The 55,616-nt window shown below is 62.8% G+C and carries 54 protein-coding genes, 2 pseudogenes and 1 riboswitch (1 of these 57 running past the window's edge); of the genes and pseudogenes, 23 read left to right on the forward strand and 33 right to left on the reverse strand.

Translation table 11 applies throughout. The features are described 5' to 3' along the window. Nucleotides 1-387: 387 nt before the first annotated feature. The 9 genes from OZ411_RS22045 to OZ411_RS22085 form a co-directional block, all read right to left on the reverse strand. Nucleotides 388-642 carry a hypothetical protein gene (locus OZ411_RS22045; RefSeq protein WP_282529638.1) on the reverse strand — a complete coding sequence of 85 codons (255 nt, stop codon included), beginning with the start codon at nt 640-642 and terminating at the stop codon, nt 388-390. 150 nt (nt 643-792) lie between these two features. Further along, entirely contained in the window at nt 793-1,356 is a 564-nt protein-coding gene (locus OZ411_RS22050; protein ID WP_130581826.1) for a mismatch-specific DNA-glycosylase, read from the reverse strand. Beyond that, nucleotides 1,353-1,739: a RidA family protein gene (locus tag OZ411_RS22055; protein ID WP_282529639.1), complete on the reverse strand. Its 387-nt coding sequence runs from the start codon at nt 1,737-1,739 to the stop codon at nt 1,353-1,355. Before OZ411_RS22055 ends, OZ411_RS22050 begins: the two co-directional genes overlap by 4 nt. A 1,068-nt stretch (nt 1,740-2,807) precedes the next feature. Then, on the reverse strand, nt 2,808-4,706 hold the full coding sequence (gene thiC, locus OZ411_RS22060; protein ID WP_282529640.1) for a phosphomethylpyrimidine synthase ThiC: 1,899 nt from the start codon (nt 4,704-4,706) through the stop codon (nt 2,808-2,810). 173 nt (nt 4,707-4,879) lie between these two features. After that, entirely contained in the window at nt 4,880-5,488 is a 609-nt protein-coding gene (locus OZ411_RS22065) for a thiamine phosphate synthase (RefSeq protein WP_282529641.1), read from the reverse strand. Next, entirely contained in the window at nt 5,475-6,257 is a 783-nt protein-coding gene (locus OZ411_RS22070; RefSeq protein ID WP_282529683.1) for a thiazole synthase, read from the reverse strand. Before OZ411_RS22070 ends, OZ411_RS22065 begins: the two co-directional genes overlap by 14 nt. Nucleotides 6,258-6,464: 207 nt before the next feature. Continuing rightward, the gene (thiS, locus tag OZ411_RS22075; RefSeq protein ID WP_130581821.1) at nt 6,465-6,662 is read right to left on the reverse strand and encodes a sulfur carrier protein ThiS; all 198 of its coding nucleotides are present in this window, start codon (nt 6,660-6,662) and stop codon (nt 6,465-6,467) included. Continuing rightward, entirely contained in the window at nt 6,653-7,666 is a 1,014-nt protein-coding gene (locus OZ411_RS22080; RefSeq protein WP_130581820.1) for an FAD-dependent oxidoreductase, read from the reverse strand. Before OZ411_RS22080 ends, thiS begins: the two co-directional genes overlap by 10 nt. Next, nucleotides 7,654-7,795: riboswitch (TPP riboswitch) on the reverse strand. (Overlaps the previous gene by 13 nt.) A gap of 52 nt (nt 7,796-7,847) precedes the next feature. After that, nucleotides 7,848-8,384, reverse strand: coding sequence for a lytic transglycosylase domain-containing protein (locus OZ411_RS22085; RefSeq protein WP_282529642.1), 537 nt, complete (start codon nt 8,382-8,384; stop codon nt 7,848-7,850). A 287-nt stretch (nt 8,385-8,671) separates the two neighbouring features. Between OZ411_RS22085 and OZ411_RS22090 the strand changes: the two genes are divergently transcribed. Further along, complete coding sequence (locus OZ411_RS22090; protein ID WP_130581819.1) at nt 8,672-8,872, forward strand: hypothetical protein; 201 nt, start codon at nt 8,672-8,674, stop codon at nt 8,870-8,872. Between the two features lie 2 nt (nt 8,873-8,874). Here OZ411_RS22090 and OZ411_RS22095 read toward each other — a convergent pair whose 3' ends face one another. Further along, complete coding sequence (locus OZ411_RS22095; protein WP_282529643.1) at nt 8,875-10,215, reverse strand: ATP-binding protein; 1,341 nt, start codon at nt 10,213-10,215, stop codon at nt 8,875-8,877. A gap of 2 nt (nt 10,216-10,217) precedes the next feature. Next, nucleotides 10,218-10,970 carry a response regulator gene (locus OZ411_RS22100; RefSeq protein WP_282529644.1) on the reverse strand — a complete coding sequence of 251 codons (753 nt, stop codon included), beginning with the start codon at nt 10,968-10,970 and terminating at the stop codon, nt 10,218-10,220. A gap of 172 nt (nt 10,971-11,142) precedes the next feature. Here OZ411_RS22100 and OZ411_RS22105 point away from each other — a divergent pair, with 172 nt between their 5' ends. From OZ411_RS22105 to OZ411_RS22115, 3 genes are all read left to right on the forward strand, one after another. After that, nucleotides 11,143-11,703, forward strand: coding sequence for a hypothetical protein (locus OZ411_RS22105; RefSeq protein ID WP_282529645.1), 561 nt, complete (start codon nt 11,143-11,145; stop codon nt 11,701-11,703). A gap of 218 nt (nt 11,704-11,921) precedes the next feature. Continuing rightward, nucleotides 11,922-12,299, forward strand: coding sequence for a PRC-barrel domain-containing protein (locus tag OZ411_RS22110; RefSeq protein ID WP_130581815.1), 378 nt, complete (start codon nt 11,922-11,924; stop codon nt 12,297-12,299). 144 nt (nt 12,300-12,443) lie between these two features. Continuing rightward, the gene (locus tag OZ411_RS22115) at nt 12,444-12,977 is read left to right on the forward strand and encodes a PRC-barrel domain-containing protein (RefSeq protein ID WP_130581814.1); all 534 of its coding nucleotides are present in this window, start codon (nt 12,444-12,446) and stop codon (nt 12,975-12,977) included. A 243-nt stretch (nt 12,978-13,220) separates the two neighbouring features. Here OZ411_RS22115 and OZ411_RS22120 read toward each other — a convergent pair whose 3' ends face one another. Then, the gene (locus OZ411_RS22120; protein WP_245476620.1) at nt 13,221-14,660 is read right to left on the reverse strand and encodes a serine hydrolase domain-containing protein; all 1,440 of its coding nucleotides are present in this window, start codon (nt 14,658-14,660) and stop codon (nt 13,221-13,223) included. Here OZ411_RS22120 and OZ411_RS22125 point away from each other — a divergent pair. Further along, nucleotides 14,623-14,736: pseudogene (locus OZ411_RS22125) on the forward strand (ABC transporter ATP-binding protein); the annotation flags it as partial. The gene OZ411_RS22120 and the pseudogene OZ411_RS22125 sit on opposite strands and share 38 nt — an antisense overlap. A gap of 205 nt (nt 14,737-14,941) precedes the next feature. On the opposite strand, the gene OZ411_RS22130 reads toward OZ411_RS22125, so the two are convergent. Both OZ411_RS22130 and OZ411_RS22135 read right to left on the reverse strand, forming a co-directional pair. Next, a complete protein-coding gene (locus tag OZ411_RS22130; protein WP_282529646.1) occupies nt 14,942-15,958 on the reverse strand; it encodes an NAD(P)-dependent alcohol dehydrogenase in 1,017 nt (338 codons plus the stop codon). 240 nt (nt 15,959-16,198) lie between these two features. Beyond that, on the reverse strand, nt 16,199-16,729 hold the full coding sequence (locus OZ411_RS22135) for a DUF2380 domain-containing protein (RefSeq protein ID WP_282529647.1): 531 nt from the start codon (nt 16,727-16,729) through the stop codon (nt 16,199-16,201). Between the two features lie 666 nt (nt 16,730-17,395). Between OZ411_RS22135 and OZ411_RS22140 the strand changes: the two genes are divergently transcribed. Both OZ411_RS22140 and OZ411_RS22145 read left to right on the forward strand, forming a co-directional pair. After that, the gene (locus OZ411_RS22140) at nt 17,396-17,818 is read left to right on the forward strand and encodes a cupin domain-containing protein (RefSeq protein WP_130584445.1); all 423 of its coding nucleotides are present in this window, start codon (nt 17,396-17,398) and stop codon (nt 17,816-17,818) included. Between the two features lie 428 nt (nt 17,819-18,246). Continuing rightward, on the forward strand, nt 18,247-18,699 hold the full coding sequence (locus OZ411_RS22145; RefSeq protein ID WP_130584428.1) for a universal stress protein: 453 nt from the start codon (nt 18,247-18,249) through the stop codon (nt 18,697-18,699). A 369-nt stretch (nt 18,700-19,068) separates the two neighbouring features. On the opposite strand, the gene OZ411_RS22150 is transcribed toward OZ411_RS22145, so the two are convergent. Together OZ411_RS22150 and OZ411_RS22155 are read right to left on the reverse strand one after the other, a co-directional pair. After that, nucleotides 19,069-20,292, reverse strand: coding sequence for an MBL fold metallo-hydrolase (locus tag OZ411_RS22150; protein WP_130584151.1), 1,224 nt, complete (start codon nt 20,290-20,292; stop codon nt 19,069-19,071). A 157-nt stretch (nt 20,293-20,449) separates the two neighbouring features. Next, nucleotides 20,450-20,989, reverse strand: coding sequence for a DUF2380 domain-containing protein (locus OZ411_RS22155; RefSeq protein ID WP_130584150.1), 540 nt, complete (start codon nt 20,987-20,989; stop codon nt 20,450-20,452). A 1,178-nt stretch (nt 20,990-22,167) separates the two neighbouring features. Between OZ411_RS22155 and OZ411_RS22160 the strand changes: the two genes are divergently transcribed. Beyond that, complete coding sequence (locus OZ411_RS22160; protein ID WP_130231261.1) at nt 22,168-22,359, forward strand: CsbD family protein; 192 nt, start codon at nt 22,168-22,170, stop codon at nt 22,357-22,359. Nucleotides 22,360-23,627: 1,268 nt separating this feature from the next. Next, nucleotides 23,628-24,011, forward strand: coding sequence for a hypothetical protein (locus tag OZ411_RS22165; RefSeq protein ID WP_282529648.1), 384 nt, complete (start codon nt 23,628-23,630; stop codon nt 24,009-24,011). Between the two features lie 1,082 nt (nt 24,012-25,093). On the opposite strand, the gene OZ411_RS22170 is transcribed toward OZ411_RS22165, so the two are convergent. Beyond that, nucleotides 25,094-25,945, reverse strand: coding sequence for a DUF1499 domain-containing protein (locus OZ411_RS22170; protein ID WP_282529649.1), 852 nt, complete (start codon nt 25,943-25,945; stop codon nt 25,094-25,096). Between the two features lie 583 nt (nt 25,946-26,528). On the opposite strand from OZ411_RS22170, the gene OZ411_RS22175 reads away from it, so the two are divergent. Further along, the gene (locus tag OZ411_RS22175; protein WP_282529650.1) at nt 26,529-27,554 is read left to right on the forward strand and encodes a hypothetical protein; all 1,026 of its coding nucleotides are present in this window, start codon (nt 26,529-26,531) and stop codon (nt 27,552-27,554) included. A gap of 504 nt (nt 27,555-28,058) precedes the next feature. Here the strand turns inward: OZ411_RS22175 and OZ411_RS22180 are convergent. Further along, nucleotides 28,059-29,687: a fatty-acid--CoA ligase gene (locus OZ411_RS22180; RefSeq protein WP_282529651.1), complete on the reverse strand. Its 1,629-nt coding sequence runs from the start codon at nt 29,685-29,687 to the stop codon at nt 28,059-28,061. 199 nt (nt 29,688-29,886) lie between these two features. Between OZ411_RS22180 and OZ411_RS22185 the strand changes: the two genes are divergently transcribed. Next, a complete protein-coding gene (locus OZ411_RS22185; protein WP_282529652.1) occupies nt 29,887-30,975 on the forward strand; it encodes an extensin family protein in 1,089 nt (362 codons plus the stop codon). Between the two features lie 20 nt (nt 30,976-30,995). Here the strand turns inward: OZ411_RS22185 and OZ411_RS22190 are convergent, their stop codons facing one another. Beyond that, nucleotides 30,996-31,676, reverse strand: a complete 681-nt coding sequence (locus OZ411_RS22190; protein ID WP_282529653.1) for a L,D-transpeptidase — start codon at nt 31,674-31,676, stop codon at nt 30,996-30,998. A 344-nt stretch (nt 31,677-32,020) separates the two neighbouring features. Here OZ411_RS22190 and OZ411_RS22195 point away from each other — a divergent pair, with 344 nt between their 5' ends. The 3 genes from OZ411_RS22195 (at nt 32,021) to OZ411_RS22205 (ending at nt 33,551) form a co-directional block, all read left to right on the forward strand. Continuing rightward, the gene (locus OZ411_RS22195) at nt 32,021-32,998 is read left to right on the forward strand and encodes a magnesium transporter CorA family protein (protein ID WP_130583199.1); all 978 of its coding nucleotides are present in this window, start codon (nt 32,021-32,023) and stop codon (nt 32,996-32,998) included. A gap of 11 nt (nt 32,999-33,009) precedes the next feature. Then, complete coding sequence (locus OZ411_RS22200) at nt 33,010-33,216, forward strand: type II toxin-antitoxin system HicB family antitoxin (protein WP_282529654.1); 207 nt, start codon at nt 33,010-33,012, stop codon at nt 33,214-33,216. Nucleotides 33,217-33,332: 116 nt separating this feature from the next. Beyond that, the gene (locus tag OZ411_RS22205; RefSeq protein ID WP_245476739.1) at nt 33,333-33,551 is read left to right on the forward strand and encodes a hypothetical protein; all 219 of its coding nucleotides are present in this window, start codon (nt 33,333-33,335) and stop codon (nt 33,549-33,551) included. Nucleotides 33,552-33,913: 362 nt separating this feature from the next. Here OZ411_RS22205 and OZ411_RS22210 read toward each other — a convergent pair whose 3' ends face one another. Beyond that, entirely contained in the window at nt 33,914-34,666 is a 753-nt protein-coding gene (locus OZ411_RS22210) for an SDR family oxidoreductase (protein WP_130582381.1), read from the reverse strand. A 118-nt stretch (nt 34,667-34,784) separates the two neighbouring features. Then, nucleotides 34,785-35,426: a pyridoxamine 5'-phosphate oxidase gene (gene pdxH / locus OZ411_RS22215; RefSeq protein ID WP_130582382.1), complete on the reverse strand. Its 642-nt coding sequence runs from the start codon at nt 35,424-35,426 to the stop codon at nt 34,785-34,787. Nucleotides 35,427-35,549: 123 nt separating this feature from the next. Between pdxH and OZ411_RS22220 the strand changes: the two genes are divergently transcribed. From OZ411_RS22220 to OZ411_RS22230, 3 genes and pseudogenes are all read left to right on the forward strand, one after another. Then, nucleotides 35,550-35,954, forward strand: coding sequence for an RT0821/Lpp0805 family surface protein (locus tag OZ411_RS22220; RefSeq protein WP_130582383.1), 405 nt, complete (start codon nt 35,550-35,552; stop codon nt 35,952-35,954). A 106-nt stretch (nt 35,955-36,060) separates the two neighbouring features. Beyond that, entirely contained in the window at nt 36,061-37,029 is a 969-nt protein-coding gene (locus OZ411_RS22225; RefSeq protein ID WP_130582384.1) for a DnaJ C-terminal domain-containing protein, read from the forward strand. Nucleotides 37,030-37,538: 509 nt separating this feature from the next. Next, a pseudogene (locus OZ411_RS22230) lies at nt 37,539-38,071 on the forward strand (transposase). A gap of 145 nt (nt 38,072-38,216) precedes the next feature. Here OZ411_RS22230 and OZ411_RS22235 read toward each other — a convergent pair. After that, nucleotides 38,217-38,990, reverse strand: a complete 774-nt coding sequence (locus OZ411_RS22235; RefSeq protein WP_130582385.1) for an anti-sigma factor — start codon at nt 38,988-38,990, stop codon at nt 38,217-38,219. Nucleotides 38,991-39,066: 76 nt separating this feature from the next. Beyond that, nucleotides 39,067-39,558, reverse strand: a complete 492-nt coding sequence (locus OZ411_RS22240; protein WP_027578930.1) for a sigma-70 family RNA polymerase sigma factor — start codon at nt 39,556-39,558, stop codon at nt 39,067-39,069. A 213-nt stretch (nt 39,559-39,771) separates the two neighbouring features. Here OZ411_RS22240 and fabI point away from each other — a divergent pair, with 213 nt between their 5' ends. From fabI to OZ411_RS22260, 4 genes are all read left to right on the forward strand, one after another. Continuing rightward, on the forward strand, nt 39,772-40,590 hold the full coding sequence (fabI, locus tag OZ411_RS22245) for an enoyl-ACP reductase FabI (RefSeq protein ID WP_282529655.1): 819 nt from the start codon (nt 39,772-39,774) through the stop codon (nt 40,588-40,590). A gap of 10 nt (nt 40,591-40,600) precedes the next feature. Next, entirely contained in the window at nt 40,601-41,200 is a 600-nt protein-coding gene (locus OZ411_RS22250; protein ID WP_282529684.1) for a histidine phosphatase family protein, read from the forward strand. A gap of 171 nt (nt 41,201-41,371) precedes the next feature. Beyond that, nucleotides 41,372-42,457, forward strand: coding sequence for a chorismate synthase (gene aroC / locus OZ411_RS22255; protein WP_282529656.1), 1,086 nt, complete (start codon nt 41,372-41,374; stop codon nt 42,455-42,457). Nucleotides 42,458-42,477: 20 nt separating this feature from the next. After that, complete coding sequence (locus OZ411_RS22260; RefSeq protein WP_282529657.1) at nt 42,478-43,668, forward strand: adenylate/guanylate cyclase domain-containing protein; 1,191 nt, start codon at nt 42,478-42,480, stop codon at nt 43,666-43,668. 105 nt (nt 43,669-43,773) lie between these two features. Here OZ411_RS22260 and clpS read toward each other — a convergent pair whose 3' ends face one another. Then, complete coding sequence (clpS, locus tag OZ411_RS22265; protein WP_130582388.1) at nt 43,774-44,079, reverse strand: ATP-dependent Clp protease adapter ClpS; 306 nt, start codon at nt 44,077-44,079, stop codon at nt 43,774-43,776. Nucleotides 44,080-44,345: 266 nt separating this feature from the next. On the opposite strand from clpS, the gene OZ411_RS22270 reads away from it, so the two are divergent. Then, nucleotides 44,346-45,197, forward strand: coding sequence for a DUF1194 domain-containing protein (locus OZ411_RS22270; protein WP_130582389.1), 852 nt, complete (start codon nt 44,346-44,348; stop codon nt 45,195-45,197). Nucleotides 45,198-45,292: 95 nt separating this feature from the next. On the opposite strand, the gene OZ411_RS22275 is transcribed toward OZ411_RS22270, so the two are convergent. The 6 genes from OZ411_RS22275 to OZ411_RS22300 all read right to left on the reverse strand — a co-directional run bounded on the left by OZ411_RS22275 (nt 45,293) and on the right by OZ411_RS22300 (nt 52,864). Beyond that, nucleotides 45,293-46,387 (reverse strand): Tat pathway signal protein, encoded by a 1,095-nt coding sequence (locus OZ411_RS22275; RefSeq protein ID WP_282529658.1) that lies wholly within the window; start codon nt 46,385-46,387, stop codon nt 45,293-45,295. Between the two features lie 316 nt (nt 46,388-46,703). Further along, a complete protein-coding gene (locus OZ411_RS22280) occupies nt 46,704-47,948 on the reverse strand; it encodes a methyltransferase (RefSeq protein ID WP_282529659.1) in 1,245 nt (414 codons plus the stop codon). Next, nucleotides 47,941-48,693, reverse strand: coding sequence for a TlyA family RNA methyltransferase (locus tag OZ411_RS22285; protein ID WP_282529660.1), 753 nt, complete (start codon nt 48,691-48,693; stop codon nt 47,941-47,943). Before OZ411_RS22285 ends, OZ411_RS22280 begins: the two co-directional genes overlap by 8 nt. Before the next feature lie 5 nt (nt 48,694-48,698). Beyond that, nucleotides 48,699-49,259, reverse strand: coding sequence for a nucleoside 2-deoxyribosyltransferase (locus OZ411_RS22290; protein ID WP_282529661.1), 561 nt, complete (start codon nt 49,257-49,259; stop codon nt 48,699-48,701). A 25-nt stretch (nt 49,260-49,284) separates the two neighbouring features. Continuing rightward, entirely contained in the window at nt 49,285-51,210 is a 1,926-nt protein-coding gene (gene dxs, locus OZ411_RS22295) for a 1-deoxy-D-xylulose-5-phosphate synthase (RefSeq protein WP_282529662.1), read from the reverse strand. Nucleotides 51,211-51,565: 355 nt separating this feature from the next. Continuing rightward, a complete protein-coding gene (locus OZ411_RS22300) occupies nt 51,566-52,864 on the reverse strand; it encodes a hypothetical protein (RefSeq protein WP_282529663.1) in 1,299 nt (432 codons plus the stop codon). A gap of 204 nt (nt 52,865-53,068) precedes the next feature. On the opposite strand from OZ411_RS22300, the gene OZ411_RS22305 reads away from it, so the two are divergent. Next, nucleotides 53,069-53,314, forward strand: a complete 246-nt coding sequence (locus OZ411_RS22305) for a hypothetical protein (RefSeq protein ID WP_130582750.1) — start codon at nt 53,069-53,071, stop codon at nt 53,312-53,314. A 20-nt stretch (nt 53,315-53,334) separates the two neighbouring features. On the opposite strand, the gene OZ411_RS22310 is transcribed toward OZ411_RS22305, so the two are convergent. The 3 genes from OZ411_RS22310 to OZ411_RS22320 all read right to left on the reverse strand — a co-directional run. Next, a complete protein-coding gene (locus OZ411_RS22310) occupies nt 53,335-53,604 on the reverse strand; it encodes an exodeoxyribonuclease VII small subunit (RefSeq protein ID WP_028168306.1) in 270 nt (89 codons plus the stop codon). An 87-nt stretch (nt 53,605-53,691) separates the two neighbouring features. After that, nucleotides 53,692-54,618: a histone deacetylase family protein gene (locus tag OZ411_RS22315; RefSeq protein WP_282529664.1), complete on the reverse strand. Its 927-nt coding sequence runs from the start codon at nt 54,616-54,618 to the stop codon at nt 53,692-53,694. Nucleotides 54,619-54,816: 198 nt separating this feature from the next. Next, nucleotides 54,817-55,616 carry the 3' end of a bifunctional metallophosphatase/5'-nucleotidase gene (locus OZ411_RS22320; RefSeq protein WP_282529665.1) on the reverse strand. Its footprint extends 865 nt past the window's final position, so the window shows 800 of its 1,665 coding nt (coding positions 866-1,665); its start codon lies beyond the right edge, outside the window; it ends in the stop codon at nt 54,817-54,819.

Here is a 55,616-nt window from a genome sequence, read left to right on the forward strand (position 1 = left end):
CCCTCATCTTGGGTGAGACGCGCGGAGTTAAATCACTGATTTGCCCGACGGCGAAAGCGGAATGTTTTTTGTGCGAGGGGTAGACAGACTTTTGCTGATTTGCCCGTCGGGTTGTTATGTCGCGCCTGAAGTAACCACATTGTCATTGCGAGCAGAGCGCAGCAATCCATAGCGCCGCAAGCGGAGACGTGGATTGCTTCGCTTCGCTCGCAATGACGGCTGCGTAGGGTGGGTTAGCGAAGCGTAACCCACCGAGAGCCGCGGGAAGAAAGTCTTGTAGGGTGGGCAAAGGCGCGTCTATCGCGCCGTGCCCACCATTGAGCACCCCGCTCGCAAGGGTGGGCACGCTGCGCTTTGCCCACCCTACAAGTATTGCGACCCTGCAACTCACAATGTGCAGCGGCGCTGCGTGCGCATCTGCTGCTGCTCGGCCATCGCGGCGGTGAAGGTCGGGACCGGCTTGCTGACGACCTGGTAGGTTGAGGGCCATTGCATCGGCTTCCGCTGCAGGTCCTCATTCCAGATCTGGCAGATGCCGGTGTTCTCCCAGCGGACCACGTAATAGCCGGCCTCTGCGGGCTTGGCGGCGAAGGCCGCAACAGCGAAGCAGGTGGCGAGGCAGAGGGCGGTAGCGCGACGCATGACGTATCTCCTGTCGAATTTGTTATTTGGCTGCCTCCGCGATCGGCCGAGGCGCCGCCGATCTTTCGCGATCGTTTATGGCGTTATTGGTACGGCAAGAGCCTGCCCCCTCCAAATCGGGAGGCTGCGATGACTTTATCAACTGCAGTTTCACCGGCCGCTTCGCGCGGCGGTATGTCGATCCTCCACTCGCTCGTCAGACAGCAGCCAATCCGCCAGCTCCTGCCACGGCCGCAACGACCAGCTTCCCGAAGCTGCGCCCGATGGCGACGCCAGCACGAAGATGACGGGGAATTCCGGCAGCGCAGCTTGCCGGCCTAGCGCGATCGCAGTCGTTGGTCGTTCGTAGAACAGGGATGCCGCCTTCTTGCTGGTGAACGCGATGGCCTTGGGCTGATAGATCAGCATCTTCTCGCAGAACGCCGGCACATCGACAGGGAAGGCGAGCGCCCGGTGGTCCATCCCCGCGCCCGTCTTGCACATGTCGGTGAAGCCGATGCCGAGTTCGAGGAGCGCCGGAAATTCATGCGGCTCGAAGCGGCGCGGCGTGATGCCGACCTGATGCAGCGTGCGCCAGAAGCGATTGCCGGGATGCGCGTAGTAATGGCCGAGGTCCGCCGACCGCTGGCTCGCGGCGGTGCCGACGAAGACCAGGCGCAGATCGGCGGCAAGCTGGTCGGGCAGCCGTTCGCGCGGAGCGGGCGCACCGCTCATGCAGCGCGAAGGCTCGCCACACCCTCGATCTCGATCAGCATCTTCGGATCGGGCAGCGCCACCACCACGCAGGTGGTGCGCGCCGGATAGGGCGCCGGCCCGAACGCCTCGGCATAGAGCTTGTTCATCGTGGCGACGTCGGAGGCGCGCGTCAGCAGCACGTTGACCTTGGCGAGATCGCGCACCGTCGCGCCCGCCTCGTCCAGCACGCGCTTGAAGTTGGTGACGACGTTGGCGAACTGTGCCTCGAACGTATCAGGCAGCCCGCCATTGGCGTCGAAGCCGGGAATGCCGGAGATGAAGAGGAGATCGCCGACGCGGGCGCCGAACGAGAGCGGCGGCGCCTTGACGCCGGGCGGGGGAGGGAAGTGTTTTATGGACATGGGGCATCCTCGCGTGGTCGTTGGACAGATGGGATGCAGGATAGATCAATGGCCGGTATGAGCCAACGGATCGCGCGAATGCACATCCGAGGATCGGCCTCTCAATATGCGGGACGAGCGGCCGCCCGATCCAGGCAGCCAGCTCCTCAGGGCAGACCTGCAAAGTTGTCTCGACCGGCGACGCAACCACAGATCAAGTAGCGTTGCCGCTCTGCGATGGTGGGAAATAACTAGAGCGTCGGTTCTGATGAAATCAGAGCCGACGCTCTAGATTCTTGTTTTGACGCGTTTTCTTCACGCGAACCGGTGTCCACTTCGCTCGAAAACGCTCTAGAGGAGGCTTCTGTTGTCGGAGAAAAATCGCTGGCAGAACCTGCGGATGTGCTCCGGCAGATCATCAACGGCAGATGACTTCCTGGACTCATCGCACGCGAGGCGAGGTTGCGTTCCGGTTACTCTGTTCTTGCGGTGCAAGCCGTCGCTCTCGGCTCGATTCGCAATCCGATAGAGAAATGCAGCTCTTGCTTTGGCGCGGAAGGCACTATTCGATCTCATATCGTTATCCCCACGTCTGCCAATTGAGACTTGCGCATGTTTTTAGGATGGCTGGAGAACTTGACTAGCTACCAAAATGGCTGGCAACGGCATCCGAAAGTTTGTCGTTAGAGGGGCTCTTCAGGTTCGATCACTTCTTAGAGCATGATGAGATCAGGTCGAATTGTATCCGCGATGAACGCTGCGCTCCCTCTCCCGCTTGCGGGAGAGGGCCGGGGTGAGGGTGTCTCCGCGATGGGGCTATCCGTGGGAGAGAGCCCTCACCCGGCGCGGAGCCTGTACTCGGACGGCGCGAAGCGCCGATCCGGGTGCGCCGACCTCTCCCGCAAGCGGGAGAGGTGAAGTGAACTCACCGCCGATTCAACCAAATCGCATCACGCTATAGGCGCGCCACAGTTGCAGCAGAACGGCCGGGCAAGTGCCGGGCCGTTCTCTCCGCTATGGATGTTCAGACCAAGTCCCGGCCTCGCCGGTCAGACTATCGGTCATTGTGATCCGGTGACTGCGTAGTCCTTACAACACCCTGTTACTCTCCTTCACCTTCTCCGCATCCAGATACACGTCGCTGCCCATCTCCCTGAACTTCTGGCTCATCGCCGCCATGCCGTCCTCGATGGTGCCCTGCATCGACATCCCGATGCTCGCGGGATCGTTCAGCGTAGCGGCATAGTCCCGCACATCCTGCGTAATCTTCATCGAGCAGAATTTCGGGCCGCACATCGAGCAGAAATGGGCGACCTTGTGGGCTTCCTTCGGCAGGGTCTCGTCGTGGAAGTTCTTCGCGGTCTCGGGATCGAGGCCGAGGTTGAACTGGTCGGTCCAGCGGAAGTCGAAGCGGGCGCGAGACAGCGCGTCGTCGCGGAGCTGGGCGGCCGGGTGGCCTTTCGCCAGATCGGCGGCGTGGGCGGCGATCTTGTAGGTGATGACGCCGGTCTTGACGTCGTTACGATCAGGGAGGCCGAGATGCTCCTTCGGCGTGACGTAGCAGAGCATGGCGCAGCCGAACCAGCCGATCATTGCGGCGCCGATGCCTGAGGTGATGTGGTCGTAGCCCGGCGCGATGTCCGTGGTCAGCGGCCCAAGCGTATAGAACGGCGCCTCGCCGCACTCCTTGAGCTGCTTGTCCATGTTGATCTTGATCTTGTGCATCGGCACGTGGCCGGGGCCCTCGATCATGACCTGGCACCCCTTGTCCCACGCGATCTTGGTGAGCTCGCCCAGCGTCTCGAGCTCGGCGAACTGCGCGCGGTCGTTGGCGTCGGCGATCGAGCCGGGACGCAGGCCGTCGCCGAGCGAGAACGAGACGTCATACTTGCGCATGAGGTCGCAGATCTCGTCGAAATGCGTATAGAGGAAGCTCTCCTTGTGATGCGCGAGGCACCACTTCGCCATGATCGAGCCGCCTCTGCTGACGATGCCGGTGACGCGGTTGGCGGTGAGATGGATGTAGGGCAGGCGCACGCCGGCGTGGATCGTGAAATAGTCGACGCCCTGTTCGCACTGCTCGATCAGCGTGTCCTTGTACAATTCCCAGGTCAGCTGGACCGGATCGCCGTTGCACTTCTCCAGCGCCTGGTAGATCGGCACGGTGCCGATCGGCACCGGCGAGTTGCGCAAAATCCATTCGCGGGTGGTGTGGATGTTGCGCCCCGTCGAGAGGTCCATCACGGTGTCGGCGCCCCAGCGGATCGCCCACACCATCTTCTCGACTTCCTCCTCGACCGACGACGTCACGGCGGAGTTGCCGATATTGGCATTGATCTTGGTCAGGAAGTTGCGGCCGATGATCATCGGCTCGAGCTCGGCGTGGTTGATGTTGGAGGGGATGATGGCGCGGCCGCGCGCGATCTCGCTCCGCACGAATTCCGGCGTGATGAAGGCCGGCACCGAGGCGCCGAAGCTTTCGCCGTCGGCGAGCGCCGCTTCCGCGCGCTCGAGCTGCTGTTTGCGGCCGAGATTCTCGCGCTCGGCCACGTAGATCATCTCCTTGGTGATGATGCCGGCGCGGGCGAATTCGAGCTGGGTGATCTTGTGGCCGTCGAGGCCGCGCAGCGGCTGGTGATGCGCGGTGAAGGCACGGGCCGCCTTGTCGGCGGAGAGGTTGCCGTTGTCCTCCGGCTTGATGGTGCGCCCCTCATATTGCTCGACGCCGCCGCGTTCCTTGACCCAGGCGAGACGATTGCGCGGCAGGCCGGCATTGACGTCGATCACGATGGACGGATCGGTATAGGGGCCCGAGGTGTCATAGACGGGAAGATTGGGCTCGCCGGCGCCTTCGCTCAGGATGATCTCGCGCAGCGGCACGCGCACGTCAGGCGCTGCGTCGGGGGTGGAGAAAATCTTGCGCGAGGAGGGCAGCGGCCCCGTGGTGACGGCGGGAATGGTGGTGTCAGGGTTGGAACGAATGTTCATGGAGTTCCTCCTTCGAGAGCGTTGTTATTCCGTCATTGCGAGGAGCGATAGCGACGAAGCAATCCATTGGCGCCGCAAATCGCGGTGGCAATGGATTGCTTTGCGGAGCCTGTCATCGGGCGGCGCTTCGCGCCGACCCGGTGGCTCGTAATGACGGTGGGTGAGGTTTTGCATCACGCGGCCTCCGCGCTTTTGCCAAGCCATTGTCTGACCCGCGCATCGGGGTCGGCGTTCTGGGTGATGTCAGAGACGACGGCAATCGAGTCGGCGCCGGCGGCGAAGATCTCCGCGGCCTGCTCGAACTTGATGCCGCCGATCGCAACCAGCGGGATGTCGCCGATGCGCTCCTTCCATTCGGTGATCTTCGGAATCCCCTGCGGCGCGAAGCGCATCGACTTCAGCGTGGTCGGGAAGATCGGGCCGAGTGCGATGTAATCCGGCTCGGCCTTCATCGCGGTCGCCAGCTCCTCGTCGTCATGGGTGGAGATGCCGAGCGTCAGCCGCGCTTTACGGATCTCGGCGAGGTCGGCATCGGCGAGATCTTCCTGGCCGAGATGCAGATGCTCGGCGCCGGCGACGATCGCCGCGCGCCAATAGTCGTTGACGACGAGTTTTGTCGGTGTGCCCCTGGTCACCGCGAGCGCATCGGTGACGATCTGCAGCGCTTCAGAGTCGTTCAGATCCTTGGCGCGCAATTGGATCGTGCCGACGCCGAGCTTGGTCAGCCGCTCGACCCAGGCGACGCTGTCGACGACGGGATAGAATGGATCAGGATACGGCATGCCAGAACGGAGTCCCGATGACAGGGGTGGAGGGGGAGGCGAAGTCGCGCGCGTCCATCAGCCCGGCCTCATAGGCGGTGCGGCCGGCCTCGATGCCGAGGCGGAATGCATTCGCCATCGCGACGGGGTCGGCGGCTTTCGCAACTGCCGTGTTGAGCAGCACCGCGTCGTAGCCAAGCTCGAGGGCGTGGGCCGCATGCGAGGGCGCGCCGATGCCGGCGTCGACCACCAGCGTGATGTCGGGCAGGCGGTCGCGCAGCAGCCTCAAGGCATCGCGGTTGGTGATCCCCTTCGCGCTGCCGATCGGCGCGGCCCAGGGCATCACCACCTTGCAGCCGGCATCCACCAGCCGCATCGCGACCGAAAGATCTTCGGTGCAATAGGGGAACACCTCAAAGCCGTCCTTGATTAGGATCGAGGCGGCTTCGACTAGGCCGACGACATCGGGCTGCAGCGTGTCGTTGTCGGCGATGACCTCGAGCTTGATCCAGCTCGTTCCGAACAATTCGCGCGCGAGCTTCGCCGTGGTCACCGCCTCACGCACGGTGCGGCAGCCGGCGGTGTTCGGCAGGACCGTCACATTAAGTTCGCGGATCAGCGACCAGAACGCATCCCCGGTCCTGCCGCCGGCGGCCTCGCGCCGCAGCGACACGGTGACGATGTTGGCGCCGGAGGCGCGGATCGCTGCCTGCATGATCGCAGGCGAGGGATAGAGCGCCGTGCCGATCAGCAGGCGGGAGGAGAAGGTCTTGCCGTAGAAGTTCAGCACCATGCGTCTCCGCGGTCTCGGTTAGCTCCCTCTCCCCGTTCTTCACGGGGAGAGGGTTGGGGTGAGGGGCTGTTTCCGCAAAAACGGTGGGAGTGAGACTCGCGGAGAGTCCCCCTCACCCGGATCGCATCTTGCGATGCGATCCGACCTCTCCCCGCAAGCGGGGCGAGGTGAAGTGCGGCACGCGGACGCGCTCCTAACAATCGATCACCCTCCCTGCCGCGGTGTGATGATCTCGATCTCGTCGCCGGCTTTCAGTGCGGTCTCGGCCCAGCGGCTCTTCGGCAGCACGTCGTAATTCAGCGCGATCGCGAAATGGGTGCCTTCGTAGTCGAGCTCGGCGAGCAGCGCGTCGACGCTTACAGCGGTTATCTCCCGCGGTTCGCCGTTGACGATCACACGCATCGCATCACCTCATTGTCGATCTGGCCGCGCGCGACGTAAGCGAGCGTCAGCTCCGCCAGCGCCGGCGCAAGCAGGAAGCCGTGGCGGTAAAGGCCGTTCACCGAGATCTTCTTCCTGTCGATCGTGATCCGCGGCAGATTGTCGGGAAAGGCCGGGCGCAGGCCGGAGCCGAATTCGAGGATGCGCGCTTCGGCAAAGGCCGGGTGCACCGCATAGGCCGCGCCCAGAAGCTCCAGCGCCGAGCGGACGCTGACGCCGGTGTCCTCGGCCTCGATCGAGGTCGCGCCCAGCATGAACAGATGATCCTCGCGCGGGATCACGTAAAGCGGCCAGCGCGGATGGATCAGCCGCACCGGACGCGACAGCTCCACCTCCGCGGTCTCGATCAGGATCATCTCGCCCTTGACGCCGCGCAGCTCCGGCTCTCCGTCGCGCGCCGACAGGCCGCGGCAATCGATCACGATGCCTTCCAGATCCTCCGCGCTGATGTCGCTGTTGAACTTGATGGTGCCGCCGGCGGCGAGGATGCGCTCATGCAGCCTGGGCAGCACGCGGCGCGGCTCGACATGGCCCTCGCCCGGGAAGAACAGCGCGTCGCGGAAACGGCCGTCGAGCGAGGGCTCGAGCTGCGCAACGCCTGACGCATCGAGCCGCTCATGACCTTCCGTCATCCGGGCAAAGCGCTCGAAATCGTTGCGCTCGCGCGCATGCGCCACCACCAGCGAGCCGTTGAACGGCGTATCCGGCAATTCGCGCCGCCAGATATCGAGCGAGCGCTGGCCGAGCCGGCTGATGATGGGCTCGGCGACCTCGGCCTCGCAATAGGGCGCCAGCATGCCGCCGGCCCAATGGCTTGTGGATTCTGTCATCGCGGCGTCACTGCGCTCGTGCAAAGTCACCGCGTGACCGGCCTGCGCGAACAATAACGCCTGCCAAGCGCCTGCAATGCCTGCGCCGATGATAGATACGGGGGAATCCCCCCGCGGACTCTTATTCTGGTACATCCCTGTCCCTTCGCCGGTATGACCCGGATCAGGTTCAAAGGGTCACCGCGGTCCCGGATATCGGCCGGAATGGCCAACCCCAAGCGTGCGGTATCTCAGCTCCTCCTCGGAGCACCCCTCGGAACGCGTCTAATGTAAGCAGATGTGCTGAGCTGTCAACGCCGCCTTGCGGCCGTGCCCCTCAGTTGCCGGGGATCTGCTGTGCGTCGGCGTCGACCGCGCTTTCCGGCGTCTCGGCCTGTGCCTGCTCTTTTTGCGATGCGGCGGCGAGCGTCGGGCGGGATTCCCTCTTGGATTCCCTCAGGTGCTGCAGCCGCTGCTGCTTGGCGGCGTAATAGTACCCGCTGGCGTAGTAATGCACGGCGCGGTCGTGGTTGCCGCCGGCGGCACGATAGGCGCCGGCGAGATATTTGATGCCATAGGTGAGGTTGGTTTCGGGGTCGCGCAGGCCCGCCGCATCGCCCTTGTAGCCAAGGCCGCGTGCGGTCGCGAGCTTGATCTGCATCAGCCCGATCGCCCCGCCGCGTCCGATCAGGTTCGGCTGATACTTGCTCTCGCGCACGATCACCCGGTGCACCAGCGTATCAGGCACCAGATTGGCCTGGGCATGGCTGGCGACCAGCGCCTCATATTGCGAACGCTGCTGCGCCTGTGCGGGGGAGCCGAGAAGCACCGCGGCAATAGCCACGAGCAAGGTGAGAGCGAAAGGGAATTTCATCGGACGCGATCTCGGCGACGGAATAGTCTGTTCCACTTACGCAACCCGATTGTTGCGGCGGCCGGGCAAGTATGTGGCGAAAACGAGGCGTTATAGGGCGGGCTTTAGTAAAGTCTTAGACGACGATTTGCTGCACGGCGGCAAGCGTCTTGTCGCGCAAATGACTCAAAGCCACCGTAGGATTTTGCATGGCAGGCGCAGGGTTCAGCGCCTATCTGCCGGCAACGATAATTCAAGAAACGACAATCAAAAACCGACCAAGAAAAGTCGACAAAGGGAGACGCGTCATGGCCCATTTTGATTCCGCTGATCTGCCGCGTGGAAATCCTTGCGCACAATGCGGCAAGCCGATCGCGAAGCCGGATTGGGTCGAGCAGGATGGTGGCCGGATATTCTATCTCTGGCATTGCCGCGCCTGCGATTACCGCTTCGAGGCCATTGCGATCTATCCGGAGCACGGCAGCGAGCAGGCGCCGCTGGCCGCCTGAAGTCAGGCCGCCGAGCGCTCCTCTTTTCCGCGTACCGGCAACTCGATCCGCGCAACGAGCCCGTGCGGCTGTTTGTCGTGCAGCGACAACGTCCCGCCATGCGCGAGCACAATCGCGTTGGTGATGGATAGCCCGAGGCCGAAGCCTTCGGACTCGTCCATGTTGCGCGCCTCGTCGCCGCGGACGAACGGCTCCAGCACATCGTGCTTGCGCGCATCCGAAATGCCGGGGCCGTCGTCCTCGACTTCGATGGTGATGCGATCCGGCGCGATGCGGAGCCGGATCGTCGCCTCTGCGCCGAAGCGGACGGCGTTCTCGACCAGATTGGTGACGCTGCGGAGCAGGTCGTCCGGCCGCACAGTGGCCATCGCGTGGGCCGGGCCGTCGTAATTGACCTTGTGGCCCATGTCGGAAAACTGGTCGGTGACGAGCTGCAGGGTGCTGGCGATATCGGTCAGCGTCATCGATTCCAGTTTGCGGTCGTTGCGCAGGAACGACAGCACAGATTCCAGCATCGCGCGCATCTGGTCGAGATCGTGAAGCATGCGGCTGCGATGGGTCTCGTCCTCGATGAATTCGGAGCGCAGCCGCATCCGCGTGATCGGCGTGCGCAGGTCGTGGCTGATCGCGGCCAGCATCTTGGTGCGGTCCTCGATCAGGCCGGTGATGCGCTCGCGCATGCGGTTCAATGCTTTCGCGACCGAACGGATCTCTTCGGGTCCGCGTTCTGGCAGGGGCGCGGCCGCGCCGTCGAGGCTGAAACTTTCGGCGGCGCGCGCAAATGATGATAGCGGCGCGGTCAGCGCGCGTGCCGCCCACAGCCCGAGCAGCGTGACGCTGATGACCATGAACAACAGCGTCATCATCCAGGGACCGCCGAGGAACGGCGGCCGGTGCCGATCCGCGAGCAGCCTTGCCGAGATCATCGCGCCGTCGGGCAGGGTGATGCCGATCCTTGGCTCGATCTTTGCGCCGTCGCCCGCCAGCGGAAACAGCCGATAGGCGCCGCCGAGCCGGCGGTAGAGGCCGTGCAATTCGCGCTCATTCAGTTCGCCGGCCGCCGGCGCGGTGCCGGGCGGCAGGCTTTCGACGCCGAGTTGCGGAAAGGCGTTGTTGATGTCAGCAGACAGCCGCGGTCGTTCCGACGGCGCGGCGGCGCCGAGTAATTGGATTGCGCTGGCGAGCTGGGCATGTCCGCGGTCGCCAAGCGGCTCCGACTGGTCCGGCCGTGAGATGAGGAAGATCGTGGCGATGATGATGTGGATGGCGACGATCGAGGCGACCACCAGCGCCGCGATCTGCCCGCTGATGCCCCTGAGATTGAGGAAGCTGGAGAGCTTCATCGTCAATTGCCCGCCGCGGTCACCGCTTCGACTGTTGCTGCTTCCACTCTTGGCGTGAACATGTAGCCGCCGGCGCGCACCGTCTTGATCATGGTGGCTTCCTGCGGATCGGGCTCGATCTTGCGGCGGATGCGGCTGACCAGGACGTCGATGGAACGCTCGAACGAGCCGGCGTTGCGCGCGCCCGTGAGGTCGAGCAGGCTGTCGCGCGACAGCACGCGGCCGGGCCGCTCGCAGAAGGTCCGGAGCAGGTCGAACTCGGCGCTGGTCATGGCGACCTTGGCGCCTTCGGGGTTGCGCAATTCGCGCAGGCGGAAATCGATGCGCCAGCCCTGGAATGTCAGCACGGTTGCGCCTTCGATGGCGCTGGCGTTGCGCGCCGCCGCCTGCCGCCGCAGCACCGCATTGATCCGTGCCAACAGCTCGCGCGGATTGAACGGCTTCGGCAGATAGTCATCGGCGCCCATCTCGAGGCCGAGGATGCGGTCGACGTCCTCGCCGCGCGCGGTCAGCATGATGATCGGCGTCTGCGAGGTCGCGCGCACCTTGCGGCACAGGCTGAGGCCATCCTCGCCGGGCAGCATGACGTCGAGGATAAGAAGATCGATCCGGTGGTCGGTCATCGCGCGGACCATCTCGCGGCCGTCGCCGGCGGTGGTGACGTTGCAGGCGTTGTTGCGCAGATATTTCGCGATCAGGCTGCGCGTCTCGCGGTCGTCCTCGACGACAAGGATGTTCGGCTGCGGTTGGGCCATGCTGACCTTTTTGTCGTTGATTCGGGGTAAGCGGCGAAGATTCTTGTTTCCAAATGTTTCTGACGGCTGCGCGGTAACAGGGGGCAACAGGGCAAAAGGCACTGTTAAGACCGTTAACCCTACCGTCGCGGCGAGTTTCAGGCGTACCTATCAGAATCATTTGGAGCATTCCATGACCGCGATCTCGGCTGCCTCCGGCAGCACCTATCAGTCGCCTTTGCAGCGGCTGCAGGACGAACTGCAGTCCGAAATCAATTCCGGCACCATCAGCTCGTCCGATCAGGACGCGCTGTCGTCAGCGCTGACGGATATCGACGCCTCGATGCAGGCGAGCCGCGCCAGCGATCAGGCCGGCGGCACGCGGCCGTCGCCGGACGAGATGAAGTCCAAACTGGATGATCTCATCAACCAGGAGGTATCCAGCGGCAAGCTGACCAGCGACCAGGCGACCGAATTGCAGGGCGTGTTCAAGGCCGCCTTCGCGCAGGGTCCCGGCGGTAGCCACGGCCCTCACGGCGGCGCCGGCGGGCCACCACCGTCGGATGCTTCAACCTCGACCGATGACGCCAGCACCTCCACCAATTCCGTCAGCGACATCCTGCAGCAGTTCCTGCAGTCGCTGCAGGATTCGCTGGCGTCGTCGTCGTCGAGTTCCTACAATTCGGCCGGCAGCGCGAGCGCATCGGCCAATGGCAGTTCGTTCTCCGCGCTGCTGATCGACTACCAGAGTTAAGCCAAGCTCCTTCCCCGCGAAGAGCGCGTAGCCCGGGTGGAGCGCCAGCGTAACCCGGGGCCGCTTCTCAACGTTGACGCAGGTGTCCCGGGTTGCGCTTCGCTCCACCCGGGCTGCGTGCTTCTGCGAAAAGGGAAGGGTGGCTGTTCCATTTGTGGCGTAGGAACCAGTCGTCGAATGTGGCGTTGAACCTCTCGATCATTTGTGGGGAGGGCCAGATGGCAGCCGACGCCAGCACCAATCCGCATCGGCTCATCGCCAGCGATCGCGTCGAAGGCACTGCGGTGCGGCGGCCGAACGGCGAGATGATCGGCCATATCGAACGGCTGATGATCGACAAGGTCACCGGACAAGTGTCTTACGCCGTGCTCAGCTTCGGCGGATTCTTGGGCCTCGGAACCAATCTGATCCCCTTGCCTTGGGTGCGGTTGCGCTACAACACGCGCTTCGAAGCCTATGAGCTCGACATATCAGATGAAGAGTTGAAACGCGCGCCGTCGTTCCGCGCCGACAAGGATTTCGATTGGGGCGATCGGTCGCAGGAGGCCGAGCTGCATCGCTACTACGGCATACCGCCTTATTGGGGCGGTTTCTGAAGCGCATGTTCATCGCTTCACTCTGAACTTTTCGACTTGGCGCTCCACTTTGTTCGGCGTCGCAAGTTCCGTGCTACTTGATACGGAACGCTTGCTGACGTGACGGGTTTTCTCAGCATCGATTTCGAACTGGAGGATCCGATCATGTTAGCGAAGTATACCATCACTGGTCTCGCGGCTTCGGCCCTGCTTGCAAGCGTCGCGTTCGCGCAAACGCCGAACACGGCGACTGGAGATCGTCCGAGCACTGCGGCGACCACGTCAACCACCGCTCCGTCGTCGTTCCACGGCAACTGGCGCGGGTCGAAAATGGCCGGCCTGAACGTCTATAACGACAGCAACGAGAGCATCGGCTCGATCAACGACATGTTGATGGACAAGAGCGGCAACATCAAAGCGGTCGTGATCGGCGTCGGCGGCTTCCTCGGCGTCGGCGAGCATCTGGTCGCCGTCCCCTTCGAGAAGGTCAAGTTCGTCAACGAGCCGGTTGCCTATACCGGCGCGGCGAATACCGGCGCAAAGCCGGCGAGCGGCGCTGGCTCTTCGACGACCACGGGCGCTGCCACAAGCTCGACCTCGAGCGCCAAGCCGAACCCCTGGTACCCTGATCACGCCGTCTACAACGCGACCAAGGAAGAGCTGAAGGCGATGCCGGAGTTCAAGTACTCGACTGAGTAAGGTTCTCGCCTGCGCAAACAAAACGCGCCCGGTTCTGCCGGGCGCGTTCTTGCATCAGGCCGTGTACTCATAAACTCGCGTGACAGCGATCTTGGTCAATCTCCGCTTTGGCCCACCTCGCGGACTCAACTCGGACATCTCCATAGGTCCGAGGAGGGCCAACAACAATCGATCTTGCAGGCACTGGCCTGGCGTAGGTGCGAAAGATCCGAGAAATGCGAAATAAGGTGCGTTTGCGGTTGGTTACTTGCGCAGGCCCCTCCCCATCGCCTCGTAGATCATCGTCTTCAAGTTCAGTTGGATCCGTCCCCCCTGTGTGGGCGACATCACCATGAAGACTCCCAACATGTCGTCCACGGGATCGACGAAATAGAAACTGCCGCCGGCGCCGTCCCAACGGTATTCACCGAGTGGCCAGTCCGTATTCGGAGGTGGCGAGGTGCGCACGGCGAAGCCAAGACCGAAGCCACTGGTGGGGCCCGGAAAATAGAAGGGATCATGAATGATACCGGTCTCCGGCCCAATCTGATCCGACGTCATCAGTGCGACTGTCTCACGCTTGAGGTACCGCTTGCCGTCGAGTTCACCTCCATTCAGCAGCATTTGCAGGAAGCGGGCGTAGTCCCCTGTGGTCGAGGCCAAGCCCGCTCCACCGGACTCCCAGCGCCGCGGCAATGTAGGATCGGTGATTCCAGCGACTCGAGAGCGATCGACAGGAAATCCCCTGGCGATCAGCGGCCACTTCGCTTTATCCGCGACATAATACACAGTGTCGGACATTCCGAGCGGATCGAACAATCTCTGCTTTTCGAATTGGTACAGCGTCTGCCCCGAGACCACCTCGACGACACGGCCCAGCACGTCGGTTGAATGGCTGTAATTCCAGCGCGTTGCGGGCTGATCGGCAAGCGGCAGCACTGCGATCCGGTCGGCGAAGTCGGCGTTGTTGAAATCCCCCGCATACAACAGAGGATTCGCATAGAGTTTCTGCACCTGGGTCTCGCCGTAGAAGCCGTAGGTGATACCCGAGGTGTGCCGCAATAGATCCCTGATCGTGATCGGGCGCTTCAACGGCTCGAGCTTGAGCGGATACTTTCCTGCTTCGTCGGACATATCGACACCGACCTTGGCTTCCGCAAAGGAATGAATGTATTTCGACACGGAATCGTCGAGAGCCAGCTTGCCTTCGTCGACCAGCATCATCGCCGCAACCGACGTAACGGCCTTCGACATCGAATAGATCTGGAAAATCGTATCCGGCGTCATCGGCAGCCCCGTGTCGGGGTCCCGCACGCCGAAGCATTCGAAATGGACTGGCTTGCCGTGTTGTTGGATCAGCAGGATGCCGCCAGGAATCTTGCCGGTCGTGATCTCATTGCGAATGGTGTCGTCAAGCTGCTTCAGGGCCGCGGGTGAAAGAGTTCCTACAGCCGGCGTTTCGGATTCGGCGCGCAGCTCAAACGCCCAGCCGACGACCAGGGAAATCGCGAACGCTGCCGCGGCAAGGCAGCGCAGTGCGGTGTTTCCGGTTTGCCATCGCTTCATAGACGAGCAGCTTAAGGGTTCGCTGGACGCGCCGGCGTTCCGAAGGCGTCTGCTCCAGCAGCACGCAGAACGTCTCCTACTTGCGGCCGATGACCATATAGCAGCCGACGACGTTTTCCAATTGATTGCCAAGGTCAACCGCGATTCGGGGACGAGCTTCCTGCTCGTTACCCACAACGTGGATCGGTCATGCCGCTGCGATCGGATCCGTCGGGGTGGCGAACGGTCGTATCACTCGCTACGAGTTCCACGTACGACCAGGGTCCTCGTGCGAAAGTGTCCGCTTAGGGCAATCGCGTCATTCTTGGCTTATTCGCCGAATGTCTGCTTATCCCGTAACAGCGGCGGAATAGCGGACATACTGCAACCGCTGCTTGGGGCCCAACAGCAGACATAACGAGATCCGGAACGCTCCGCCACTACGTGGTAAAATCAAGTACGATTTTTCCGATATGCCCGCCTTGCTTCAGCGCTTCAAACGCTGAGCGAGCTTCACGCCACGGAAATACCTTGCAGACAACGGGTTCTATATTGTGCGCGGAGATCGCTTTGCACATGCGCTGAAACATCTCAAGGGAGCCGACGGTAATGCCCCGTACAATCACATTTTTCATGTAAATCGTTCGAACATCGAGCGGCTGAGTCCCTCCTGCCAGCATCCCGACAAGAGAAATTGTGCCTTCCAGACGAACGGCTCGGATGCTTTGTGCGAGTGTTCCGGCACCGCCGACTTCGACGACGAGATCAACACCTTTTCCGCTGGTCAGTTGCAGTGCCTCTGCCGCCCAATCCGGTTTGGAGCGATAATTGATTCCATCGGTAGCGCCCAACGCCTTTGCACGCTCCAGTTTTTCATCTGATGACGAGGTTACGATAGCACGTAGGCCCGCAGCAACGGCGAACTGAAGCGCGAAAATCGATACTCCTCCAGTCCCTTGCAGCAATATGGTCTCGCCGGGAAGTAGGCCCGTGCCGTCCAGAACAGCCCGCCAAGCTGTCAAAGCTGCGCAGGGCAACGTAGCAGCCTGAATATCCGTCAGAAAATCCGGCGGTCGAGCAAGCGCAGATTGCGGCAAAAGGAAATGTTGCTGTCCAACACCGAGTTCCGAAGCACCAAGCATGCTGAGCTTTTCAGGTGCGCGCCGGCCGGATTGCCAAGTCGGAAAGAAGGTAGAGCAAACCCGGTCACCGGGCCTGAGTCCCTTAACATCCTCGCCCACTTCTTCGACAATTCCGCACGCGTCAGATAGCGGCGTATACGGAATCGACGGCCCTGCCGTTGAGATGCCGACGATGAGCGCGAGGTCACGATAGTTGAGCGCGGCGGCGGTGGTGCGCACGAGTACCATATCCCGAAACGGGCGTGGCGTTTCCCGGCTCAGAATCTGTAAATCCCCCAGCCCATTCTTACCCGTCACTTGAAGGGTTTCACTCATCGATTCGGCCTCGCGTGAACCCGAAAATCGGACAAGTTGTACTCCGAAATGACCAAACCATGCCAGAGAGTCTCGGTTGCTAGCATCCGATGTCCCTTCCGGGTCAAAATGCGAAAAACTCAGCGCGAGAAAATCTAGTCCGCTAATGCCCTGCTAAGCGGACCTCAACTACAGGTGCCACCACTTCGCTGATGGGCCAAAACCGGACTCACGGCGCCATGCACGTGCGCCGCGCGTCGCCTATTGCTGTGATCTGCTTTCAAGCAGCTGGTCGCGGGCCTCCTCCGATACAAAGCGCTCCGCGCGCTGCCATGCCTCGTCATTGTCGCCGCGGAACTGGAAGTACTTCCGTAACACGACACGCTGGGATGTCGTGTCGATGGCAACAGTCTGCGCCAGCTGCACCAGCGTGCTCATCTTATGAAAGCCGCCGATGATCAGGATCTGCGCGCCGGCCTGTGACGCCGCGCGCAGCCGATCGCGCAACGCCGGTCCGTCGGTCGGACAATTTGGTGCGCAGGAGGACGGCACAAGCTCAAAACGGCGGTCTGCCGTGACATCGTCCCGCAGCGCGGTCATGAAAGCCCGCAATCGCTTTTCATGCACGGCCGTCTGATCGGTGGGCTCGTTCGACGTGTCTCTATATTTGAAATCGTCGACGGAGACAGCCAAAGCGTGGTCGGCGGTCGCGGCGGATGCATCTGAGATGAGGCTGGATCCCAGGAACAGACCGGCTGTGGTAACAGCGTGCAACAGGGAGGCGTGGCGCATGGCGATGACTCGATCTCCCCCTACTGAGGCCATTTTAGAAGATCGATTCTTTCCGCCTCCTGTCGAAGAAATTAATCCTTGGTAACGCTACGCGGCCGCCCATGGCAGCGCAGCGCTAATGTCTGCAGTGGTCAATCGCGACGGTTTTGCACGATCTCTTTTAGGTCCAGTCTACCCCTCAGAGCCGACATGCAGGCGACAGGCTGATTTCGTCGCGAAGGGCCAACACCGGACATACAGTCCCGACGAGGGAATCAAAGTGCCCAATCAAGGAAGGTCAGCACCAATGATCTATCGTCGCGTTGCTTCAGTTTAGCGAGTGCTGGGGCAAGGACCGCATGGGAGCCGTAGGAGCCGAGATGCTCCCACCGGGACCTCCATCATGTTACGGCCGATCTCGACGACCGCGATTCCAGGTGCGTCTAATTGCAATGAAGCGTATGCTCGATTTCACACGCCAAGTCAGTTTCGCTCGAACTTCACGGAGGCGGACATGGGTGCGGCGTGGAAGGCGGACGCGATTCGTACCGTGATCACCGAGGCGACGCTCAAAGATCGCGAAGACGGTCGGGAGCTCCGTCGCCAAGCCAATGACAATACGCCTTGTCTCTTGGCCCGAGAAATAATGCCGGCGCAGTTAATCCAGACACACGCAGGGAGGTTGCCATGCTGACTCGACGAGGATTCGCGGCCGTTGCGTCGTGCGCTATCTGCGGAATTACGGAATTTGCTGCGACAGAAGTGTCGGCCCAAGGCACGCCGCCGGCGACGCCAGGGGTCACGCGAAAGATCTTGTCGCAAATGGATGGCCCGGTGCCGGGGTATGTGACGCTACTTGTCGCGGCGACAATAGAACAGGGAGCCACTGTCGCTCGACACATGCATCCGGGAATCGAATCCGCTTACGTCGTCGAAGGCGGCTTCGAACTTCCCATACAAGGTCAACCGACCCGAACGATGAAGACAGGCGACGCCTTCCAAATACCACCCGAGACGCCCCATGCAGGTGGTAAGCCTGCCGACGCCAAGAGCATCATTCTGATCACGTATGTTTTGGAGAAGGGAAAACCCCTCGCATCTCCGGCGTAGGCTCTCGGGACTGCGGCGCGGCGGTCGCGGCGCTGATCGCTTGTTCAGCGCGGCGATTGCCGCACTCAGGCTCGCGGCGAATGCCTCCTGAAAATTGACCGGCTTGCGGGTGGTGAAGACGTGGTCGCGGCTCCGCGGGGGCGGCTGGTACGGTTTCCGGACTCTGGGTACCGCATGGCAGGCGGCGGCAAGTTCGCTGCGTCTGCAACGGGTCAGATTCGGAATTGGCGGGCCAGCGCATCGTGGGCCGCTTTCCCCCCGTAGCTGACCGACCCTTCGGCGGTCGCGATGGCAGTCAAGGGCCATCACCGGACGCTTGTTGGTCCACGAAAGAGCTTCGGATTGGCCCGTAGACGGACGGCGACGATCGGACCATATAAATAAGGATCCCTTTTAGGGAAAATGTTCGACGAGCAAGGGAGCCCCAAATGTACGGCAATATTCTCTTGAGCACGGATGGATCGGATGTCGCGAGAAATGGCGTTAAGCATGGGATTGGTTTAGCAAAGGCCCTGAACGCTAAAGTGACAGTTATCACCATAACGGAACCGATGCCGGTCTACTATGGGAACGGATACGCCTCGGGATGGACTCCCTCGCGGGAAGAGTTTGATCACTTTGACGCAGCCGGCAAGGAACGTGCACGCAGAGTGCTCGATGAAGCTCGAGCTATGGCGGAGCAGATCGGGATACCTGCAGAACTCTTGCATGTTCCGAATGCGCACCCAGCCACTGCGATTATCGAAACAGCAAAGTCCAGAGGCTGCGACCTAATCGTCATGGGCTCTCATGGGCGTCGCGGCCTCACGAAGCTATTTTTGGGGAGTCAAACATCGGAGGTCCTAGCCGACGGAAGCGTGCCGGTGTTGGTAGTGCACTAGCGGACATAGGGCGTGGGTTGACGGCGAGCAAGAGCGCCATGATTTCCAGTGTGGGCGGGCGGTTGAACATCCACCCCGGTTGGACTTCGTCAGTAAAGCTAGTGTCCGCTTGGGTCAACGGGCGCCCTTTTGCTCTCGCTACGATGATTTCCGGTCAGGCCCAGCGAGCGGGAATATTTGGAGTCGGCCGGAAGGTCTCAGACGGGTCATCAGCGTCGTTTCGGCTATCGGTCGGTCGCTTCCGGTCTAGCCCAATGAGCGGACATGGTCAGAGTCCGTCGGCATGTCGCTGAAGGGCCAACAGGGGACATCCTATTTGGTGCTCGTTCTGCGACTTGATGCAACAGTACGAAGGGGAATGAAGCCCTGTTACCCCTTTCGAGCGGGCGCCGCTGCTTGGCCGGTACCAATCTGCATCAAGTCTCGGCCGATCACGAGTTCGCCCGAAAAGCCCTTGCCTGCAGGCGATAGCTGTTCACGCGTTGCGTTGCCGGGCACAATGTGGCTGAGGACAAGCTTCTTCACACCCGCTGCTTCGGCTATTCCGCCAACCTCTTCAACCGGCGTATGTGCGCCAAGCAGATGTTGCATCAAGCCTTCTTCGGCGACTGAACGCGGCGCGGGAAATAGACCATGGATCCATCTCGTCACGATGACTTCGTGAACGAGAATGTCTGCGCCTTTTGCAAGCTTGATCAGGTTCTCGCTGCGCGCCGTATCGCCGGAGAACACGATCGACCCGTCCTCACTGTCGAAGCGATAAGCGAATGCAGGCCAGACTGGAGCGTGCGCCACGAGGATTGCCGAAACACGAACGCGATCGTCCTCGAACACCCTGAACGGCTCCATCGGGGGAGCAGGGGTTTCATTGGGCGATTTGAACCCGGCAATTTGCGGGATATCGATGTCGTGCACCTCGACCAGCGCCTCGAGGCTCCGTTTACCATTGTCGCGCATTCGATCGTTCAAATCCGTCGCGAAGGCCTGATAGATGTAGCCGGTCATATCTTTGGTGCCAGGCGTCGGATTATCGGGGCTGATAATTGGCGCAGTCGGGCTCGAAGAGCCGGGGAGCGAAAAGACAGGCGCCACTTGGCCTCGCCGGCCCGGACCGAAGACCTTGAGGGGCGAGGCGGGACGGTCCAGCCCAGTGAACAATCCGAACAGCAACAAATTCGGATAATCGACTGTATGATCGGAATGGAGATGGGTCAGAAAGAGCGCTCTCAAATTGGCGCTCATAACGCGGCTATTAGCCGGCAATAACGCCTGCTGAAGGCGTTTGCCGACCCCCTCGCCGCAGTCCACGAGATAATAGGCGTCTCCAACCGCCACGGCCGATGAGATGCCGCACTGGTCCGAATTGGGCCACCATGTGGGACCGCCTGCCGTGCCCAGCAAAAGAAGTCTGGTCCTCGAACTCGCGGTGTCTCCGGACGATTGTGCGATCTCAATTCGTGTGTCCAGTTCGTCGTCGCCTGCGACTGCGGAGCACATCATGGGAGCGATAAGGCTCGCTCCAACGGCGCTTCCCGCGATGAAGCCACGGCGCGTGAGCGCTTGCTGGAGGGCATGTCCTATCAGGTTGCACATCGTCTCATCCTCCCGATCAGAAGAAGCTCTCTCGCAAAATCTCGTGGGTCAGATGCCCTCCCCGGGCGTAATCGCCAAGCCGACCGAGATCATCGGGCCGCACACGAAGCTCGTGCCCGCAGTTGCGCAGAATACGCTTCGGTGGTGGTCCGCGCCTTCATTGCTGCGACCTGCTTTCAAGCAGCCGGTTGCGGACCTCCTCCGATACAAAGCGCTCCGCCCGCTGCCATGCCTCGTCGTTGTCGCCGCGGAATTGGAAGTATTTCCTAAACACGATGCGCTGGGATGTTGTATCGATAGCAACAGTCTGCGCAAACTGCACCAGTGTGCTCATCTTATGAAAGCCGCCGATGATCAGGACCTGCGCGCCGGCCTGTGACGCCGCGCGCAGCCGATCGCGCAACGTCGGTCCATCGGTCGGACAATTCGAAGCGCAAAAGGACGGCACAAGCTCAAAACGGCCGTCTGCAGTGACATCGTCCCGCAGCGCGGTCATGAAAGCCCGCAATCGCTTTTCATGCACGGCCGTCTGATCGGTGGGCTCGTTCGACGTGTCTCTATAATAGAAATCGTCGACGGAGACAGCCAAGGCGTGGCCGGCGGTCTCGGCGGATGCATCTGAGATGAAGCTGCTGGATCCCAGACCGGTGAACAGGCCGGCTGTGGCAAGAGCGTGCAAGAGTAGGGCGTGGCGCATGGCGATGACTCGATCTGTTACGCATCCACCATCGTTTTGCTTCGAACTATGCTGAGCGCATTTTCGGCGGAAGTGTAGTGAACAATCGGTAATTGTGGGAGAGCCCTATCTTTCACAAGCGGCATCGGCGAGGTGCGCTAACCCCAGAGACGGGCAAAGGCTTTAAACTTGGGTTTGAAGTTCGTTACGCAGTGGGGACGGAAGTTCGCGGCGAGGATTCCTTGCGTTGCGGAATGTCGGCTTCGGGTCAAAAGCGCCGATTGGAAGGTCGACCAGTCACTTCCGATCTACCCCGATAAGCAGACGATTTCCGATCCCGCGCGGACTTCGCATTCGGGCCAACAGGCGACATAAGCGAAACCCGAAGTGCGAACCGCTTAATGCGTCAACTCATTTCGAAATGTGGAACTGCGGTCGTACGGGGCGGTAACATTATAACATTATGCGTCGGATCAGCTTTCGATTTTTGCGCCCTTGGCGGCGTTGCCTTTCGCACCATTTTAAGTGGACTGGAACCACATGCATATGGAGCATGCTGATGGCCACTTGCACCGAGAAACACCATGAGAACCACCCTCATCGCCATGGCCCGAATTGCGGACACACCGCGGTTCACCATGACGGCCATGTGGACTATCTTCACGATGGTCATCTTCACCATATGCACGAGGATCATGTGGACGAACATGTCATCCCGATCGATGCGGCAAATCCCGTGAACTGCACCCCTCACGTCCACTGCTCACATACTCACGGTCCAGGCTGCGGACATGAACAGGTGCCGCATGGAGACCATGTCGATTACCTCGTAGACGGCAGGCTGCATCATCCACACGGTGATCATTGCGATGATCATGGGCCTCTGCAGTTAGCCTGAGGACGCCAAGGACTACCCATCGAGCCGCTTGAGCGCAATCGGCGATCTGCCCAAAACGACCTGACCGGCGCCCGCCGGGGCGCGGTATGTCTCAGTTGGGTCAGATTCGGAATTGGCGGGCCAGCACATCTTGGACCGCTTTCGACCCGGTAGCTGACCTACTCCTCGCGTTCGCGATGGCAGCCAAGGGCCAAATTCAGAAGTCTTCGTGTGCAGGGCCGGACCCGTGCTTGTTCTCCGAGGAACCACTGCGTAACTCTTTCGTTGTGCTGGTCTTCCGCACAGCAAAAGGAACACGACCATGGATCGCGAACATGTGAAGGGCGCTGCCGACAAGGCAAAAGGCGCCATCAAAGAAGGTGCCGGTAAGCTCACTGGCGACAAGGAGATGGAAACCGAAGGCAAGATCGACAAGGCGAAGGGATCCGCACACAACGCCGCCGGAGATGTGAAGGATGCAGCGCGGGACGCCGCTGGCGCCCTCAAAAAATAAGCACAAGAGGGAAGACCAAGAACTAGCCGCCTCCGGGCGGCCTTTTCTTTTGCCACAGGGCGGTCGGGCTGAGTGACGAAGTCTGCCTTACCTCTAAGAACCGACCTTTAGCTTGGACGTGCCGCTATGCCCTTTTCGGGGCAGGAAGTGGCATTCCAAACGAAAGACGCCGCCAACTGCGGCGGCCTTACAATTGAGATACGAAAAGGGTAACGCATGCGATCAGCGTTGCCGTACTGAGGGTCACTACGACGAGAGCTTGTTCACTGCGGGCTTGCAAATCATCATCGTCCATTGATCCCAACGCCAGACCGCGCATCTGGTTTCGATGCATGGAGAAAGACTGCCTGGTTATTTCGGTGGAGCTCAGCAAATGCCGGCCGAACGTACGTTTGGGGCGAAGTCAGAAGAACTCAGCGTGAGCAAATCTTGTCGGCCATGCCACGCCAAGCGGACCTCGACGAGGCCATTGCCACTTCGCCGATGGGGCCAGATGGTCCCCGATGTTTCACCGTACAAACAGTTGCTCTAGTTAATTCGAAATCAGGCCATTCACATTTTTAAGATCGGTAGATGAACGGCTCGGGAAACCGACGGATGCGACTGGAGGCTGGGCGAGGTATGTCGCCTTTAGGGCCATTAACGGAAGTGCGCTTCAACGGTCTGAGTTTAGCCGCCCCTGTCGCGCATTGCTTTGAACCCCGTCTCAACCCGCGACGTCAAACCCTAGGCTTATAAAGGAGCTCGACGTAGTCCGGTCTACCTTCCACATCGGACGTTGCAGCGCTCGCGGCAGATCGACGCAAAGGGCCAACAGAAGACTCTTCCACCGCAGTAAGCGCTATTGTTGCCGCCCTGACACGTCAGGGCCGGAATTGGCCGCGGCACGGCAATAAGCAAACATCACGAAAAAACGAGGAGTGAGACGGCTCACAGACGTGCCTCGCTTTACACAGTAATCGAGGGCAGTCAGATAACCAGTGCGCCAGGGATCGATTTCGTCACGACGTCCTGTCGCGCGGCAATCCGCTTTCTTCGGTCTACAGGCGATTGACTCGGTAACGCGCGTTTCAAGCCGAGTTGAGCTTCGGGAAGCGGAATTTAAACGGAACAGGCCGATCTCTCCCTACGTCAAGGCCGAAGGCATCCGCATCGGATGCTGCAAGCCGGTAGCTCGCGTTTGAACAGCACGCTCGCCTCACGGAGCGTGACCGCATTGTCTTGTCCGCGCGTGGGTCTGCGACCGTCGATACAGGAGAAAAACGACAGTGATTTCATTCAAAGCTATTGCAACGGCCGTGCTGCTGTCCGCGACCGCAGCGACGCCGGCATTCGCGCAAGACCGCGCCCTGTATATCAAAAATCTACGCGACTCCGGGTATAATCCGAGGAACGACTACAATCCGAACGGGACCATAAGGGCCGCCATCCAGGAGCCGGGCGCGTTCGCGTTCAATTATCCCAATCTGGACGTTCTAAATGGAGGTAGGCCAACGCCTGCTGCCAGGTTGTCTCCCGACTGGCCCGTGTTGAAGGGCGCGTGTGCGTCGGCCGGCGGCGGCGTCTCTTACTGCGGCGACCGCTACGGCTCTTATGATTTTGCGCCCGGCGCATTCCTGCGTCATCATGGCCGCCGCCATCACCGGTCGTGACTCGACCGCGCGGTACAGCGCCATGCGCGGCCCCAAGGCCGCGTCATGGCGCAAGGCGGACCTCATCAGGCCCCTCAACCGAAAGCGTTACGTTTCGATCTCGTTCATGAAGATGAATAGGAACTCGATGAGATATTTCGCATTTATCGCACGGTAACCCTTGCGCGCCGGATGCGCCGCGCGCACGCTTGCCACGCTAAGCGCTATCGACTTACGGAGGGTGCGACCATGCCACGGGTCAAGCAAGCTTCGAAGCAGAGACGCACAACCAAAGCCGCCGCCGTGAAGGTGCTGGGCGCCGCCGGACTGGGTCTTTCGCTGGCGGGCAGTGCATCCGCATCCACGATGCCCACTTCCGGTATCCCGCAATCTGACGATACCTCGCCGAATCAGCGCTTCGTTCTTGGCGAAGAGGAAATGGCCGACGTCAGTCTAGCCACGTTCCATCTCTTCGATAGAGAAGACTTGGGCGGCGGCGTGCAGCTAGCGCGCGGCGGCGGCTGCGGTGGTTGCGGGTGCGGCCATGGTGGCGGGGGGTGCGGCGGCGGCCGAGGTTGCGGTGGTGGCGGGTTTGGCGGCGGCCGAGGTTGCGGCGGTGGCGGATTTGTTGGCGGCCGAGGTTGCGGTGGTGGCGGGTTTGTTGGCATCCGAGGTTGCGGCGGTGGCGGATTTGTTGGCGGCCGAGGTTGCGGTGGTGGCAGGTTTGTTGGCATCCGAGGTTGCGGTGGCTTCCGTGGTTGCCTTGGCTTCCGTGGTTGCGGTTGCGGCGGCTGCGGGTTCAGCATCGGGTTCTATGACGACATCGGGTTCGATGACGACATCGGGTTCGGTGGCTGGGGGTATGGTGGCTGGGGGTTCGGTGGTTGCGCGGGTTGCTGCGCATCCTGGGGGGCCTGTCGCTTGTGCTAAGTCCCACCAAGGACTCTGCTGAGCTGCGATCAGCCTCTCGCTGGTTACGAGTTTAAGATCGCCTTCGGGTCAGACTCGGTCATTCGGCGATGTTGGCTCGATGTCCGGTTTGCCCGAAAGCGGACGCTGCTGGGTGATTTAGTACAGGCCCCAGCGGTGTCCAACCCACCGCCTCACTTCTTCACCGTCTTCGCCTGCGCCTTCGGCGGTGCTGGCGCCTTCTTCGGCGTGGCCGGCTTCGCGTTGTCGACGGCGGTGTTGATGTCCTCGATCAGCTTCGACACGCGCGCGGCGTTGCTGCCGAGGTCGGCCTCGAAATAGCGCGAGGCGGAGCGGATATCGACCCGCGAGTCCTCGCCGTCGGGCATGATGCGGATCGCGACATCCTCGCGGAAGCCCATGATCGGCGTGCGCGCCACCGCCTCGATGCGGCCGATGCGGCGCGGTGGCGTCGGCGGGCGCTCATCGATCACGAGCCATTTGCGCCGGTTCACCAATTGCAGCGTCACCGTGTAAGCGCGGTCCACCGGCACCTCGAGCTCGACGGTCTCGATATCGGGATAGGCGCGGCGCTGCTGGTCGGCGGAGTAGAGCCCGGCATAGACGGCCGAATTGGTGTCGTCGCTGGTGCGCAGGCGCGACAGCGCCTCGAACCGCGGCGGATCGATCGGGTCGGTGGTGATGTCGTGGATCGGCGGCAGCCGGCGATATTGCACGGCGAGATAGGCGGGATAGGCGAGCACCAGCGCGTTGATCAGGAAGGCCAGAAGGACGCGGCCCATGCCGCGCGAACCGTTCTGCCAGATCGCGGCGAAGGCGGCGAAGCCAAGCAGGATCGAAAGTCCCGCACAGGCCAGCGCGCCGAAGAAGGTCGCCAGCGCCGGCTTCATCTCCAGGAAGCCGAAGCGGACGATGAGGATCGAGACGATCACCGCGACGGCGGAGAAGATCGCGAGGTTGCGTGCCCAGGTGGCGAGGCTGGACACCGGCTCCGACTGATAGGGAACAGAAAACCTGCGGGCCATCGGTGAGAACTGCCGTGTTGTGGCTTGGCCCACTGCCAGGGGCCGGATGAAAACTGGCAGCTTGAGACCACGGCGGCCCGGCAATTTCAAGGTTTGCGGGCGATATGAGGCGAGCGACGGGAAAATTTGGCAACCTCGCCGATTAACCATTCAATCAAACTGATCTTTAGTTGCAGATTGACTCGGCGGAACTTTGGGCTAAAGGCTCCACTCTAGGTTGTCGGAACCACCGAAGCGAAGGGACCGTCCTGGCGAAGGACATCGGCGAACGGCAATCAAAAAAGGATAACGGCGGGCGTCAGCCGGAAACGTTGCAAGAGTGACCTAGGCTCACGGTCGTTGCCGCCAGGCGGACCGGAGGTGCGCGGTTGCATCCTCATGGGCTGTAAGGATCGCAGACAGCGTAGCCGGCGTGCATCAGCGGGGCTGGTGGGCAGCCGCCTCAGGGCGAGCGTTCAGTATGAGTGGTGGCAGGGACGAAGGCTACGTTGATCCCAACGATCCGATCTACTGCGCGCCACGGGAGCGGGCGATAAGCGGGCAGCCGACGGCGTCGCTCAGACCGTCCGCGGAGCATCCATCGTTGACTGCCGACGATCCGCCCTTGCAACCGCTGGGCAAGCCTCGACGTCGCGACCATTCGGAAATGTTCACCAAGGCCGTCGCCCAAGCCATGCAGGAAGCGATGGAGCCTATCGAGGTGCCATCCGTCCTCCGCAACTCGGGAAGGCGTGCGCTGCTCCGCGTGGGAGCGAGGTTCGCGATCGCGGCAGCGGTTGCGGCAGGCATCGCGATGATCCTCGTCATGGCGATTCCGGCGTCGCAAAGTCCTGGGGTTCGGTCGAATGCCGTCGCATCGATCGCCTCTTCCTGGCAGTCGCTCAAGACCTCGCTGTTTCCGGCGCCGCAACGCAAGCGGGCCGCGACCCTTGCCGTCGAGGACAGCAGCGGGCTCGCCGACGACCCGCTGCCGCTCGGTGTGCGCGTGGGTGCTCCCCCTCCTGGCGCCGTCATTGCCATCGGTGGATTGCCAGCCGGCGCGCGGCTGACGGCTGGCAAGCGCGTCGCCGCCAACGAGTGGCGCGTGCCCGCGTCGGAGATTTCCGCCGTGTCGGTCATTCCGCCGGACGGCTTCGTCGGCCAGATGGTGGTGACGGTAGAATTGCGTGACGGCGACGGTGCGGCGCTCGTGGGTAGTTCGATCCGGCTTTCCTGGAAACCCGCTGCCAGCGTCGCGGCGCAGCCACCGGCGGCTGTCGTGGCTGCGGCGCCGGCTCGGCCTGCAGCCGCTTCCCCGCCGCCGCAGATGGACACCGTGCGCAATCTGGATCCGAAGGAAATTTCTGTTGTCGTCAAGCGCGGACAGGATTTGCTCGCCAGCGGCGACATCGCGGCGGCGAGGCTATTGCTGCTGCGCGCCGCCGAAGCACGAGACGCGCGCGCCGCGCTGCTCCTCGCCCGGACTTACGACCCGATCGTGCTCAAGCAATTGGGCGCCAGTGGCCCGCTCGCGGATCTCGCGCAGGCCCGCAACTGGTATCAAAAAGCGAAAGAATGGGGCGAACCCGAAGCTCAGCGCCAGCTTGATGCGCTCGCGCCCATCCGCTGATCCCTGCACCGCACCTCGCACGCGCCCGTAAATCTCGACGATATCGGGAGAGGGCGCATCAACTTGCGCCGGCTGTAGGATGGGCAAAGCGACTTGTCCGCTGTAGCTCGAAGAGCGAAGGCGGAAGCGTGCCCACCATTATCACTCCGCTCGTGATGGTGGGCACGCTTCCACCGGCGCTCGTTTGAGCTGCGGTGAATGAAGTCGCTTTGCCCACCCTACGGGATTTCGCGAATTATCCTCTGTCATTCCGGGGCGCGCCAACGGGTCCGCGCAAAGCGCGGCCCGATGACAGGCTCCGCGCGAACTCTGATGTGCAATTGCACATCAGAGAATCCATTTCGCCGCCTGCGCCTGTGGCCCGATGGATTCCGGGCCTGCGTGCTCTGCACGCATCCCGGAATGACACCAGACGACAGAGGATTCGCTCACAGCCTGTACGAGGCTCTCGCCAAGCCGCGTGGATGCCCGGGCCAAGCCCGGGCATGACGGAGAACCTGTTCGTTACGCCGCCGCGGTCGGGAGGCTGTAGCTCTTGAACTGATCGCGCAGCGCTGTCTTCAGGATCTTGCCGGTCGCGGTGTGCGGAATGCCCTCGACGAAAACGACATCGTCGGGCATCCACCATTTCGCGATCTTGCCGTCCATGAACTTCAGGATCTCCTCGCGCGTCGCCTGCTGGCCCTGCTTGAGCTGCACGATCAGGAGCGGACGCTCATCCCACTTCGGATGGAACACACCGATCACGGCCGCCTCGGCCACGGCCGGATGGCCGACCGCGAGGTTCTCCAGGTCGATCGACGAGATCCATTCGCCGCCGGACTTGATCACGTCCTTGGAGCGATCGGTGATCCGCATGTAGCCGTGCGCATCGATCGTCGAGACGTCGCCGGTGTCGAAATAGCCCTGTTCGTCGAGGATGCTGCCGTCGACGCGGAAATAGGCCTTGGCGATCGACGGGCCCGAGACCTTGAGCCGGCCGAAGGTCTTGGCGTCCCACGGCAGCTCCTTGCCGGCATCGTCGGTGATCTTCATCTGGACGCCGAACGGCGGGTAGCCCTGCGTCTGCAGGACGTCGAGCCGTTCCTCGCCGGTGCGCTCCTCGAAGGGCGGTTTCAGCGCCGCGACGGTGCCGATCGGGCTCATCTCGGTCATGCCCCAGGCATGGCGCGGTTCCACGCCCATGTTGAGGAAGGCCTCGATCATCGAGCGCGGCATCGCCGAGCCGCCGCATATCACCATCTCCAAATGCGGCAGCTTCAGGTTGTTGGCGGCCATGTGCTGCAGCAGCATCAGCCACACCGTCGGCACGCCGGCGGTGTGGGTCACCTTCTCGGTGTCGAGCAATTCGTAGACCGAGGCGCCGTCGAGCTTCGGCCCTGGCATCACCAGCTTGGTGCCCATCGAGGGCGCGGAAAAAGCGATGCCCCAGCTATTGGCATGGAACAGCGGCACCACCGGCAGCATTGTATCGGTTGCGGATGTGCCCAGCGCATCCTTGTTGTTGGCCATCAACGCATGCAGCACGTTGGAACGGTGCGAATACAATACGCCTTTGGGGTCGCCCGTCGTGCCCGACGTGTAGCACATCGCCGCTGCGGTGTTCTCGTCGAACGTCTTCCACTCGAACTTGCCGTCCGACGCCGCGATCCAGTCCTCATAGGCGACCGCGTTCTTCAACGTGGTCTCTGGCATGTGCGCCTTGTCGGTCAGCACGATATAGCGCTCGACGCTCGGAAGCTTGTCGGCGATCTTCTCCAGCACCGGCACGAAGGTGAGGTCGGTCATCACCACGCGGTCCTGGGCGTGGTTGATGATCCAGGCGATCTGCTCCGGGAACAGGCGCGGGTTGACGGTGTGGCAGATCGCGCCGATACCCATGATGCCATACCAGACTTCGAGATGGCGCCAAGTGTTCCAGGCGATGGTGGCGACACGATCGCCGAGCTTGATGCCGTCGCGCTCCAGGCTCTGCGAGACCTTCAGCGCGCGCGCATGGATTTCCGCATAGGTGGTGCGATGGATCGGGCCTTCGACCGACCGCGTCACGACCTCCTGTGTGCCGTGATACTTCGCTGCATGTTCGATAATCCGGTGACACAGCAAAGGCCAGTCTTGCATCAAACCAAGCATACGCACGTCCCTCCTCAGTGTTCTTCCCTCGCATGACCCGCCAGCCAGACCGTATGGCGAGCCACCCAATCATGAAATTGACATGAACTGTAGCGCGGAGAAAGCAAGCCGAAAATCCACTTGTGGCGCGTTTGGCCGCACCGGAATGGCACTGATTACCGCTGTAGCCATATTGCTCGGGATGTTGGCCGACCCCGCCATGGCAGCCCGCAGGTCGGCCCCGTTTCCCTGGCCGGACCTGTTCGCTCCGCCCCGGCCAAGGCCACACAGGGCCGTCCATCGGGCAGCGGTGGTGCCATTGCCAAAGCCCCGTCCGGCCGAGGCGCCTGCCGCGAAGCCGCCTGAGCCGCCCGCAGCCGCCGAAAAGGCGCCCCCGGCCGATCACGGCAAAGCCGCTGATAAGGCTCCCGCCGACAAGGCTGCCGAGCAGGCTCCCGCGCCGCAGCCCTCAGCCTGCCGGCAGGCGCTGACGGAGGAGATCGCCATCGCGCCAAGCATCCCCGCCATTCATGGCAACGGCGGCTGCGGCGGCGATGATCTGGTGCGGCTGGAGGCGATCGTGCTGCCCGACAAGCGAAAGGTTGCGGTGAAGCCGGCCGCGATCCTCCGCTGCACCATGGCCGCCACCATCGCCGAGTGGGTGCGTACCGACATCGCGCCGCTGTCCGCCGGGCTCGGCGGCACGATCAACGAGCTCGACAATCTCGATTCCTTCCAATGCCGTGGCCGCAACGGCGTCCCGGGCGCGCAGCTTTCCGAGCATGGCCGCGCCAACGCGCTCGATGTCCGCGCCTTCAAGCTCGCGAACGGCCGCTCGATCTCGCTCACCGACCGCACTGTGCCGCGCGATCTGCGTGAGACCGTGCTGCATTCGGCCTGCACCCGCTTCACGACCGTGCTGGGGCCCGGCTCCGACGGCTACCATGAGGACCACATCCATCTCGACCGGATGGAGCGGCGAAATAATTATCGGATCTGCCAGTGGGATGTCTTGGACCCGCTGCCCGCCGTCGCCCCGCTGTTGCCGGCCGAGCGCCCGGAACAAGCGCCGCCGCGCCAGGTCGCAGCCAAGGATAACCCGAAGGCCGACGCCGAGAGCGACTCCAAGACCGACAGTAAGCCGGATGGGTCCAAGCCGGAAAACAAGAAGTCGGAAAACAAGAAGTCGAAAAAGACGAAGTCGGAAGATGCAAAGCGGGATGCCGGCGATTCCGACGGTGCGGAGCTAAAGCGTGCAGCGACCAAACCGCAGCCAACAAAAAAGCGCCGGCAAAACCGCCGCTTTTGATCGCGTCTTCCGCGAACGGACTACTGCATCATGGCGTTGCCGCCGCCCTGCAGCGCCATCTTCGAATTGAACGGCGAGTCGCCGTGCTTCGGTTCCAGCACGACCACGACGGTGCCGACGCCGACGCGGTCATAAAGGTCGATCACGTCCTCATTGGTCATGCGGATGCAGCCCGAGGATATCGAGGCGCCGATATATTCCGGCTGGTTGGTGCCGTGGATGCGGAACAGCGTGTCCTTGCCGCCGGAGTACAGATAGAGCGCGCGCGAACCCATCGGGTTGTCAGGTCCCGGCGCGACATAGGTCGGAACGCCGAGTCGGGAGATTTCGCCGGGCGTCGGATGCCAGGCCGGCCATTCGGTCTTGCTGCCGACCTTGGCAATGCCGGACCATGCCATGGCTTCTTCGCCGACGGTGATGCCGTAGCGGATCGCCTTGCCGTCCTTCTGCACCAGGTAAAGATAGTGGTTGTCGGAGTCGACAACGATGGAACCCGGCGCCTCCTTGCGGTGGTAATCCACAATGGCGCGGCGGAACGGCTCGGCGACCGGAACTTTCGCGTAGGTGGTCTTCGCCAGCAGCTCCTTGTCGCGCGGCTTGAAGATGGCGGCGTTGGTGGCCTCATAGGTTGTGGCCTGCATGCAACCCGACAACATCAGGCCGGCGGCCACAATCCCCAGCGTAACTTTCAGCGACGACATGGTACACTTCCGTTGAAAATCTGCGTTCGCAGCGCGAAAAAGCGCCCCTATCGCCACGATTCCATCATCTCATTGATCGTATTATTGCCGAAACCTGCCGCTATTCCCAGCGTTTAGAGACCTATCCCGCGTTGCGGGACCTCTGCTGTGGCTTTTTTGCCGCAAGTCCTGCCATCGGCGGCCGATTTCTGTGCAGATCAGCAACGGTTGCCAAATCCGGGGCGCGCCGGCGCCATTCCGCCGCCACAAATATGGATGGGCGGTTAATGCGCCGGTCATGAAGCCCTTGCCAGAATCGAGTTTAGTCCTGTTGGGTGCGCCGGTGCCCCGTTCCGGAGTTGCTGATGCTGTCGGTGTTCGTTCCTTTCGACTTCGCGCTGAAAAAGGCCGTTTCCAACGAGCTCGCGGCCTTGCCGGAGAACGCGGTCTGGATCGATATGGTCAGGCCCACCCCCGAGGAGGACCGCGCCGTGGAGCGGCTGGCCGGGATCGCGGTGCCGACCCGCGAAGACATGCAGGAAATCGAGATTTCCAGCCGGCTCTATATCGAGAACGGCGCGCGCTACATGACCGCGACGCTGATGTGCCAGTCCGACACCGACATGCCTCGCACCACGGCGGTCACCTTCATCCTGGCTGGTCATCGACTGGTGACCGTGCGCTACGACCAGCCGAAACCGTTCGCGCTGGTCGAGGCCAAGCTTGGGCGGTCCTGCGCCCCCGGTATCTCCGGCGAGATGGTGCTGACGGAACTGCTCGACGCCGTGATCGACCGTTGCGCCGACATCCTGGAGCGCTGCGGGTCGGAGATCGACCAGGTCTCCCACGACATCTTCGAGCCGGAGAGCGAACGCCACGGCCAAGCCAAGCGATACTCGCAGATCCTGATCGAGATCGGGCGCAAAGGCGACCTGACCTCGAAAGTGCGCGAAAGCCTGGTCTCCATCGGACGCGTCGTCACCTTCATGTCGGCGGTGATCGAAGGCGTCAAATGGTCCAAGGACATGCGCGAGCAGCTCAAGACCATGCAGCGCGACGTCGCCTCGCTGACCGACCACGCCTCCTATCTCTCCAACAAGATCACCTTCGTGCTGGATGCGATGCTCGGCGTCGTCAACCTCGAGCAGAACAACATCATCAAGCTGTTCTCGGTGATGGCCGTGGTGCTGATGCCGCCGACGCTGATTGCGTCGATCTACGGCATGAACTTCAAGGCGATGCCGGAACTCGACTGGCCACACGGCTATCCGATCGCGCTCGTGATGATGCTGATTGCAGCGATCGTGCCGTACTACCTTTTCAAGTTGAAGAAGTGGCTTTAGGGGCGTGCTCGATGCGCTACGCAGTCCTGATCGAGAAGGCGAATGGCAATTATTCCGCCTATGTTCCGGATTTGCCAGGCTGCGTCGCCACCGGCGATACGGTTGCGAACGTTGAGAATGAAATCCGCGAGGCCATTAGGTTCCATCTTGATGGATTGCGGGCAGATGGCCTTGCGGTTCCAGAGCCGACCAGCATCGCTGAATACGTCGAAACATAGGCAACAAAGCTGCCGCAATTCCTCCGCGAATTCTCCGCTAAAATTTGAGTGTTGCGCTGAACGTTTGAGCGAAACTTTGCTGCGATAACCCCCGGCCTCAAGCCGGAGGGACAGCAATGGTTGAGAAGATCATAACGCCACGGCGTAACATCATCGACTTCGCGCGCTATCAGCAGGACCGCATGGTCGGAAAGATGCAGGCGATATCGCCGCGCATCTGCCGTCACTGCGGCGCTGCCCTGCTCGATGGCGAAAACGAAGACGAGTGCTCGAGCGCGCTCAACACCGGCGCGCTGCGAGTCGTTGAGAAACCGCGAAAGTTCTACGCGGATTGACAGGCCAGGAGGGCCGCCTAACGAGTGCAAGCAAAGCAATCCAGAGGTCGACGGCGGAAACGGTCTGGATTGCTTCGTGCCCTCGTTTGTTACGCATGATCCGATAAGCTTGAAATTGCAGCCGCGCTCGCTCCCCGCGAACGGGCGGCGGTACACGTGGAGAGAACCCCTCACCCGAATGAGCCTGGTGGTGATGGCGGAGCTGCCCTCTCCCACAAGGGGAGATGGCGCATCAACTGGCGCCGCGAGGGCGTTCTTTCCTTCTCCCCTTGTGGGAGAAGGTGGCGCGAAGCGCCGGATGAGAGGTTGTCTCCACGGCGACGGTATGTCCGGAGAGAACCCTCACTCAGCGATCGCCAATCCTAGACGTGCTGGCCACCATTGATGTGGATTTCGGCGCCGTTCACGTAGGAACTGGTTTCCGTGCACAGGACATAGATGATCTTGGCGACTTCGTCGGGCGTGCCCAGGCGATGCATCGGGATCTGCTGCTCGACGATCTTCTCGGTGCCCGGCGACAGGATCGAGGTGTCGATCTCGCCCGGCGCGATCGAGTTGACACGGATGCCGACGCGCCCGAAATCGGACGCCATCTCGCGCGTCAGCGCCGCGAGCGCCGCTTTCGAGGTGGCATAGGCCGCGCCCGCGAAAGGATGCACGCGGGAGCCCGCGATCGAAGTGACGTTCACCACGGCACCCCTGGCGGTCTTCAATTCGTTGATCAGCCCGCGCGCCAGCATGATCGGCGCGAAGAAGTTGACGCGGAAGACATGCAGCCAGGTGTCGATATCGGTGTCCATAGTACCGAGCCGCGTGCCGCCCGGCCCCTTGGGCGAGATCGCGGCATTGTTGACGAGCGCGTGCAGCTCGTCGTTCTCCAGCCGCCTGCGGATTTCTGAGATCGCGCGCACGGTGTCGTCATGGTCGCCGAAATCGACCTCGATGTGATCCTCAGGTCCGGCGCCCCAGGGGCAAACTTCCGGAAAGGCGTGCCGCGAGCAGGTGATGACGCGCCAGCCGGCCGAGGAGAAGCGGATCGCGGTAGCATGGCCTATGCCGCGGCTGGCGCCGGTCAGGAGTAGCGTGCGCCGCGGCGCGTTCGATGTGTTCGGCATTGGACGGCTCTCTCGTTCTTCGTCATGCCCGGCCTTGTGCCGGGCATCCACGTGTTCGGACTGGCTCGAAACTGAGACGTGGATGGCCGGGACAAGCCCGGCCATGACGGTCTGAGTTTTACGGATAAAGCCTTACTTTGGACCAGGCCTGGCTTGGGCCCTCGCGGCGGAATTCGATGCGGTCGTGCAGGCGGTAGGGACGGTCGTGCCAGAACTCGATGCTGACAGGCGTGATGCGCCAGCCGCTCCAGCCTTGCGGGCGCGGCACCTCGCCGATTACATATTTCGCGGCGACTTTCGCGATCGCCTGCTCGAAGGCGAAGCGGCTCTCCAATGGTTGCGACTGCTTGCTGGCCCAGGCGCCGAGCTGCGCCTGCTTCGGGCGCGTCGCGAAATAGTCGTCGGCCTCGGCGTCGCTCACCGGCGACACGTTGCCGCGGATGCGCACCTGACGGCGCAACGATTTCCAGTGAAATAGTAAAGCGGCCTTAGGATTTGCGGCGAGTTCGCGGCCCTTGGCGCTGGCGATGTGGCTGTAGAACACGAAGCCGTCCGCGTCATAGCCTTTCATCAGCACCATCCGCGCGTCCGGCAGCCCGTCGGGATCGACGGTTGCGAGCGCCATCGCGTTGGGATCGTTCGGCTCGGACTTGGCTGCTTCGGCAAACCATTCGGCGAACAGCGCAAATGGTTCTTCCGCGGCGGTAAAATCACCCGATGTTAACGGTGTAGGGTGTTTGATGGAGGTCGTGTCTGTCATGTCAGGAGTCCAGCGTTGCGTCCGTCGGCCTCAGAGCGCGCGTTACTCGCCCTATATAGGACGTCCTTATATAGGGCATGGGGACGCGTTGGCCTATCGGCGATCCGCCCGGCGGGGACGGTGATGACATTGGTTCTAATCGGCCTCGGGGCCGGCGGTTGCGCCCTGTCGCGCGGGGACAGTTTCGCCCGGCTGGACGACAAGGACTTGACGGGTGCGCTCGGCGCGACCCAGGTAAGGGCATCGGCGCCGACCGACAGCGACCTCGCCTTTGCCCGCAACGCCGCCTCCGACGTGCTGACCAAGGGCGACAAGGATTCCAGCCAGGCCTGGGAAAATCCCGAGACCGGCGCGCGCGGCTCGGTGACGCCGCTGTCTCAGGCTTACGCCGCCGAGGACGGACGGACCTGCCGGGATTTCCTGGCGAGCTACGTCAACGGCCGGACCGAAAGCTGGCTGCAGGGCGCCGGCTGCCGGACCGGACGTGGGCGGTGGGAGATCCATAATCTGAAACCTTGGCGATCCTGATCGCTGAAAGCAGTTGCAAAAATGCCACTGCGTCCCCAAATGACACCGAAGTGGGCGACAAGCCCGAAAATTTCAGGTCTGATTTCCCGTGAAGGAGACGTGACGGATGCGCGACCCCTATGAGGTCTTGGGGGTGCCGCGGGGCGCCAGCGCTGCCGCGATCAAGAGCGCCTATCGCAAGCTCGCCAAGAAGCATCATCCCGACAGCAACAAGAACGATCCGAAGGCTGCCGAGCGTTTTGCCGAGATCAACTCGGCCAACGAAATCGTCGGCGATGAGGAGAAGCGCAAGCAATTTGACCGCGGCGAGATCGACGCCGAGGGCAAGCCGCGCTTCCAGGGCTTCCCCGGTGGAGGCTTTGGCGGTGGCGATGCGCGCGGTCATGCTGGTCCGGGCGGGTTCGAAACCTATACGTTCCGCAGCGGCGCCGGCGGCGGCACGGGCGGCGGCGCCGCGGGCTTCGAGGACATCCTCAACAGCATGTTCGGCGGCGGTGCGCGTGCGCGCAGCGGCGGCACCCAATTTGAATTCGACACCGGTGGTGTCGGCCTCGACCTCGACCTCAGCGTCGCCATGACGGTGTCGCTGGAGGAGGCAGTGAAGGGCGCCGAGAAGCGCGTCCGCCTGCCGACCGGCAAGGAACTCAACGTCAAGATTCCCGCCGGCGTCAGCTCGGGCCAGCAGATCCGGCTGAAGGGGCAGGGCGAGACGGCGCCCGGCCATCGCCCCGGCGATCTCCTGATCACCGTGACGATCGCGCCGCATCCCTTCTTCAAGGTCGACGGCAACGATCTCAGGATCGAGCTGCCGATCACACTGTACGAGGCGGTGCTGGGCGGCAAGGTCCGCGTGCCGACGCTTGGCGGCGCGGTCGAATTGTCGATCCCCAAGAACACCTCAAGCGGGCGCACGTTTAGGCTGAAGGGCAAGGGCCTGCCGAAGTCGGGCGGCGCGGGCGACCTCTATGCCACCACCCGCATTATCCTGCCCGACGGGAACGATGCGGAGCTGGAAGCATTGATGCAGAAGTGGCGCGACCAACATCCTTACAATCCCCGCAGCGATCTTGGCTGAGGGTGCGGCCTCGAGAGGGGGACCAGCGCAGTACCAAACCCCAATCGAGGCCGCGAGCGCCGATCGGCGGATCGGGCGCTGCGCGATAACGCGGGAACATCCGGTGCGATTCTGAGACGCGCCGATGTCCTTATTCCAGATTTTCGATGACGGAATTGGGACGTCGGGCAAGTGTGGCTATTGCATCACGAACGTCCGCGAAATGCGGGCGTTTTCGCAAAACCCGGTATCACCCGGTCTTTCGAATCCGTGTACGCGAACTACATAACGTGGTGCGATGGCGCTTTGCGCTGTCGCAGCCCTCCTTGGGCGTTTCCTCCCTAGACTTGGGCCGCTTGCTGTCGCAGGTGGCCCTTTTTTCTCAGCCCCAGCAGAGGACCCTGTAGCCCGGATGAAGCGAAGCGCAATCCGGGGCCGGTCGATCCGCGCACGATCCGCTAAGTTGCCCCACGCGAACTCGCCCCGGGTTGCGCTACAAGAAGAGCGGTCGTTGGTGTAAGTACGTCATCATGGTCCGGTATCGGCGCAACTTCCTCCCTGGCGGGACCTTTTCTTCACCGTGACGCTGGATGATCGCAGCTCGTCTGCACTGGTGGACCATGCCTCGCTGTTGCGCGCGGCGTTCCGAAAGACCCGCAACGAGCGCCCCGTTTGTTCTCGATGCCGTGGTTGTTCTTCCCGATCACCTGCATGCCATCATGACCCTGCCTGAGGGGGACGCGGATTTCTCGGACCGATGGCGCCGAATCAAGTCAGCCTTCGCAGCGTCGCGGCCGCGGGCGTCCCGCTCTCACGTGACCACCGCGGCGAATACGCTCTTTGGCAGAAGCGCTTCTGGGAGCACACGATCCGCGACGAAAGCGATTTCGAGCGCTGCGCCGATTACATCCATTTCAATCCGGTCAAGCATCGGCTGGTCGGCTCACCAGTCGATTGGCCGTTCTCCTCGCTGCATCGCTATGTTCGCGCTGGAATATTGCCCCGGGACTGGAGCGGATCTGGTGAGGCGGATGGTGGGAACTTTGGAGAGCGAGCGGATTAACCTGCACGCAGCCCCTGTAGCCCGGGTGGAGCGCAGCGCAACCCGGGGCAGGTAGCGCAGCGCGCGACTCCGTTCCCAGGTTGGAGAGGCTATCCCCGGGTTACGCTGCGCTCCACCCGGGCTACAAGGGCGCTCCCGCTCCGAGCTACCCGCCGTTCTTTTCCATCTGGTCGTAGACGGCTTGCGCGATCTGGGTCAGGCGGTTGCGGTCGCTGCCGCCGCTGACGACATAGCCGACGCCGCGGTCGGCCCAGAACAGCGCGCCTTCATTGCCGTGCGTGGCGTAACGCATCTGCGTGGTCTCGGCCTGTGCCTTGGAGGCGTAGACCGTGAAGCGCTCGCCGGAGGCGCTTTCATACATCAGGAAGGAAGCCGGCCGCCCGGTCGGGCCGGGCAGCAGCCGGCCGCCAACCAGCTTCAATCCCGCCGCCGACATATCCGGCGCGCGCACGTCCCAGCCGCAGCGCTTGGTCAGCCAGGCCTGGAGATGGGCGCGCTCATCGCCGGGCACCTCGACCGGATGGCGGACCTCGACCACATAGAGCCGGTGCGCGTCCATCGCATCGAGCGTGAAGCTCTGCAGCGGCGAGGGCGTGGCTGCCGCGCCATGCGCGATCCAGCCGACGCCGCCGCCGGCGATGAACGCCAGCAGCGTCGCGGCAATGGCGCCATAGACCAGCTTGCGCGGCTGACGCACGAGCTGCTCGATCTCGAGCCGCTTCGGCACCGCTTCGTCGGCGACCGAATCGTAGCGCGCATGCAGCACGTCGGCCATGGCGAGCCACGACCGCACCCGCTCGGCGTCATCAGGGTGCGCGGCCAGCCACGCCTCGACATCGCCGCGGCGCTCCGCCGGCAATTCGTTGTCGACATAGGCGTGCAGCTCGTCCTCGGTGACGGGAATCCTGGGGTTGGTCATCGCAGTCGTCTCTGTCTAATTCTCAAGAAAAGAAATCGCCTCAACCTGATGTCATGGCCATGCACAACGCCTGCCATCACTTCACCCGCCTCAGCGCCGTCGCCCGTTCGCCCTCGAGGAAGGCTTTAACGTGGGCGCGAGCGCGCGCAAGCCGGGACATCACGGTGCCGATCGGCACGCCCTGGATGTCGGCGACCTCGCGGTAACTCAATCCTTCCAGCATCACCAGAAGCAGCGCCGCGCGCTGCTCTTCCACCAGCGTCGCCAGCGCGCGGGCGATGTCGCGGCCTTCGGCTTCCGTGCCGCTGGCGTCCGGATTGTTGTCCAGCAGCGGCATGAATTGTGGCCGCCGCGCCAGCGAGCGCCGGCGGTTCTTGTTGAGGTTGGTCAGGATCGTATAGAGCCAGCTCCTGACGTCGCCGCCGAGGAACAGCCGCTCCGAGCGCAGCGCCCGCACCAAGGTGTCCTGCACCAGGTCATCGGCGATATCGGCATCGCGCGCGAGCGCCCGCGCGTAGCGGCGCAGTGCCGGGATCATGGCTTCAACACTCTGCCGGAACGCGGTCATGACACCGGAATCTTCATCCTGCTTCGGCTCAGACGCCTACTCAACATAACACCTGAGTGACGTGGCTATTCCTTGTAGCGATTTGTAGCCCCGGGTTGCGTTTCGCTCCACCCGAGCTACAGGATCGGGCAAAATGGCCGTGAAGGGGGCTGTACCGCGGTGGAGCGCTGGTGTACCTCCGAATACCAAATCCAACGCGGGAGTGGACAGCGGATGGCACAGAAATCGGGTCTGATGCAGGGCAAGCGCGGCGTGATCCTTGGCGTCGCCAACAATCGCTCGATCGCCTGGGGGATCGCCAAAGCCTGCCACGACGCCGGCGCAGAGATCGCGCTCACCTGGCAGGGCGATGCCCTGAAGAAGCGGGTCGAGCCCTTGGCGAAGGAATTGAACGCGCTGCTGCTCGGCCATTGCGACGTCACTGACGCTGCGACCATCGACGCGGTGTTCGACGTCGTCAGGGAGAAGTGGGGCAAGATCGATTTTGTCGTGCATGCGATCGCCTTCTCCGACAAGGACCAGCTCGACGGCCGTTACATCGAGACCACGGCGGAGAATTTCTCCAAGTCCATGCTGATCAGTTGCTACTCGCTCACCGCGATCGCGCAGCGGGCCGAGAAGCTCATGACCGACGGCGGCTCGATCATCACGCTGACCTATTACGGCGCCGAGAAGTGGATGCCGCATTACAATGTGATGGGCATCGCAAAGGCGGCGCTGGAAGCGAGCGTGCGCTATCTGGCCGCCGATCTCGGCGAGAAGAACATCCGCGTCAACGCGATCTCGGCAGGTCCGATCAAGACGCTCGCGGCCTCCGGCATCGGCGATTTCCGCTACATTCTGAAGTGGAACGAGTACAACGCTCCAATGCGGCGCACGGTCACGATCGAGGAGGTCGGCGATAGCGCGCTCTATCTGTTGTCCGATCTCTCGCGCGGCGTCACCGGCGAGGTGCATCACGTCGATTCCGGCTATCACATTGTCGGCATGAAGCGTCCCGATGCGCCTGACATTTCGCTCGCCAAGGAATAGCTGCGCGTCGATAGCAATGCCAACAATCTACTACATCCGCCATGGCGAGACGGCATGGAACGCGGAAGGCCGGCTTCAGGGCACCCTGGATATTCCGCTGAACGATCGCGGGCGCGCGCAAGCGTCCCATGCCGGCCATGTGCTCGCCGACCTGCTCACGCGCGACGGATATGACAGGGCATCGCTGCCCTACGTTTCGAGTCCGCTCGGACGGGCGCGCCAGACCATGGAGCTGGCGCGCCGCGCGCTGGAATTGCCGCCCGGGGATTATTCGCTCGACGACCGGTTGCGCGAGATCGGCTACGGTGTCTGGGAAGGCTCGACGCTGGCGGAGATGCGACTCGCCGATCCCGAACTCTACGCCAAGCGCCAGACCGCGAAGTGGACGATGGCGCCCGAGGGCGGCGAGACCTACGCCGCGGTGCAGCTTCGGGTGCGCGACTGGTACGACTCGCTCCTGGCCGACACCGTCACTGTGGCCCATGGCGGCACCTGCCGCGCCCTGATGGTGTCGCTCGGGATCGAAACCCCTGATAGCGCCGCGGACCTCTACATCGAGCAGGGCGCCGTCTATGTGTTTCGCGACGGCGGGCTGGTGAAGTATAGTTAAGGCGCTCGTAATTGAGCGGTCATTCCGGGGCGGTCCGCAGGACCGAACCCGGAATCTCGAGATTCCGGGTTCGATGCTTTGCATCGCCCCGGAATGACAGCCTGCCGCGTTTGACCGTGGTGTCCCCACGCGTTACGACAAGTCAGTATTGACTTACGAGTTAGGCGACGAATGTCCCATAACACCTTCGGCCATTTGTTCCGTGTCACGACCTTTGGCGAGAGCCACGGGGTCGCGATCGGCTGCGTGGTCGACGGCTGTCCGCCGCTGATCCCGCTGACGGTTGAGGACATCCAGCGCGATCTCGACCGCCGCCGCCCGGGGCAGTCCCGCTTCACCACCCAGCGCCAGGAGCCGGATGTGGTGAAGATCCTGTCCGGCGTGATGGCCCATCCGGAGACCGGCGTGCAGGTGACGACGGGCACGCCGATCGGCCTCCTGATCGAGAACACCGATCAGCGCTCGAAGGACTATTCCGAGATCAAGGACAAGTTCCGCCCCGGCCATGCCGACTTCACCTATGAGGCCAAATACGGCCTGCGCGATTATCGCGGTGGCGGCCGCTCCTCGGCGCGCGAGACCGCGACCCGCGTCGCCGCCGGCGCGATCGCGCGAAAGGTCCTGCCGGAGATCAAGATCCGCGGCGCGCTGGTGCAGATGGGCCCGCACAAGATCGATCGCGACAAGTGGGATTGGGACGAGATTGGCTGTAACCCGTTCTTCTGCCCGGACAAGGACAAGGCGGCGTTCTTCGAAGACTATCTCGATGGCATCAGGAAGAAGGGCTCTTCGATCGGCGCGGTGATCGAGGTCGTGGCCGAGGGCGTGCCGCCCGGGCTCGGCGCGCCGATCTACGCCAAGCTCGATAGCGAGCTGGCGGCCGCGATGATGAGCATCAATGCGGTGAAGGGCGTCGAGATCGGCGCCGGGTTCGGCGCGGCCAAATTGTCGGGCGAGGAGAACGCCGACGAGATGCGCACCGGCAATAACGGCGTACGTTTCCTGTCCAACAACGCCGGCGGCATCCTGGGCGGCATCTCCACCGGCCAGCCGGTGGTGGTACGTTTTGCGGTGAAGCCGACCTCCTCGATCCTGTCGCCGCGGCTGACCGTGGACCGCAGCGGCACCGACACCGATATCATGACCAAGGGCCGCCACGACCCCTGCGTCGGCATTCGCGCCGTGCCGGTGGGCGAGGCAATGATGGCCTGCGTGCTCGCCGATCATTTCCTGCGGCACCGGGGACAGGTTGGATAGAACCTGACAAGACAGAGGCCGTGATGCAGATCGACATCAGGGGGATCGCGGACTGGCTGATCGACGGTGCAAGGTCGACCCCTGTTGTCACCGACATGATCTCCGAACTGTGCGGGCGCCTGGTTGCAGCCGGCATCCCGCTGTGGCGGGTCGGATTCTTCATCCGGACGCTGCATCCCGAAATCTATGGGCGCAACTTCATCTGGAAGCCCGGTGAGGCCGTCGTCATCCGCTCGGTTGACTTCGACATCAGGCAAACGCCGGAGTTCATCGCGAGCCCGCTTGCGATTGTCTTTGGCGAGGCCAAGGAGGTGCGGTGCCGCACCGACGATCCCGAAAGCCGGCGATTTCCGTTCCTCGACGACATGCGCGCGGAAGGCGTGACCGACTATGTGGCGATCCCGCTGCAATTCATCGATGGCCGCACGCATGCTTCCAGTTGGACCACCAGGCAGGTTGGCGGTTTCACCGACGAGCAGCTCGCGGCACTGCGCTCGGTCCTGCCGGCGCTGACGCGTCTGATCGAGGTGATCGGCCTGCGCCGCGTCGCCGCGACCTTGCTCGACACTTATGTCGGCAACCGCGCGGGTGCGCGCATCCTCGATGGTCAGATCCGGCGCGGGCATGGAGAGACCATGCACGCGGCGATCTGGCTATCGGACCTGCGCGGCTTCACCGCGTTATCGGATCGGCTACCGGCCGAGACCGTCGTCGACATGCTCAACCGCTATTTCGACTGCCAGGTCGCCTCGATCCGCGCCCATGATGGCGAGGTGCTGAAATATATGGGCGATGGATTGCTCGCGGTTTTCCCGATCGACGAGTATGTCGGGGATGCGCAACAGGTCTGTTCGCATGTGTTGGAAGCCGCGCAGGACATGCGGGCCAGCGTCGAGGCGCTGCGGTATCCGGTCGGCGACGTCGTCGAGCGCTTCCGTTTCGGCGTTGCGCTGCATGTCGGAACAATTCTCTATGGCAATATCGGCGGCGGCAACCGGCTCGACTTCACCTGCATTGGCCCTGCGGTGAATCTTGCCGCGCGACTGGAGAAGATCGCCGGCCGGCTCGGCCGCACCGTCGTGGCCTCCGAAGGCTTCGCCGGCATCTGCCGCGGCGGCTGGGATGATCTCGGCGAATTTCCGATCGCAGGCTTCTCAAAGGCCCAGCGCGTCTATGGCCTGGCGGGCGATGCGTCGCAAATTCATTCGTAGCCCGGGTGGAGCGAAGCGCAACCCGGGATGGGCTCTCTCAGCACGCTGAGGATTTCCCGGGTTGCGCTGCGCTCCACCCGGGCTACGTCTGCGGCTGGCAGCAAGCTATTCCTCCGGCTCGGTCGTAAACAACAGCGGATAGCCCTTGGCGCGGCCGGCATCGGTGGCGCGTGTCGCCTTTGTCTCGGCGACATCTTTGGTGAAGACCGCAACCACGCAGACGCCGCGCTGGTGTGCGGTGAGCATCACCTTAAAGGCCTGGTCCTCGGTCATGCGGAATTCCGCCTTCAGCACGGTGACGACGAATTCGCGCGGCGTGTAATCGTCGTTGATCAGGATAACCTTGTGCAGGCGCGGCCGTTCGACCTTGGTCTTGACCTTGGTTTTCGGGGTGGTGACGGTGTCGCTCATGGCGCGGCACTTCCTGCTGCTCTGCGAACAGAAAAGAATATCGCCTTCCCGGCAATCCCGGAACCGGCGGTTTTTGCACAGGCTCCTTGCAGGAGCGGGACGATCGCGGGCAAACGACAAAACCTCGCCAAAATCGGGGCAAGCACAAGGCCAAGCTTTAGATTTGGACGGAAGGCTAACCTGAATGTGAAGGACAAATGATGTTCGCCCTTTGCGCGGCGCAGTTTGCGTGTCACCATTGTTGACGTTCGACGGGAGGGCAGCTCATGCGCTGGTATGTCTCGATCGGGGTTGTCCTTGTCGCAGGCTGGCTTGTCGGCGGCGATGGGGCCGGCATCGCCGCGCCCGGGCCGGGCAACCAGGGCACCCGCCCGGTGGCGGAGAAGGACGCGAACCCCACCGTCGATGTCGAACTGATACTGGCCGTCGACGTCTCCTATTCCATGGACATGGACGAACTCGCGATCCAGCGCGAGGGCTACGCGCAGGCAATCGTATCGAAGGAATTCCTGCAGGCACTGAAGGCCGGTCCGAACGGCAAGATCTCGGTGACCTATTTCGAATGGGCCGCTTCCTCTGATCAGAAGATCATCATCCCCTGGCGGCTGATCGACGGCCCGGAAACCGCCGATGCCGTTGCCGCCGAGATCATGAAGACGCCGATCCGCCGGGCGTCGCGGACCTCGATCTCGGGTGCGATCAATTTCGCGGTGCCGCTGTTCGACGAAGATCCGTATCGCGGCCTCAGGCGCGTGATCGACATTTCCGGCGACGGCCCCAACAACAACGGCGCGCCGGTCTCGACCGCGCGCGACGCGGCGCTGGAGAAGGGCATCGTCATCAACGGCCTGCCGATCATGGTGAAGGAGCCGTCCTATTCCACCATGGATATCGACAATCTCGATCAATATTACGAGGACTGCGTGATCGGCGGTCCCGGCTCTTTCGTGGTGACGATCAAGGAGCGTGAAAAATTCAAGGAAGCGATCCGCACCAAGCTGCTGATGGAGGTCGCCGGCCGCACGCCGGAGCGCAAGATCGTGCCGGTGGCCGAAAAGGAGCCGCGCGTGAGCTGCATGATCGGGGAAAAGATCTGGCAGGATCGGTGGGGAAGGTAGGTTTTCTTCCGCAGGGTGGGCGAAGCGCAGCGTGCCCACCATCCACGTTCGGTGCAAGAACGGTGGGCACGCTGCGCTTTGCCCACCCTACGATTCTATGACGCCTCGCGCATCACCTGTTCGGGTGCACGGCGCAGCGAGTTCGGCAGGGCGGGGCCTGTGCCGAAGCGCATGATGATGTCCGGGCGCCGCTCGCCAAGCCCCATGACCGCAGCGAATTGCGAGCGGACTGCGGCCACCTCGACCGGTTGATTGACGAACGCATATTTCAGTCCGAGCGCGGTCGCCTGCAGTCCGAAACGCTGGCAGGCGCGGCCGACCGCGATCCAGTGAGCCTTGTCGCTGGCATCGGATGCAAGGACGACGACACCCGCTGAACTTACGATCTGCTCGCGGTACTTCTTGTTCTCTCCCTCTTCGGTCAGGAAGAAGCCGAGAAGCGGTCGGGCAATCCACGCGGGCAGCGCGGGATTTCCGGAGCAGCGCGAGAACAGTCCGTCCATCCTCGCCATGGCGTCGGCTTCGCTGAAGCGCAGCCAGCGTCGCAGTTCGTCCATGAATGCCTTGTCGCGCATCTGTGCCGAGTTGCCCTGAACGACGTAATCGGCGACGTCTGCGATCCCGGCCCGGCCGCTTATCATGATGGTCGAGACGCCGGGCTCCCGACATGCGCTCTCCAGCAGGCGCAGCGTCTCGGGTGAAACGGGCTTGCCGTCATAGATCGTGCGGCTGCTCTGGCGAACCGTGATCGCCTCGGCGAGCGGCGAGCGCGAGGAGGGGGCTGCTTCCAGATCGATCACGATCTCGTCGCCCTCGGCGACCGCATTCGCCTTGAGTCCAAGCATCGAGGCTGCCAGCACGAGGTTTTCCGCGGCGCATCCCAGGCTGACGAAGAGATGGTGGTCGTCCGGATCGACCACGGCGCATCTCCGCGTGAAGTCCGGCGCAATGACGATTCTGTCGGCAGCCGCGGTGAAGGTCCAGGGCTGCGTGTTGTGGCTGTTGGCTGCCAGGCTCGCAAAGCGCACGAGTTCTCGGTTTCGCGGCGTGGACCGCAACGGCGCTCTGACGATGCCGGCCGCCTCCTCATACGTCATTGCTGCTGCTCCTGCCTGCGACGACGGGCCTATGATCGCCGCCGCGCCAAGCCCAAGCGCGGTTCCGAAGATCTGTCGTCTATCGATGAGCATCGACCCGCTTCCAACCAGATTTCGCACGGAAGCAGTTAGCGCAACCGGGAGCCGGGGCCGTTGACCGAGGTCAAGAGTTCGTTCTGCTACTACGCAAAGGAGCCCGCGGCATTTCTTCCCTTCTCCCCCTTGTGGGAGAAGGTGGCGTGCATGCAATGCGCGTCGGATGAGGGGTTCTCTCCACGAGCGAGCGGGCCCGTGGAGAGAACCCCTCACCCAAACGAGTTCTTGGCTGGCATCGGAGCTGCCCTCTCCCACAAGGGGCGAGGGCACATCAACTGGCATCTCCAAGCGTGATGCGATTTGGCTACTGCTGTCAGCGCTTGCGTGTGAACCGTGCGACGAGTTCGACGTGCGGTGTGTGGCGGAACTGGTCGACAGGGGTGACGCCTTCGATCGTGTAGCCGCCGTCGATCAGGATCTTGGCGTCGCGGGCGAAGGTCGCGGCGTTGCAGGACACCGCGACCACGGTGGGCACCTTGCTTGCGGCAAGCTGTGTTGCTTGCGCCTGTGCGCCCTGGCGCGGGGGATCGAACACGACTGCGTCAAAGTCGCGCAATTCCTGCGGCACCAGTGGGCGGCGGAACAGATCGCGCGGCTCGCTCTTGACTGGCTTCAAGCCCGGCGTCGAGGTTGCGGCTTTCTGCAGGCTCGCAACCGCGCCGGCGTCGCTGTCGAAGGCGGCGATCCGCGATTTCGCCGCCAGGCGCAGGGCGAACGGGCCGACACCGCAGAACAGGTCGGCGATATGCTTGGCGCGCTGGCAGTGATCGCCGACGAGCCGCGCCAAGGTCTCCTCGCCGGCGACGGTCGCTTGCAGGAACGAGCCCGGCGGCAGGATCACCTCGGCCGTTCCGATCGTCACCGTGGGAGGCGCGCGCATCAGCACCAACTCGCCATGCCGTGTCAGCCGCGCCAGGCGATGCTGTTCGGCGATGCGCGACAGTGCGGCGATCATCGTCGAGGGCAGGGCGCCCGAGCCGCGAACGTCGACATCGAGACCATTGAGGGTCGAGGTCACCTGGATGTCGAGCGGCTTGCCCATCGAGATCAACGGCTCGGCGATCGCCCAGGCAGCGTCGAGCGCGCCGCTCAAGCCGGGATCGAGGATCGGACAACGATCGACGGGGATGATGTCGTGCGAGCTTGCCGCGGCGAAGCCGACCTTGAGCACTTCATGCGTGCCCATCCGCGCGTGAAGCGTGATGCGGCGGCGCCCGAGGCCGTGGGCGTCGATCAGCGGGGCGACCTCGGCCGCAACCTTGGCCTGCGCCAGCGCCTCGACGACGAGGTCGCGCTTCCAGGCACGGTAGCTTTCATTATCCCAGTGCTGGATCGCGCAGCCGCCGCAAATCCCGAAATGCGGGCAGAACGGCGCGATGCGCTCGGGACTGGCGCGTTCGACCTGGAGCAGCCGACGCCGGTCGGGATGGCCGGGGACGGTGGCAACCTCGACCGCCTCGCCGGCGAGCGCGTAAGGAACGTAGATCGCCTGGCCGCCCTCCATCGCGACACCGTCGCCACGATGGCCGACATGGTCGATCACCAGCCGTTCAGCCACGGCGCGCGCCGAGGAAGAATTCGATGTTGCCGTCGCCGCCGGTGATCGGGGACGGAAAGACCTGGATATCCGTGCAGCCCTGCGCCGCCGCAAAGGCTGCGATGTCGTCGCAGATTTCCTGATGCACCATGGCGTTGCGGATGATGCCGTGCTTGAGATGCTTTCGCTGCGCCTCGAATTGCGGCTTGATCAGCGCGAGCAGGTGCATCGGCGCTGCCGCCAGCGACAGCGCCACCGGCAATACCAGCTTCAGCGAGATGAAGCTGACGTCGATGACGACGATATCCGGCCGCGCCGGCAGGCGCTTGCCCTCGAAGGAGCGGATATCGGTCTCTTCCATCGACACCACCCTGGGATGGTCGCGCAGCGACGGATGCAATTGGCCGTGCCCGACATCGATCGCAAACACCAGGCTTGCGCCGTTGGCGAGCAGCACCTCGGTGAAGCCGCCGGTCGAGGTACCGACATCGAGGCAGACATGACCTTCGATGTCTACAGGGTATTGCTCCAGCGCGCCGGCCAGCTTCACGCCGCCGCGCGAGACATAGGGGTGCGCAGGCTCCGCCGACAGCGTGGCGTCAGCCGCAAGCGTATCGGAGGGTTTGGAGACCTGCTTGCCGTCGGCGATCACGAGCCCGGCTTCGATCGCGGCCCGCGCCCGCGCCCGGCTCTCGAACAGGCCGCGCTCGACCAGCAGCACATCCGCGCGCTTGCGCGGGGCCTGCTCGCTTTCACTCTTCTTCATCAGCTTCAACCCGTCCTTCGCCCATGGTCCGCGGCAAGGCGGACACAGGCCTCGAAGCAGGTGAGGTCGTGCCAGATATCCGCAGGCGCAGCCTTCGGCGTCACGAGCGGGCAGCCGTGCAGGTCGAGGGCGTGCATCATCATCAGATTGTCGGGCAAGCCAAACTCTTCCACAGTGAGGCCTTGTCCATCGGCCAAGCGGCCGTCGGGCAACGTCGTCACTTCATATAGGCGCGCCACGCGAGTTGCATATGACGCGGGGTCGTTGGAATAGCCGAAGCACAATTTGCCGCGCCCCGCCATGTAGCCGAGCTCATAGACGGTGCCTGCGTCGGCACTGGGGCCACGAAACGGCGTCAAATTGGCGATGACGGCATCGGCTGCCTCCATCATCGCTTCGTTGCCCTTGAAGATGACGACGGAAGCATCGGGCGCCGACAGATCGACCGCGTTGTCGAGCGGGTAGAGGCCATTCAGACCGTGACGCGCGCAAAGTTCAGCCTTGCGCCGTCCGATCTCAATAGCATCCGGCAGGAACACGTCAGGACCTGCCAGATAGATTTTCATCGCGGAATCCGCGGGAAGCCTGAGGTCAGGCGAGCTTGACGGTCTCGGTCTTGAAATCCTTGCCGAGGGTCTCGAACACCTTGGCGACGATGCTCTTGGCGTCGAGGCCTGCGTGGGCATACATCGCCGCCGGCGTGTCGTGATCGAGGAACACGTCGGGCAGCACCATCGAACGCATGCGCAGACCGCCGTCGAGCATGCCGTGCTCGGCGAGGAGCTGCATCACATGCGAGCCGAAGCCGCCGATCGAACCTTCCTCGATCGCGATCAGGATCTCATGCTCGCGTGCGAGCTTCAGGATCATCTCTTCGTCGAGCGGCTTCATGAAGCGCGCATCTGCGATCGTGGCGGAGAGGCCGTGCGCCGCCAGCTCGTCGGCGGCCTTCTCGCATTCGGCGAGGCGGGTGCCGAAGGAGAGCAGGGCGACCTTCTTGCCTTGGCGGATGATGCGGCCCTTGCCGATCTCGAGGGGAATGCCGACTTCGGGCATTTCGACGCCGCGGCCTTCGCCGCGGGGATAGCGCAACGCGCTCGGGCGGTCGTTGATCGCCACCTGCGTTGCGACCATGTGCACGAGCTCGGCCTCGTCGGAGGCCGCCATGATGACGAAGTTCGGCAGGCAGCCGAGATAGGCGTTGTCGAAGGAGCCGGCATGGGTGGCGCCGTCGGCGCCGACGAGGCCCGCGCGGTCGATCGCGAAGCGGACCGGCAGGCTCTGGATCGCGACGTCATGGACCACCTGGTCGTAGCCGCGCTGCAGGAAGGTCGAGTAGATCGCGCAGAACGGCTTGTAGCCTTCGGCGGCGAGGCCGGCTGCGAAGGTCACGGCATGCTGCTCGGCGATGCCGACGTCGAAGGTGCGGTTCGGGAACGCCTTGTTGAAGATGTCGATGCCGGTGCCGGACGGCATCGCGGCGGTGATGCCGACGACCTTGTCGTCCTTCTGGGCTTCCTTGACGAGGCTCTGGCCGAACACGTTCTGGTAGGCCGGCGCATTCGGCTTGGCCTTGGCCTGGGTGCCGGTGGCGACGTCGAACTTGACCACGGCGTGGTACTTGTCGGCGGAAGCTTCCGCCGGCGGATAGCCCTTGCCCTTCTGCGTCACGACGTGGACCAGGATCGGGCCAGTGTCCATGTCGCGGACGTTCTTCAGGACGGGCAGCAGATGGTCGAGGTTATGGCCGTCGATCGGGCCGACATAATAGAAGCCGAGTTCCTCGAACAGCGTACCGCCGTCCATCATGAAGCCGCGGGAATACTCCTCGACGCGGTTGGCGCGGTTGGCCAGCACCTTCGGCAGATGCTTGTTGATCTGCTTGGCCGCCTCGCGCAGCGAGCGGTAGGTCTTGCCGGAATAGAGCCGCGACAGATAGGCGCTCATCGCACCGACCGGCGGGGCGATCGACATGTCGTTGTCGTTCAGGATCACGATCAGGCGCGAGTTCATGGCGCCGGCATTGTTCATGGCCTCATAGGCCATGCCCGCCGACATCGCGCCGTCGCCGATCACGGCGATCACGTTGTTGGTGCCGCCGGAGAGATCGCGCGCCACCGCCATGCCGAGGCCGGCGGAGATCGAGGTCGAGGAATGGGCGGCGCCGAACGGATCGTAGTCGCTCTCGCTGCGCTTGGTGAAGCCGGACAGGCCGCCGCCGGTGCGGAGCGTGCGGATGCGGTCGCGCCGGCCGGTCAGGATCTTGTGCGGATAGGCCTGGTGGCCGACGTCCCAGATCAGCCGGTCGCGCGGCGTGTCGAAGGTGTAATGGATCGCGGTCGTCAGCTCGACCACGCCCAAACCTGCTCCGAAATGGCCCCCGGTCACGGAAACCGCGTCGATGGTCTCCTGGCGGAGTTCGTCGGCAACCTGGTGCAACTGCTCGACCTTGAGCCGGCGTAGGTCGTCGGGCGTGCGGATCGTGTCGAGAAGCGGCGTCTTACTGTATGTGGTCACAGCGATATTCCAGTTCTTGAGGTCAGGGCCAGCAGCCCGACCGGAGATGGGGGCGCATCGATTGCGCCGTGAGAGTCCAGACGCCAGTTGCCGCCTTGGCAGGCCGGCGCCTGATTTGAAAGCCTAGATGCACCCCGGATCGAACCATGTGATATGCATCACGCTGGTAACTGCATCCGTCCCGGTCATTTTCGTCAGCCTTTCGAAGGTATTCGCTGCCGCCAAATCTGCGGCAAGCTGCCCCCAAACAGCCATAGAACGGCAAGCTTTACACCAAAGCCATCGGCAAAGCCAAGCCGCCCAGCCACCGGGTTCCCGGGGACCCCAAGCGGGGGAATTGAAAAGTCTAGGGTTTTTAACCGTGCCGGCGGGCGGAAGGTTCCAGCGCTAGCAAATTCCCGCTAGCCGTGTCCTCCGCGCCGCACATCTCGATCCGGCGCCAGGCCCGCTCGCGGGCAGCCGGATCGCCGGTCGCAACCTCTAGGGCGGCCTCCGGGAACGCCATCCGCTCCTTCAGCGGCACCGGACCGCATACGATCATGAAGAAATCGTATGGGTGCGGGCGCTGATTGGCCATCACGAACTGAAAATGCACCCGGAAGAACTGCCAGCGGAAGGTATTGTAGTGCTCCGGCTTGACGATGTCGCGGAAGCGGATCGGCACAATGGTCGGATTGCGCCTGGTATCGCCGAGTTCGATGCCGTGACTCGAGATCGGATCGAACTGGTAGAAGTTCATGACATCCTTGCGGGCCTGGCAATCGATCCATTCGATCGAAGGTTCCAGCGCCAATTGCCGCAAATGGTCGCGAAAATCCTGCGATACCTTGTGAAAGCCCACGATCGGAAGATTGCCGCCTATGGTGAACAGCACCACGCGGGGGCCGTGACGGCCCAGTGACGGGTCGAGCCTCAGCGCTCGCGCAAGAATCTCGGTGCCCAGGAACGATCCCGAGCTGTGGCCGACCAGCACGATCTCGTCGGCGTCGCTCGTGCGCGCGACGTTGACGAGGTGCCGCGCAAAACGGTCGATGCGCTCGTCCCACTCCGGACGTCGTCGATGCGAGAACTCCCAGGTCCAGATCGTGTCCGACAGGAGATAGAGCACGTAAGTGTTGTTTTCGGTGTATTTCAGCATGGTGCCGAGCACGGCCACGAAGATCGCGGTTGCCGCGGCAACACTGAAGAGATCGGGGAGGCCGATCGCGTTGAGGCCCTTTTCGAACACGAAAGCAACTGCCGCAGCGCACAAGGCTTCCAGCAGCAGAACGACATGCGGATAGGTGATGAACGCCGTGAAACGCCAGTTCGCCCGCGTGAACCGCGCAATCGTGCCGGTGAAGACCAGCCCCCAGTAGATCCAGAGGGCATGAAACACGGTGCGCCAGATCGGGGCGGCGAGGTCGCGCTGGATGAAATCCTCGAACCGCAGGAAATCGTAGGACGTGCGGGTCTGCCAGTCGGCCGCCTTGGTCTCGATGGTCCAGGACGCGATCTCGTCATCGTCGGCGACCTTCGGCCGGCTCATGGTGGCCGATAGCTGGTAGAGACGGCTGAATTTCCGCAGTTCGGTCCTGAACATGCGGTAGTACTGCGCCAAGCCGCGCGGATCGTATCCCTGGATATAGATGATATGGCGGTGCCGAACGCGCACTTACTGTCCCCAGATGAGGTTGGGACTATAGCAGCCAGCGCGATGCGCCAAGAGCTATTTCGGTCCTCTTGTGGGGAAGAACCGCGGCAAATCCGCTTATTGTTCTCCACTGTTGCGCGGAGAGGCTCGCCACTCCTGATGAGAATGACCTCCAAAGTCTCCCTGTTCGCAGCTATATTGGCGGGATGCGAACAGGATTGTCGGATGCATACGATCGAAATCAGCGATGAAACCTACGAGGCGGCGAGGCGAACTGCCGCTCTCGATAGTATCGACGTGAAGACCCTCATCGAAAGCCTTGTACGTCGCCATGCCGAGTACATCGAGGTGTTCCACGAAAGGGCGTCTGAGATGCCGCCTTTCAGTTTGGAACATTATGAGATGGACCGTGTCCCCGGAGAATCGGAGGAAGACTACCAGGACCGCCTCAGGATGTTCACCTCTCTATGAGGGCTCCCGCGGTGATCTGCTTATTGCACGTCTAGCGGCTCGGTTCCCGTAGCCTGGCCGCTGGCATCGGTCGTGATCTTGTCGACGCGCGCCTCGGCCTGCCGCAATAATTCCTCGCAGCGGCGCTTCAGCGCCTCGCCGCGTTCATAAATCGCGACCGATTCCTCAAGTGGCACCTTGCCGTCCTCAAGCCGTTTGACGATCGATTCAAGTTCCTCCATCGCGCGTTCGAAGGAGAGCTTCTTGACGTCGACTTTGTTATTTTCGACTTGAGTGGTGTTTTCTGCCATTTACTCGCGTTCCCATTCGCGTTTTTCGGCTGCGCCGTTCTCAGCGCAGAATCAAGCAATTCTCTGCGGAAGTATTGTGGCGCCGATTTACGCGCCCATCAATGCGGTGACATGCGCGGCCACCGACTCTTTCAATCCCTGCAGATCATAGCCGCCTTCGAGCACGGAGACCACCCGTCCGCCGGCGTGCCGGTCGGCGAGATCCAGAAGCTTGCTTGTCACCCAGCCGAAGTCGTCGGCCCTCAGGTTGAGCGAGGCGAGCGGATCGCGGTAATGCGCGTCGAAGCCAGCGGAGATGATGACGAGCTCGGGGCCGAATTTTTCGAGCTGCGGCAGGATCAAATTGTCGAACGCCGAGCGGAATTGCGTGCCGCCATCTTCGGGCGCGAGCGGCGCATTGACGATGGTGTCGTGCTCGCCGCGCTCGCCGCGGCTGCCGGTGCCCGGAAACAGCGGCATCTGGTGCGTCGAGCAATACATCACGGTCGGATCGGCCCAGAAGATGTCCTGGGTGCCGTTGCCGTGATGAACGTCGAAATCGACCACGGCGACGCGGCCGATGCCGAACTTGCGCTGCGCGTGGCGCGCGGCGATCGCGGCATTGTCGAAGAAGCAGAAGCCCATCGGACGGCTGGCTTCGGCATGGTGGCCGGGCGGCCGAACCGCGACGAAAGCATTCGGATGTTCGCCCGACATCACCGCATCCGTGGCCGCAACCGCGCCGCCTACGCCGCGCATCACCGCTTCCCAAGTGCCTGGCGACATCGAGGTGTCGCCATCGATGTAAACCAGGCCGGAGGTCGGAGCGATGTGGCGGAGCTCGCCGACGTAAAGCTCGCCATGGCAGAGCATGACGGAATCGAGGCCGCCTTCCGGCGCTTCGCCGCGTGCAAGCGGTGCGAACCGCTCTTCGCCAAGCACCTCGGCGACCGCACGCAACCGGTCGGGGCGTTCGGGATGGCCTGATGGTGTCAGGTGGTCGAGGCAGGCGGAATGCGTCAGAAGAAGGGTCATGCAGGTTTCCGGCGCATTCGCTGCGCGTTCTTGCGAGTAACGCCCTATTTAGGCGCTCAGTGCCCACCGCGAAAGCCCTCCGTCGCCTTGTGGCCCGGGTGGAGCGAAGCGCAACCCGGGGTCTTGGCGCGGCATACGGCTCATCGTGCAGGCTTTCCCGGGTTGCGCTACGCTCCACCCGGGCTACGGGCCTTTAGGTTAGTTGATCCGCTGGATTCGGTTGCCCGGCGTGGGCCCGACCGGGCTGTTCGCCTGGAAATAGGCCTGGAGGGCATCGACATCATAGGGGCCGGTCAGCGGCGCCTGACCTTCTTTCAGGACGGTGAAGCCGTCGCCGCCGAGCGACAGGAAATTGTTGACCGTCACCCGATAGGTCGCGGCGGGGTCGATCGGCGCGCCGTTCAGCGTCATCTTCTCGGCGATGATGCGCTCGCCGTCGCCCTTGCCCGCATCCCATGCGTAAGCGAACCCTTTCGACACCTGCAGGATCCGCGGCCGCTTCGGGTCGAGCCATTGCTGCTCGAGCGTGTCCTTGATCTGCTTGCCGGTGAGGGTCAGCGTGATGAGCTGGTTGCGGAACGGCTGGCTCGAGAACAGGTCGGCATAGGTGACGGCGCCGTCCTCTCTCCGCGCAATATCGGTGCGCACGCCGCCCGGATTGGTGAAGGCAATCACCGCGCCGCCTTTTTCCGGCGAACTCGTCGCGGCGAGCTGGGCGTCGGCGATGATGTCACCGAGCGCGCTTTCGCCTGCCTGGTTCGGCACGCGCGACAGCGTTTCCGTCACCGAGCCTGCCGGACGGTTGGCGATCGGTGCGGCCAGCCGGTCATAGGCCTCGATCAGCGCGGTCTGGCTCGCGTCCTTGGCCAGCGTCTGGCTGCGGACGATGGTGTTCTCGGCCTTGGCGCTGATGACGTCGCGGGTCTTGGGATCGAGCTTGAGGTCAATCGCGGTGACCAGCGTGCCGTATTTGTCGCCGGAGGTGACAAGCCGGCCGT

Origin of the sequence: Bradyrhizobium sp. Arg237L, assembly GCF_029990105.1 — a bacterium.
Classification (GTDB): domain Bacteria; phylum Pseudomonadota; class Alphaproteobacteria; order Rhizobiales; family Xanthobacteraceae; genus Bradyrhizobium.

Bases quoted from the DNA above. Each gene is read 5' to 3' on its own strand.
- OZ411_RS22110 (WP_130581815.1), top strand. From the start codon at position 11,922: ATGGCAGCCGACGCCAGCACCAATCCGCATCGGCTCATCGCCAGCGAT.
- thiS (WP_130581821.1), bottom strand. From the start codon at position 6,662: ATGCGTGTGATCGTCAACGGCGAACCGCGGGAGATAACCGCTGTAAGC.
- OZ411_RS22145 (WP_130584428.1), top strand. From the start codon at position 18,247: ATGTACGGCAATATTCTCTTGAGCACGGATGGATCGGATGTCGCGAGA.
- OZ411_RS22080 (WP_130581820.1), bottom strand. From the start codon at position 7,666: ATGTACCAGAATAAGAGTCCGCGGGGGGATTCCCCCGTATCTATCATC.
- OZ411_RS22135 (WP_282529647.1), bottom strand. From the start codon at position 16,729: ATGCGCCACGCCTCCCTGTTGCACGCTGTTACCACAGCCGGTCTGTTC.
- OZ411_RS22235 (WP_130582385.1), bottom strand. From the start codon at position 38,990: ATGACCAACCCCAGGATTCCCGTCACCGAGGACGAGCTGCACGCCTAT.
- OZ411_RS22100 (WP_282529644.1), bottom strand. From the start codon at position 10,970: ATGGCCCAACCGCAGCCGAACATCCTTGTCGTCGAGGACGACCGCGAG.
- OZ411_RS22185 (WP_282529652.1), top strand. From the start codon at position 29,887: ATGGCAGCCCGCAGGTCGGCCCCGTTTCCCTGGCCGGACCTGTTCGCT.
- OZ411_RS22205 (WP_245476739.1), top strand. From the start codon at position 33,333: ATGGTTGAGAAGATCATAACGCCACGGCGTAACATCATCGACTTCGCG.
- fabI (WP_282529655.1), top strand. From the start codon at position 39,772: ATGGCACAGAAATCGGGTCTGATGCAGGGCAAGCGCGGCGTGATCCTT.
- OZ411_RS22160 (WP_130231261.1), top strand. From the start codon at position 22,168: ATGGATCGCGAACATGTGAAGGGCGCTGCCGACAAGGCAAAAGGCGCC.
- OZ411_RS22275 (WP_282529658.1), bottom strand. From the start codon at position 46,387: ATGCTCATCGATAGACGACAGATCTTCGGAACCGCGCTTGGGCTTGGC.
- OZ411_RS22170 (WP_282529649.1), bottom strand. From the start codon at position 25,945: ATGGCCCGCAGGTTTTCTGTTCCCTATCAGTCGGAGCCGGTGTCCAGC.
- OZ411_RS22200 (WP_282529654.1), top strand. From the start codon at position 33,010: ATGCGCTACGCAGTCCTGATCGAGAAGGCGAATGGCAATTATTCCGCC.
- OZ411_RS22085 (WP_282529642.1), bottom strand. From the start codon at position 8,384: ATGAAATTCCCTTTCGCTCTCACCTTGCTCGTGGCTATTGCCGCGGTG.
- OZ411_RS22115 (WP_130581814.1), top strand. From the start codon at position 12,444: ATGTTAGCGAAGTATACCATCACTGGTCTCGCGGCTTCGGCCCTGCTT.
- pdxH (WP_130582382.1), bottom strand. From the start codon at position 35,426: ATGACAGACACGACCTCCATCAAACACCCTACACCGTTAACATCGGGT.
- OZ411_RS22305 (WP_130582750.1), top strand. From the start codon at position 53,069: ATGCATACGATCGAAATCAGCGATGAAACCTACGAGGCGGCGAGGCGA.
- OZ411_RS22270 (WP_130582389.1), top strand. From the start codon at position 44,346: ATGCGCTGGTATGTCTCGATCGGGGTTGTCCTTGTCGCAGGCTGGCTT.
- OZ411_RS22095 (WP_282529643.1), bottom strand. From the start codon at position 10,215: ATGAAGCTCTCCAGCTTCCTCAATCTCAGGGGCATCAGCGGGCAGATC.
- OZ411_RS22315 (WP_282529664.1), bottom strand. From the start codon at position 54,618: ATGACCCTTCTTCTGACGCATTCCGCCTGCCTCGACCACCTGACACCA.
- aroC (WP_282529656.1), top strand. From the start codon at position 41,372: ATGTCCCATAACACCTTCGGCCATTTGTTCCGTGTCACGACCTTTGGC.
- OZ411_RS22210 (WP_130582381.1), bottom strand. From the start codon at position 34,666: ATGCCGAACACATCGAACGCGCCGCGGCGCACGCTACTCCTGACCGGC.
- clpS (WP_130582388.1), bottom strand. From the start codon at position 44,079: ATGAGCGACACCGTCACCACCCCGAAAACCAAGGTCAAGACCAAGGTC.
- OZ411_RS22055 (WP_282529639.1), bottom strand. From the start codon at position 1,739: ATGTCCATAAAACACTTCCCTCCCCCGCCCGGCGTCAAGGCGCCGCCG.
- OZ411_RS22155 (WP_130584150.1), bottom strand. From the start codon at position 20,989: ATGCGCCACGCCCTACTCTTGCACGCTCTTGCCACAGCCGGCCTGTTC.
- OZ411_RS22050 (WP_130581826.1), bottom strand. From the start codon at position 1,356: ATGAGCGGTGCGCCCGCTCCGCGCGAACGGCTGCCCGACCAGCTTGCC.
- OZ411_RS22225 (WP_130582384.1), top strand. From the start codon at position 36,061: ATGCGCGACCCCTATGAGGTCTTGGGGGTGCCGCGGGGCGCCAGCGCT.
- OZ411_RS22150 (WP_130584151.1), bottom strand. From the start codon at position 20,292: ATGTGCAACCTGATAGGACATGCCCTCCAGCAAGCGCTCACGCGCCGT.
- OZ411_RS22090 (WP_130581819.1), top strand. From the start codon at position 8,672: ATGGCCCATTTTGATTCCGCTGATCTGCCGCGTGGAAATCCTTGCGCA.
- OZ411_RS22190 (WP_282529653.1), bottom strand. From the start codon at position 31,676: ATGTCGTCGCTGAAAGTTACGCTGGGGATTGTGGCCGCCGGCCTGATG.
- OZ411_RS22195 (WP_130583199.1), top strand. From the start codon at position 32,021: ATGCTGTCGGTGTTCGTTCCTTTCGACTTCGCGCTGAAAAAGGCCGTT.
- OZ411_RS22180 (WP_282529651.1), bottom strand. From the start codon at position 29,687: ATGCTTGGTTTGATGCAAGACTGGCCTTTGCTGTGTCACCGGATTATC.
- OZ411_RS22130 (WP_282529646.1), bottom strand. From the start codon at position 15,958: ATGAGTGAAACCCTTCAAGTGACGGGTAAGAATGGGCTGGGGGATTTA.
- OZ411_RS22310 (WP_028168306.1), bottom strand. From the start codon at position 53,604: ATGGCAGAAAACACCACTCAAGTCGAAAATAACAAAGTCGACGTCAAG.
- OZ411_RS22140 (WP_130584445.1), top strand. From the start codon at position 17,396: ATGCTGACTCGACGAGGATTCGCGGCCGTTGCGTCGTGCGCTATCTGC.
- OZ411_RS22045 (WP_282529638.1), bottom strand. From the start codon at position 642: ATGCGTCGCGCTACCGCCCTCTGCCTCGCCACCTGCTTCGCTGTTGCG.
- OZ411_RS22240 (WP_027578930.1), bottom strand. From the start codon at position 39,558: ATGACCGCGTTCCGGCAGAGTGTTGAAGCCATGATCCCGGCACTGCGC.
- OZ411_RS22220 (WP_130582383.1), top strand. From the start codon at position 35,550: ATGACATTGGTTCTAATCGGCCTCGGGGCCGGCGGTTGCGCCCTGTCG.
- OZ411_RS22105 (WP_282529645.1), top strand. From the start codon at position 11,143: ATGACCGCGATCTCGGCTGCCTCCGGCAGCACCTATCAGTCGCCTTTG.
- OZ411_RS22065 (WP_282529641.1), bottom strand. From the start codon at position 5,488: ATGCCGTATCCTGATCCATTCTATCCCGTCGTCGACAGCGTCGCCTGG.
- thiC (WP_282529640.1), bottom strand. From the start codon at position 4,706: ATGAACATTCGTTCCAACCCTGACACCACCATTCCCGCCGTCACCACG.
- OZ411_RS22285 (WP_282529660.1), bottom strand. From the start codon at position 48,693: ATGAAGAAGAGTGAAAGCGAGCAGGCCCCGCGCAAGCGCGCGGATGTG.
- OZ411_RS22290 (WP_282529661.1), bottom strand. From the start codon at position 49,259: ATGAAAATCTATCTGGCAGGTCCTGACGTGTTCCTGCCGGATGCTATT.